55 protein-coding genes, 1 tRNA gene and 1 other RNA gene (2 of these 57 running past the window's edge) are annotated in these 55,857 nt (G+C 65.8%); 27 read left to right on the forward strand and 30 right to left on the reverse strand.

Annotated features, from left to right (window positions below; translation table 11 throughout):
* The 3 genes from P1IM2_RS06325 to pyk form a co-directional block, all read right to left on the reverse strand.
* Nucleotides 1–782 carry the 5' end (the start) of a cyclic nucleotide-binding domain-containing protein gene (locus P1IM2_RS06325; protein WP_186401832.1) on the reverse strand. 1,654 nt of this gene lie to the left of the window's left edge, so 782 of the gene's 2,436 nt are visible here — the first part of the coding sequence; the start codon lies at nt 780–782; the stop codon falls past the left edge of the window.
* A gap of 254 nt (nt 783–1,036) precedes the next feature.
* Nucleotides 1,037–1,810, reverse strand: coding sequence for an arginyltransferase (locus tag P1IM2_RS06330; RefSeq protein WP_186401833.1), 774 nt, complete (start codon nt 1,808–1,810; stop codon nt 1,037–1,039).
* Nucleotides 1,811–2,015: 205 nt separating this feature from the next.
* Nucleotides 2,016–3,470, reverse strand: a complete 1,455-nt coding sequence (pyk, locus tag P1IM2_RS06335; RefSeq protein ID WP_186401834.1) for a pyruvate kinase — start codon at nt 3,468–3,470, stop codon at nt 2,016–2,018.
* Nucleotides 3,471–3,583: 113 nt separating this feature from the next.
* On the opposite strand from pyk, the gene P1IM2_RS06340 reads away from it, so the two are divergent.
* The 14 genes from P1IM2_RS06340 to pal all read left to right on the forward strand — a co-directional run bounded on the left by P1IM2_RS06340 (nt 3,584) and on the right by pal (nt 12,912).
* Entirely contained in the window at nt 3,584–3,904 is a 321-nt protein-coding gene (locus P1IM2_RS06340; RefSeq protein WP_003039221.1) for a DUF1244 domain-containing protein, read from the forward strand.
* Nucleotides 3,905–3,967: 63 nt separating this feature from the next.
* Complete coding sequence (locus P1IM2_RS06345) at nt 3,968–4,210, forward strand: DUF2312 domain-containing protein (RefSeq protein ID WP_003039223.1); 243 nt, start codon at nt 3,968–3,970, stop codon at nt 4,208–4,210.
* Nucleotides 4,211–4,426: 216 nt separating this feature from the next.
* A complete protein-coding gene (locus P1IM2_RS06350; protein ID WP_058812003.1) occupies nt 4,427–4,744 on the forward strand; it encodes a YbjQ family protein in 318 nt (105 codons plus the stop codon).
* A 109-nt stretch (nt 4,745–4,853) separates the two neighbouring features.
* Nucleotides 4,854–5,600: a YebC/PmpR family DNA-binding transcriptional regulator gene (locus tag P1IM2_RS06355; protein ID WP_186401835.1), complete on the forward strand. Its 747-nt coding sequence runs from the start codon at nt 4,854–4,856 to the stop codon at nt 5,598–5,600.
* Nucleotides 5,601–5,739: 139 nt separating this feature from the next.
* Nucleotides 5,740–6,213 (forward strand): crossover junction endodeoxyribonuclease RuvC, encoded by a 474-nt coding sequence (gene ruvC, locus P1IM2_RS06360; protein WP_062902116.1) that lies wholly within the window; start codon nt 5,740–5,742, stop codon nt 6,211–6,213.
* Between the two features lie 49 nt (nt 6,214–6,262).
* Entirely contained in the window at nt 6,263–6,862 is a 600-nt protein-coding gene (gene ruvA, locus P1IM2_RS06365) for a Holliday junction branch migration protein RuvA (protein ID WP_186401836.1), read from the forward strand.
* Complete coding sequence (locus P1IM2_RS06370) at nt 6,859–7,269, forward strand: GFA family protein (protein ID WP_186401837.1); 411 nt, start codon at nt 6,859–6,861, stop codon at nt 7,267–7,269. The genes ruvA and P1IM2_RS06370 overlap by 4 nt, the downstream gene beginning before the upstream one ends.
* The gene (gene ruvB / locus P1IM2_RS06375; RefSeq protein ID WP_186401838.1) at nt 7,262–8,302 is read left to right on the forward strand and encodes a Holliday junction branch migration DNA helicase RuvB; all 1,041 of its coding nucleotides are present in this window, start codon (nt 7,262–7,264) and stop codon (nt 8,300–8,302) included. The genes P1IM2_RS06370 and ruvB overlap by 8 nt, the downstream gene beginning before the upstream one ends.
* Before the next feature lie 102 nt (nt 8,303–8,404).
* Nucleotides 8,405–8,869 (forward strand): YbgC/FadM family acyl-CoA thioesterase, encoded by a 465-nt coding sequence (locus tag P1IM2_RS06380; protein WP_086456697.1) that lies wholly within the window; start codon nt 8,405–8,407, stop codon nt 8,867–8,869.
* Nucleotides 8,863–9,561: a protein TolQ gene (gene tolQ, locus P1IM2_RS06385; RefSeq protein WP_086456698.1), complete on the forward strand. Its 699-nt coding sequence runs from the start codon at nt 8,863–8,865 to the stop codon at nt 9,559–9,561. Before P1IM2_RS06380 ends, tolQ begins: the two co-directional genes overlap by 7 nt.
* Nucleotides 9,561–10,076, forward strand: a complete 516-nt coding sequence (tolR, locus tag P1IM2_RS06390; RefSeq protein ID WP_003039246.1) for a protein TolR — start codon at nt 9,561–9,563, stop codon at nt 10,074–10,076. Before tolQ ends, tolR begins: the two co-directional genes overlap by 1 nt.
* Nucleotides 10,077–10,086: 10 nt before the next feature.
* The gene (locus tag P1IM2_RS06395) at nt 10,087–10,911 is read left to right on the forward strand and encodes a hypothetical protein (RefSeq protein WP_186401839.1); all 825 of its coding nucleotides are present in this window, start codon (nt 10,087–10,089) and stop codon (nt 10,909–10,911) included.
* 5 nt (nt 10,912–10,916) lie between these two features.
* Nucleotides 10,917–12,284 (forward strand): Tol-Pal system beta propeller repeat protein TolB, encoded by a 1,368-nt coding sequence (gene tolB, locus P1IM2_RS06400; RefSeq protein ID WP_186401840.1) that lies wholly within the window; start codon nt 10,917–10,919, stop codon nt 12,282–12,284.
* 112 nt (nt 12,285–12,396) lie between these two features.
* Nucleotides 12,397–12,912: a peptidoglycan-associated lipoprotein Pal gene (gene pal, locus P1IM2_RS06405; protein ID WP_186401841.1), complete on the forward strand. Its 516-nt coding sequence runs from the start codon at nt 12,397–12,399 to the stop codon at nt 12,910–12,912.
* Here the strand turns inward: pal and P1IM2_RS06410 are convergent.
* The 15 genes from P1IM2_RS06410 to P1IM2_RS06480 all read right to left on the reverse strand — a co-directional run bounded on the left by P1IM2_RS06410 (nt 12,899) and on the right by P1IM2_RS06480 (nt 29,483).
* Entirely contained in the window at nt 12,899–13,672 is a 774-nt protein-coding gene (locus P1IM2_RS06410) for a prepilin peptidase (RefSeq protein ID WP_186401842.1), read from the reverse strand. The genes pal and P1IM2_RS06410 overlap by 14 nt on opposite strands.
* A gap of 1 nt (nt 13,673) precedes the next feature.
* On the reverse strand, nt 13,674–14,393 hold the full coding sequence (locus tag P1IM2_RS06415; protein WP_186401843.1) for a type II secretion system protein N: 720 nt from the start codon (nt 14,391–14,393) through the stop codon (nt 13,674–13,676).
* Nucleotides 14,393–14,875 (reverse strand): type II secretion system protein GspM, encoded by a 483-nt coding sequence (gene gspM, locus P1IM2_RS06420; RefSeq protein ID WP_186401844.1) that lies wholly within the window; start codon nt 14,873–14,875, stop codon nt 14,393–14,395. Before gspM ends, P1IM2_RS06415 begins: the two co-directional genes overlap by 1 nt.
* The gene (gene gspL / locus P1IM2_RS06425) at nt 14,872–16,017 is read right to left on the reverse strand and encodes a type II secretion system protein GspL (protein ID WP_186401845.1); all 1,146 of its coding nucleotides are present in this window, start codon (nt 16,015–16,017) and stop codon (nt 14,872–14,874) included. Before gspL ends, gspM begins: the two co-directional genes overlap by 4 nt.
* Before the next feature lies 1 nt (nt 16,018).
* Nucleotides 16,019–17,026, reverse strand: coding sequence for a type II secretion system minor pseudopilin GspK (gspK, locus tag P1IM2_RS06430; protein ID WP_186401846.1), 1,008 nt, complete (start codon nt 17,024–17,026; stop codon nt 16,019–16,021).
* Nucleotides 17,023–17,634, reverse strand: coding sequence for a type II secretion system minor pseudopilin GspJ (gspJ, locus tag P1IM2_RS06435; protein ID WP_260833939.1), 612 nt, complete (start codon nt 17,632–17,634; stop codon nt 17,023–17,025). The genes gspK and gspJ overlap by 4 nt, the downstream gene beginning before the upstream one ends.
* Before the next feature lie 113 nt (nt 17,635–17,747).
* Complete coding sequence (gspI, locus tag P1IM2_RS06440) at nt 17,748–18,125, reverse strand: type II secretion system minor pseudopilin GspI (protein ID WP_186401848.1); 378 nt, start codon at nt 18,123–18,125, stop codon at nt 17,748–17,750.
* A complete protein-coding gene (locus P1IM2_RS06445) occupies nt 18,115–18,603 on the reverse strand; it encodes a GspH/FimT family pseudopilin (RefSeq protein ID WP_186401849.1) in 489 nt (162 codons plus the stop codon). Before P1IM2_RS06445 ends, gspI begins: the two co-directional genes overlap by 11 nt.
* A complete protein-coding gene (gene gspG / locus P1IM2_RS06450; RefSeq protein WP_040589238.1) occupies nt 18,578–19,057 on the reverse strand; it encodes a type II secretion system major pseudopilin GspG in 480 nt (159 codons plus the stop codon). Before gspG ends, P1IM2_RS06445 begins: the two co-directional genes overlap by 26 nt.
* 12 nt (nt 19,058–19,069) lie before the next feature.
* A complete protein-coding gene (gspF, locus tag P1IM2_RS06455) occupies nt 19,070–20,287 on the reverse strand; it encodes a type II secretion system inner membrane protein GspF (RefSeq protein ID WP_186401850.1) in 1,218 nt (405 codons plus the stop codon).
* Nucleotides 20,280–21,782: a GspE/PulE family protein gene (locus P1IM2_RS06460; protein WP_186401851.1), complete on the reverse strand. Its 1,503-nt coding sequence runs from the start codon at nt 21,780–21,782 to the stop codon at nt 20,280–20,282. Before P1IM2_RS06460 ends, gspF begins: the two co-directional genes overlap by 8 nt.
* On the reverse strand, nt 21,779–23,974 hold the full coding sequence (gene gspD, locus P1IM2_RS06465; RefSeq protein ID WP_186401852.1) for a type II secretion system secretin GspD: 2,196 nt from the start codon (nt 23,972–23,974) through the stop codon (nt 21,779–21,781). Before gspD ends, P1IM2_RS06460 begins: the two co-directional genes overlap by 4 nt.
* Before the next feature lie 5 nt (nt 23,975–23,979).
* Nucleotides 23,980–24,858: a type II secretion system protein N gene (locus P1IM2_RS06470; RefSeq protein WP_186401853.1), complete on the reverse strand. Its 879-nt coding sequence runs from the start codon at nt 24,856–24,858 to the stop codon at nt 23,980–23,982.
* 173 nt (nt 24,859–25,031) lie between these two features.
* Complete coding sequence (locus tag P1IM2_RS06475; RefSeq protein WP_186401854.1) at nt 25,032–27,782, reverse strand: TonB-dependent receptor domain-containing protein; 2,751 nt, start codon at nt 27,780–27,782, stop codon at nt 25,032–25,034.
* 78 nt (nt 27,783–27,860) lie between these two features.
* Nucleotides 27,861–29,483 carry a hypothetical protein gene (locus tag P1IM2_RS06480; RefSeq protein WP_186401855.1) on the reverse strand — a complete coding sequence of 541 codons (1,623 nt, stop codon included), beginning with the start codon at nt 29,481–29,483 and terminating at the stop codon, nt 27,861–27,863.
* A gap of 318 nt (nt 29,484–29,801) precedes the next feature.
* Here P1IM2_RS06480 and P1IM2_RS06485 point away from each other — a divergent pair.
* A tRNA-Leu gene (locus P1IM2_RS06485) sits at nt 29,802–29,888 on the forward strand.
* Nucleotides 29,889–30,083: 195 nt separating this feature from the next.
* On the opposite strand, the gene P1IM2_RS06490 is transcribed toward P1IM2_RS06485, so the two are convergent.
* Nucleotides 30,084–32,138: a S46 family peptidase gene (locus tag P1IM2_RS06490; RefSeq protein WP_186401856.1), complete on the reverse strand. Its 2,055-nt coding sequence runs from the start codon at nt 32,136–32,138 to the stop codon at nt 30,084–30,086.
* A 177-nt stretch (nt 32,139–32,315) separates the two neighbouring features.
* Between P1IM2_RS06490 and P1IM2_RS06495 the strand changes: the two genes are divergently transcribed.
* Nucleotides 32,316–34,187, forward strand: a complete 1,872-nt coding sequence (locus tag P1IM2_RS06495) for a M1 family metallopeptidase (RefSeq protein ID WP_186401857.1) — start codon at nt 32,316–32,318, stop codon at nt 34,185–34,187.
* On the opposite strand, the gene P1IM2_RS06500 is transcribed toward P1IM2_RS06495, so the two are convergent.
* The 4 genes from P1IM2_RS06500 to P1IM2_RS06515 form a co-directional block, all read right to left on the reverse strand.
* On the reverse strand, nt 34,184–35,557 hold the full coding sequence (locus P1IM2_RS06500) for an efflux transporter outer membrane subunit (RefSeq protein ID WP_186401858.1): 1,374 nt from the start codon (nt 35,555–35,557) through the stop codon (nt 34,184–34,186). The two genes, P1IM2_RS06495 and P1IM2_RS06500, sit on opposite strands and share 4 nt — an antisense overlap.
* Nucleotides 35,554–36,741 carry an HlyD family secretion protein gene (locus tag P1IM2_RS06505; protein WP_186401859.1) on the reverse strand — a complete coding sequence of 396 codons (1,188 nt, stop codon included), beginning with the start codon at nt 36,739–36,741 and terminating at the stop codon, nt 35,554–35,556. Before P1IM2_RS06505 ends, P1IM2_RS06500 begins: the two co-directional genes overlap by 4 nt.
* Complete coding sequence (locus tag P1IM2_RS06510; protein WP_186401860.1) at nt 36,738–38,420, reverse strand: MFS transporter; 1,683 nt, start codon at nt 38,418–38,420, stop codon at nt 36,738–36,740. Before P1IM2_RS06510 ends, P1IM2_RS06505 begins: the two co-directional genes overlap by 4 nt.
* Nucleotides 38,421–38,606: 186 nt before the next feature.
* Nucleotides 38,607–39,224: a cation transporter gene (locus tag P1IM2_RS06515; RefSeq protein ID WP_186401861.1), complete on the reverse strand. Its 618-nt coding sequence runs from the start codon at nt 39,222–39,224 to the stop codon at nt 38,607–38,609.
* Nucleotides 39,225–39,331: 107 nt separating this feature from the next.
* Between P1IM2_RS06515 and P1IM2_RS06520 the strand changes: the two genes are divergently transcribed.
* Entirely contained in the window at nt 39,332–39,742 is a 411-nt protein-coding gene (locus P1IM2_RS06520) for a MerR family transcriptional regulator (RefSeq protein ID WP_062902086.1), read from the forward strand.
* A 90-nt stretch (nt 39,743–39,832) separates the two neighbouring features.
* Here the strand turns inward: P1IM2_RS06520 and ssrA are convergent.
* Both ssrA and mscL read right to left on the reverse strand, forming a co-directional pair.
* Nucleotides 39,833–40,191: a transfer-messenger RNA gene (gene ssrA / locus P1IM2_RS06525) on the reverse strand.
* A 58-nt stretch (nt 40,192–40,249) separates the two neighbouring features.
* The gene (gene mscL / locus P1IM2_RS06530; protein WP_003047324.1) at nt 40,250–40,672 is read right to left on the reverse strand and encodes a large conductance mechanosensitive channel protein MscL; all 423 of its coding nucleotides are present in this window, start codon (nt 40,670–40,672) and stop codon (nt 40,250–40,252) included.
* Between the two features lie 118 nt (nt 40,673–40,790).
* Here mscL and P1IM2_RS06535 point away from each other — a divergent pair, with 118 nt between their 5' ends.
* The 4 genes from P1IM2_RS06535 to P1IM2_RS06550 are packed head-to-tail and all read left to right on the forward strand — an operon-like array spanning nt 40,791 to nt 43,504.
* Nucleotides 40,791–41,393: a LemA family protein gene (locus P1IM2_RS06535; RefSeq protein ID WP_003047327.1), complete on the forward strand. Its 603-nt coding sequence runs from the start codon at nt 40,791–40,793 to the stop codon at nt 41,391–41,393.
* A gap of 58 nt (nt 41,394–41,451) precedes the next feature.
* Entirely contained in the window at nt 41,452–42,234 is a 783-nt protein-coding gene (locus P1IM2_RS06540) for a TPM domain-containing protein (protein ID WP_186401862.1), read from the forward strand.
* Between the two features lie 12 nt (nt 42,235–42,246).
* The gene (locus tag P1IM2_RS06545) at nt 42,247–42,927 is read left to right on the forward strand and encodes a TPM domain-containing protein (RefSeq protein ID WP_186401863.1); all 681 of its coding nucleotides are present in this window, start codon (nt 42,247–42,249) and stop codon (nt 42,925–42,927) included.
* Between the two features lie 28 nt (nt 42,928–42,955).
* Nucleotides 42,956–43,504, forward strand: coding sequence for an NUDIX hydrolase (locus tag P1IM2_RS06550; protein WP_186401864.1), 549 nt, complete (start codon nt 42,956–42,958; stop codon nt 43,502–43,504).
* A gap of 3 nt (nt 43,505–43,507) precedes the next feature.
* Here the strand turns inward: P1IM2_RS06550 and P1IM2_RS06555 are convergent, their stop codons facing one another.
* From P1IM2_RS06555 to carA, 5 genes are all read right to left on the reverse strand, one after another.
* On the reverse strand, nt 43,508–44,143 hold the full coding sequence (locus tag P1IM2_RS06555) for a rhomboid family intramembrane serine protease (RefSeq protein ID WP_186401865.1): 636 nt from the start codon (nt 44,141–44,143) through the stop codon (nt 43,508–43,510).
* A gap of 13 nt (nt 44,144–44,156) precedes the next feature.
* Nucleotides 44,157–44,633: a transcription elongation factor GreA gene (gene greA / locus P1IM2_RS06560; RefSeq protein ID WP_003047342.1), complete on the reverse strand. Its 477-nt coding sequence runs from the start codon at nt 44,631–44,633 to the stop codon at nt 44,157–44,159.
* A 97-nt stretch (nt 44,634–44,730) separates the two neighbouring features.
* The gene (carB, locus tag P1IM2_RS06565; protein ID WP_186401866.1) at nt 44,731–48,051 is read right to left on the reverse strand and encodes a carbamoyl-phosphate synthase large subunit; all 3,321 of its coding nucleotides are present in this window, start codon (nt 48,049–48,051) and stop codon (nt 44,731–44,733) included.
* Nucleotides 48,051–48,323 (reverse strand): hypothetical protein, encoded by a 273-nt coding sequence (locus tag P1IM2_RS06570; RefSeq protein ID WP_186401867.1) that lies wholly within the window; start codon nt 48,321–48,323, stop codon nt 48,051–48,053. The genes carB and P1IM2_RS06570 overlap by 1 nt, the downstream gene beginning before the upstream one ends.
* A 29-nt stretch (nt 48,324–48,352) precedes the next feature.
* Nucleotides 48,353–49,612, reverse strand: a complete 1,260-nt coding sequence (carA, locus tag P1IM2_RS06575; RefSeq protein ID WP_186401868.1) for a glutamine-hydrolyzing carbamoyl-phosphate synthase small subunit — start codon at nt 49,610–49,612, stop codon at nt 48,353–48,355.
* A gap of 131 nt (nt 49,613–49,743) precedes the next feature.
* Between carA and P1IM2_RS06580 the strand changes: the two genes are divergently transcribed.
* The 6 genes from P1IM2_RS06580 to P1IM2_RS06605 all read left to right on the forward strand — a co-directional run.
* Nucleotides 49,744–50,196, forward strand: coding sequence for a GatB/YqeY domain-containing protein (locus tag P1IM2_RS06580; protein ID WP_186401869.1), 453 nt, complete (start codon nt 49,744–49,746; stop codon nt 50,194–50,196).
* 113 nt (nt 50,197–50,309) lie between these two features.
* Nucleotides 50,310–50,702, forward strand: a complete 393-nt coding sequence (locus tag P1IM2_RS06585; RefSeq protein ID WP_186401870.1) for an endonuclease domain-containing protein — start codon at nt 50,310–50,312, stop codon at nt 50,700–50,702.
* Between the two features lie 64 nt (nt 50,703–50,766).
* Nucleotides 50,767–52,647, forward strand: a complete 1,881-nt coding sequence (gene dnaG / locus P1IM2_RS06590) for a DNA primase (RefSeq protein WP_186401871.1) — start codon at nt 50,767–50,769, stop codon at nt 52,645–52,647.
* 35 nt (nt 52,648–52,682) lie between these two features.
* The gene (gene rpoD, locus P1IM2_RS06595; RefSeq protein ID WP_058813480.1) at nt 52,683–54,698 is read left to right on the forward strand and encodes an RNA polymerase sigma factor RpoD; all 2,016 of its coding nucleotides are present in this window, start codon (nt 52,683–52,685) and stop codon (nt 54,696–54,698) included.
* A gap of 358 nt (nt 54,699–55,056) precedes the next feature.
* Nucleotides 55,057–55,356, forward strand: coding sequence for a PspC domain-containing protein (locus tag P1IM2_RS06600; protein WP_186401872.1), 300 nt, complete (start codon nt 55,057–55,059; stop codon nt 55,354–55,356).
* A gap of 273 nt (nt 55,357–55,629) precedes the next feature.
* Nucleotides 55,630–55,857: the start of a DUF6975 family protein gene (locus P1IM2_RS06605; protein WP_186401873.1), read on the forward strand. The gene runs 444 nt beyond the window's last position; the window shows 228 of its 672 coding nt (coding positions 1–228); the start codon lies at nt 55,630–55,632; the stop codon falls past the right edge of the window.

Genomic DNA, 55,857 nt, shown 5'->3' on the forward strand with positions numbered 1-55,857 from the left:
ATCGTTTCGACGAAGCCGCGCGGCGCGACCGACCCCAGCCGCGCGACGATCACGTCGCATTCGATCCGCTCGTCGCCGTTCGGCGTTTCCAGCGTCAGCCAGCCGGGCTGGACCAGCTTGGGCTGCGTTTCGGTGCGGATCGACAGAAAGCCGTTCTCACCCGCCTCCATCATGTCGGAGACATTCTTCGCCTTGGCGCGCGCGAAATCCTTCGACCGGTTCAGAATGGTGACGGTGTTTTCCAGCGCTTCCTCGGCAACGCCGAGCGCATTCTCGATCCCCGCGTCACCCGATCCGACCACGGTGATATGCTGGTTCTTGAAATCCTCGGGGTCGTCGACCTGATAGATGATGTGCGGCAGATCATATCCGTCGCAGCGCAGGCGATTGGGATTGCCCTGCGTGCCGATGGCGAGGACGATATTTTCCGCCGCGATCACCGCGCCCTTGGCGGTCTTGATCGAAAAGGCGCCCTTCTGCCCCGATACCTCGACGACCTCGGCCTGATAGGCGACATTGACGCCGTTGTTCGCGGCATCCTGATCCCAATTGCCCAGGATCGTTTCGCGCGCGCCCTCGGCGAAACGGCAGTCGGACCGCAAATCGAGCCGTTCGGGCGTCGCAAGGACGCGCTTGCCCTTCTGATATTTGAAGATCGTATCCGAAAGATGGTCGGTCTTTTCCAGCAGCACATGCGCCAGCCCGAGCTGCGCCGCGCGCGCCGCAGCGCTCAGGCCGGCGGGGCCCGATCCGATGATCGCGACCTTGACCGCCTCGCTCACGCGCGATTGCTCCGCGATCCGCCGTCGCGCCCGTCGCCGTTGCTGCAGATGACCATGCGCACCAGCATCCCTTCCCCCTCTCGCCGGCCCCATTTGGCGATCAATTTACGGATGCGACCCGGACTTATGTCCTGGAAGCCTAGCTATGCCCCTGAATGCGGGAAAAGGTCAATGCGGGAAAAGGTCAACCGGCGACGCGCGCGCGGCGGCCGGCGAACTTGATTTTCGAAGCGACAATGCCGCGTCTTGGGCGGTCAGGCGATCTCGAACATCGCCGCAATGCGATCGGAGGCCACCGGCTCGCACCGCGTCCAGCCTTCCGGCCCCAGCTTTTCCAGCGGGCGGAAGCGCGCCTTGTACGCCATGCGGGCCGATCCTTCGATCCAATAGCCCAGATAGACATAGGGCAGCCCCGCCTTGGACGCGCGGCGGATATGGTCGGCGATGATGAAGGTGCCCAGGCCCTCGCGCAGCGGATGGGCGGCATCGAAGAAGCTGTAGATCATCGACAGGCCGTCGCCCTGACGGTCGGTCAGGCAGCAGCCGACGAGCCGGCCGCGCGAACCATCGGTCGTCGGCTCGCGATATTCGATCATATAGCTGTCAACCGGAGTCTGCTCGACCATGTCGGCAAAATCCTGCTCGTCCATATCGGCCATGCCGCCATCGGGGTGGCGCGCGCCGAGATAGGATCGCAGCAGCGCATATTGCTCTTCGGTCGCCCAGGGCTTGCACGCGGTGACAACCAGATCGCTGTTGCGGCGGATCGTCCGTTTCTGCGATCCGCTCGGCTTGAACTCGCCTGCACAGACGCGCACCGACACACAGGCGGTGCAATCGGCGCAGCTCGGGCGATAGGCGACCGACTGGCTACGGCGAAAGCCGATCCGGCCCAGCGCGTCGTTCAGCTCATTGGCATTATTGCCGCTCAGTTCGGTGAAAACCTTGCGCTCGGTCTTGCCGGCCAGATAGGGGCACGGCGCCGGGCTGGTCACGAAAAAGCGCGGAAAACGGAACGGTGCGGACACGCGGGCTCAACCTCCGGATTTGCAGAAGCGCCCCCACCGCGGTGCGCCGTCGCCTTCGTTCCAGCGACTATGCCGCGCACGGTCAATGGTGCAAAGTCCATTTACCATTTTAAAGCGTCTCGAACTGAATCAGCGCGAAAATTTTCTGAATCCGCCGCTAACTCTTGTCTCGATTTGAATCGACTCGGCCGCGCCGGCGTCCGGTTCAGCTATAGCCGCGCAGTTCGTCGCCGGTCAGCGTCGCGACGTGCAGCACATTGGTCGAACCCGGCGTCCCGAAGGGCACCCCCGCCATCATCACCAGCTTGGCCCCCGCCTTGCCGATGCCGTGGCGCAGCGCCATGCGCTTGCCCTTGGCGATCATCTCCTCGAAGCTGCCGATATCCTTTGTCGGCACCGCATGCGCCCCCCACAGCAGCCCCATGCGCCGCGCCGCATCGCGCTTCGGGGTCAGCACGAGCAAGGGCGCATTCGGCCGCTCGCGCGCGACGCGGCGCGCGGTCGATCCCGATGCGGTGAAACAGATGATCGCATCGGCGGCGATCGTCTCGATGATGCTGCCTGCGGCCTCGGCCAGCGCATCGGCGGTGGTCGCATCGGGCTGCGTCTCGGTGAAGTGCAACCGCCGGTAATAGTCGGGATCGCTTTCGACCGAGCGCGCGATCGAATCCATCATCGTCACCGCCTCGACCGGCCAGGCGCCCGCCGCCGTCTCGGCCGAGAGCATGATCGCGTCGGCGCCGTCATAGATGGCGGTCGCGACGTCGGACACTTCGGCGCGGGTCGGCGTCGGCGAGACGATCATCGATTCGAGCATCTGGGTCGCGACCACGACCGGCTTGCCCATCCGCCGCGCCGCCGCAACGATCCGCTTTTGCAGCGGCGGCACCGCCTCGGGCGGCAATTCGACGCCCAGGTCGCCGCGCGCGACCATCGCGGCGTCGGCGATCTCCAATATTTCCTCCAGCCGCGCGACCCCGGCGGGCTTTTCGAATTTGACGAGCAGCGCCGCCTTGCCGCCGATCAGCCGCCGCGCCTCGGCAACATCCTCGGGCCGCTGGACGAAGGAAAGCGCGATCCAGTCGACATGCTGGTCGAGCGCGAAGGCAAGGTCGCGGCGATCCTTTTCGGTCAGCGCGGCGAGCGGCACGACCACGTCGGGGACGTTGACGCCCTTGCGGTCCGAAATCTTGCCGCCGACCTCGACCAGCGTCTCGATGCGGTCGGGCGCGACGCTCTTGACGCGCAGCACCAGCTTGCCGTCATCGACCAGCAGGCGCGTTTCGGGTTCGAGCGCGGCGAACAGTTCGGGATGCGGAAGGTGGACGCGGCCGGCATCACCCGGGGCCTTGTCGGTATCGAGAATGAAGGTGGCGCCCGTCGCCAGTTCGGCCGGCCCGTCGCGAAAGGTGCCGACGCGCAGCTTCGGCCCCTGCAGGTCGACCAGGATCGTCGTGGGCCGCCCCGTTTCCTTTTCCAGCGCGCGGATCGCCGCGATGACCTTGGCATGGCCTTCATGGTCGCCATGGCTCATGTTGACGCGAAAGGCGTCGGCGCCGGCGCGGTGCAGTGCGGCAATCATTTCGGCATTGGCGCTCGCGGGACCGAGCGTGGCAAGAATACGCACCTTGCGCTGGCGGGGGGTAAAGCTCTGGACCACAATTGCTCCGCTTGTCTCTTGATCTACAATATCGCTACGGCCGCGTGGCATGGCGCGTTGCCTGCCGAAGCGCAACCGCCGTATAGCTATTCATCCACAGACCGGAGAATGTCATGTCGTGCAGCGATGACCAACCGATGACCGCCGACCCCCTCGACAGCATCGACGATGCCGTCGCCGCGGCGGCCTTCCGTCGCCTTGTCCGCCTGCTCCGCCACCGCAGCGACGCGGCGAATATCGACCTGATGGGCCTCGCGGGTTTTTGCCGCAACTGCCTGGGCGACTGGATCGCCGAAGCGGGCGACCTCGACAAGGAAAGCGCCCGCGCCATCGTCCACGGCATGCCGACCGCCGAATGGAAGGCGCGCTTTCACGTTGCCGCCACCCCTCAGCAGCTTGCCCGCATGGAAGAAAGCATGGCCAAGAATCCCTGACCCCGCTAATCGGACGCCCGAGGCGATTCTCGCCACAACCATCCATATCCATCGGAGCATAAAATGAGCGAAGCCACGACTGCCGACGAACAACTGCGCCTTTTCATCGAGCGCATCGAGCGGCTGGAAGAAGAGAAAAAAGGCATCGCCGACGATATTCGCGACGTTTATCTGGAATCGAAGTCGCAGGGCTATGATCCCAAGATCATGCGCCAGATCGTGCGCCTGCGCAAAATGCCGGTCCACGACCGCAAGGAAATGGAAGCGATCCTCGACGTTTACAAATCGGCGCTCGGCATCGTCTGAACTCCTAAAAATCGCTGTCCTACATTATCGGGCCGCGCTACCCCCTTCGCCATGTCACCCGTCACGCCTTCGTTTGTCCGGTCCACCAGGCCGTTTCGGCGTGACGGGTATCATGGCACCGGAGGGGAGCGACAAGTTTGACAACTTCCGCGAAACCGGCGGCCCGGAACCGCCTCTCCGCTTGAAGCATAGACGGCAGACGCCAGGGAGGAAGATATGTTCAGCACCACGACCAACGCTGTCGAAGGCCATCCGGTCCGCGAATATCTGGGCATCGTTACCGGCGAGGTGATCGTCGGCGCGAACCTGTTCCGCGACCTGTTCGCCAGCATCACCGACATCGTTGGCGGCCGCTCGGGCAAATATGAAGATGTCCTCGCCCGCGCCCGCAAGGAAGCGATTGGGGAAATGGAAGCCGAAGCCGCGCGCCTTGGCGGCAATGCCGTGATCGGCGTCGATCTCGACTATGAAGTGCTCGGCCAGAACGGGTCGATGCTGATGGTCAGCGCTTCGGGAACCGCCGTGGTTGTCTGATCGGCGGCGCCGCCCGTAGTTGTCTGATCGGCGGCGCCGCCCGTAGTTGTCTGCGACCGCGCTTCGCGCTAGGGGCGGCCCCAGATTTTTCCGTTAAGGGAGGTAGGCCGTGGCCGGCCATAGCAAATTCAAGAACATCATGCACCGCAAGGGTGCGCAGGACAAAAAGCGCAGCAGCCTCTTTTCGAAGCTCAGCCGCGAAATCACCGTGGCGGCGAAGATGGGCCTGCCCGATCCCGACGCCAATGCCCGCCTCCGCGCGGCGGTCAACGCCGCCAAGGCGCAGTCGATGCCCAAGGACAATATCCAGCGCGCGATCGACAAGGCCGCGGGCAATGACGGCGAGAATTATGAGGAAATCCGTTACGAAGGCTATGGCCCCGGCGGCGTGTCGCTGATCGTCGAGGCGCTGACCGACAATCGCAACCGCACCGCGACCAATGTCCGCACCGCGTTCAGCAAGAATGGCGGCAACCTCGGCACGTCGGGCAGCGTCAGCCACGGCTTCGACCGGCTCGGCATGATCAGCTATGCGGCAAGCGCGGGCGATGCCGACACGGTCTTCGAAGCCGCGCTCGATGCGGGCGCCGACGATGTCGAATCGACCGAAGACGGCCATGACATCTGGACCAGCATCGATTCCTTGCACGAAGTCGCAAAGGCGCTCGAAGCCAAGCTGGGCGAAGCCGAAGGCGTGAAACTCGCCTGGCGCCCGACGCTGAAAAGCGAAGTCGCCGACGAAGCCGTCGCGCAGACGCTGTTCAAGCTGATCGACACGCTCGATGATGACGATGATGTGCAGACCGTGTGGGGCAATTACGAAATCCCCGACGCGGTGATGGAGAAATTGAGTTGATAAATTTCCTCCCTGTCGCGAAGCGATGGGGAGGGGGACCGCTCGCGAAGCGAGTGGTGGAGGGGCAATGCCTTCGCCCCTCCGTCAGCCCTTCGGGCTGCCACCTCCCCATGCCTGCGGCACAGGGAGGATCGGAAAGATGATCATCCTCGGCCTCGACCCCTCGCTCAGCTGCACCGGCTGGGGCATCATCCGCGTCGAGGGCAGCCGGATCAGCCACATCGCCAACGGACAGATTAAGACCGACGCAAAGGCGCCCCTGCCCGACCGGCTGGCGTATCTCGATACTGCACTCGCGGCCGTGATCGCCGACCATGCCCCGGCGCAGGCAGCGGTCGAGGAAGTGTTCGTCAACGACAATCCGCAATCGACGCTGAAGCTCGCGCACGCGCGCGGCGTCGTCCTGCTCGGCTGCGCGCGCGGCGGGCTGACCGTCGCCGAATATGCGCCGCGCCTCGTCAAGAAGGCCATCGTCGGAACCGGCGGCGCGGCGAAGGAGCAGGTGCAGGCGATGCTGCGTATCCTGCTGCCGGGCGCGAAGGTCGCGGGCGCCGACGCGGCCGACGCGCTGGCGGTCGCGATCTGCCATGCGAACCATCGGCCGCGCTTCTGATGATTTCAAATTTGTTCCCTTTTCATTCCTACCGCGCTAGCACGGCGAAATGATCGCAAAACTCACTGGAAGGCTCGACAGCAGCGGCGCAGGCCATGCGGTGATCGACGTCGGCGGCGTCGGCTATCTGGTCGAGGCATCGGCGCGCACGCTCGACGCGCTCGGCCCGGTCGGCGGCGATGTCACCATCCACACCGAAATGCTGGTGGGCGAGGATTTCCTGCGCCTGCTCGGCTTCGCCCGCGCCGAGGAACGCGACTGGTTCCGCCTGCTCACCAGCGTCCAGGGCGTCGGCGCAAAGGTCGCGCTCGCGATCCTCTCCGCGCTCGAAGTCGCCGACCTGCAGCGCGCACTCGCCAGCGGCGACAGCGCGATGATCGCGCGCGCCAACGGCGTCGGACCGAAGCTCGCACAACGCATCGCGCACGAACTGAAGGACAAGGCAGGCGCACTGGGCGGGATCGCCGGCACCGGTCCCGCGGCCGTCCCGGTCGCCGGCCCACTCGGCGATGCCGTGACCGCCCTCACCGGCCTCGGCTTCAAACCCGGCGAAGCCAGCGCCGCCGTCGCCGCGGCGAGCGAGGAACTGGGCGCGGGCGCCACTCTGGATGCGCTGGTTCGCGTCGCGCTCAAAAAGGCGGCAAAATGACAGCGCTCACCCGCCATGCCTCGTGCCGCTGTGGCGAAATCCGCATCACCTGCACCGGCGAGCCGATCCGCGTGTCGGTGTGCCATTGCCGCGAGTGCAAGGCGCGCAGCGGCAGCGCTTTTGCCGCACAGGTCCGCTTTCCCGCCGAGCAGGTCCGCATCGAGGGTGAAGCGAGCGCGAAGATGTGGCAATATACGGGCGACAGCGGCAACACCGCCGACTTCTTCTTTTGCGGCACCTGCGGTTCGGGCGTCTGGTATCGCGCGCGCCCCTATCACGACGCCTATGCGATCCCGCTCGGCAATTTCGCGCCCGGCCACGGCTTCGTCCCCGACTATTCGGTGTACGAGGAACGCAAGGAGCCTTGGGTTTCGATCACCGGCGAGGCAATAGAGCATTATGACTGAGCCCGCCCTGACGACGCCGATCCGCACCCCCGAGGATGCCGACGCCGCGCTGCGGCCGAAGTCGCTCGCCGAGTTCGTGGGTCAGGCGGCGGCGCGCGAGAATCTGCGCATCTTCATCGAGGCGGCAAAGGCGCGCGCCGATGCGCTCGACCATGTGCTCTTCTTCGGCCCGCCGGGGCTGGGCAAGACGACGCTGGCACAGATCGTCGCGAAGGAGCTGGGCGTCGGCTTCCGGTCGACCAGCGGCCCGGTGATCGCCAAGGCGGGCGACCTTGCCGCTCTGCTCACCAATCTGGAGGATGGCGACGTCCTCTTCATCGACGAAATCCACCGCCTGTCGCCCGCAGTCGAGGAAATCCTCTATCCCGCGATGGAGGACCGCGCGCTCGACATCATGATCGGCGAAGGGCCGTCGGCGCGCAGCGTGCGGATCGACCTGCCCAAATTCACGCTCGTCGGCGCGACCACGCGGCAGGGGTTGCTGACGACGCCGCTGCGCGATCGCTTCGGTATCCCGGTGCGGCTCAATTTCTACACCCATGCCGAACTCGAACAGGTGATCGGCCGCGCCGCCCGCCTGCTCGGCCTCGGCATCGCGCCCGACGGCGCGCTCGAAATCGCGAAGCGTTCGCGCGGCACGCCGCGCATCGCAGGGCGCCTGCTCCGCCGCGTGCGCGATTTTGCGACAGTGGCGGGGGGGCAGATCGTCGACGCGCGGGTGGCCGACGCGGCGCTCAACCGGCTGGAGGTCGATGCGCTGGGCCTCGACGCGATGGACCGCCGCTACCTCACCATGATCGCCGACATCTATCGCGGCGGGCCCGTGGGGGTCGAAACGCTGGCGGCGGGCCTCAGCGAGCCCCGCGACACGATCGAGGATGTGATCGAACCCTATCTGCTCCAGATCGGCCTGATCGCCCGCACCGCACGCGGCCGCTGCCTCAACGCCAGCGCGTGGAAGCATCTGGGCCTCAATCCGCCCGCGGGCGTGCAGGACGGACTATTCGATTCTGGCGGCGGCGCGGCAAAATAGGACGGAAAAGTGCGGCTTTGATTCCGCCAACCGGCCCCGCGCTGCGACGAATCGTTCAAGAGGGCTTTGCGACGAGTCGAAGCATCGCTATCGCTCGCAACTATGGTTGACGTTCCGCCTCCTTTCATCCCCGGCGCCTTTGTCGGGGCCGCGCATCATTACCGGCTGCGCGTCTATTTCGAGGACACAGACCTCAGCGGCATCGTCTATCACGCCAATTATCTGCGCTATATGGAGCGTGCCCGGTCGGACATGCTGCGCATCGCCGGGATCGACCAGCGCGCGGCGATGGAGGCGGGCGAAGGCGCCTGGGCCGTGACCGACCTTGCGATCAAATATGTACGCCCGGCCAAGCTCGACGACGATTTGCTGGTCGTCAGTACCGTCGAGGCGGTGCGCGGCGCGAGCGTGATTATCGCGCAACGCATCCTTCGCGGTCAGGACGAGTTAACCAACGGGCGTGTTACCGCAGCCTTTCTGTCGCCCGAGGGCCGGCCGCGCCGCCAGCCCGCCGGGTGGGCCAGCCGCTTTACCGCGATCATGAATGGAGAGACCATCCCTTGCTAGACAATATCAAGCTGGCCGCCGACGCGGCGACCTTGTCCCCCATCGCGCTGTTTCTGCAGGCCGATATCATCGTAAAGGCGGTAATGATCGGGTTGCTTGCCGCGTCCATCTATGTGTGGGCGGTGATCTTCACCCACGGCCGCGGCGTCGGCAAAATGATGAAGGCGTCGGACAGCTTCGAGCGCGATTTCTGGCGCGCCGACAATATCGACAAATTCTATGACAAGAATGGCAATGAAGAATTGCCGAGCGCGAAGGTGCTGGCGGCGGGGATCGGCGAGTGGCGCCGTTCGACGCGGAGCAAGGTCATCGACCGTGAAGGAACGCGCGAACGGCTGGGCATTGCGATGAACAGCGCCGTCGCCGGCGAGGTCGACCGCCTCGCCGAAAAGATCGGCACGCTGGCCACCATCGGTTCGGTTGCGCCCTTCGTCGGTCTGTTCGGGACGGTGTGGGGGATCATGCGCAGCTTCACCGCGATCGCCGCATCGAACAACAGCAGCCTCGCCGTCGTTGCGCCGGGGATCGCCGAGGCGCTGTTCGCGACCGCGATCGGCTTGTTCGCCGCCATCCCCGCGGTGATTGCCTATAACGCCTTTTCGCAGCGGCTGAACCGGCTTGAATCGAGGCTCGGCCGCTTTGCCGATGGCCTTCACGCGACCTTCAGCCGCGAACTGGAGGTCGAAGGCTGATGGCGATGACCGGACCTTCGGGCGGCGTCGGCGGGCGCCGCCGCGGGCGCGGCGGGCGCCGGGCGCCGATGTCGGAGATCAACGTCACCCCGCTCGTCGATGTCATGCTGGTGCTGCTGATCATCTTCATGATCACCGCGCCGCTGCTTGCCTCGGCGGTGCCGATCGATCTGCCCGAAAGCCGGGCCAAGCCGATCGAGACCGAAGAGCAGGAGCCGGTGCAACTGTCGATCAATGCCGACGACACGCTGTATATCGGCGACCAGGTCGTGCCTGAGGCCGAACTGCCGGCCCGCCTCGATGCCATCGCGCGCGAGACGAAGGACGGCGACAAGCCGCGCCAGATCATGCTGCGCGCCGACAAGGGGCTCGACTATGGCCGGGTGATGCGGGTGATGGGCGAACTCAACCGCGCCGGCCTGTCGCGCATCGCGCTGGTGACGACAGGCGCCGACACCGATACCGCCGCTGCCGCCGAAAGCGCGGTCACGGACGGTTCAGAAACGCGGCCATAGGGTCAAGATCATGGCCGAAACGCGGGCATATGGGGGGACACAGGGACGCGGCATCGCCGTGGCCGTCGCCGCGCATGTCGTGATTATCGTGCTGTTGTCGGTGCAATGGACCGCGGGCCAGCGCCGCTTCGACAATCCGCCGATGGAGGTCGATCTGATCGCCGAGACGGCGCCGCAATCGACCGCGCCGGTCATCAGCGCCAATCCCCCCGCCGCACGGCTGGGCGAGGAGGATGCGGCCGATATCGCCGCGCCGCCCGAACCGGTTCCGACGCCGCCGCTGCCCGAGCCCGTCGTCCGCCCGACGCCCGCCCCCGCACCAAAGCAGGTGGCGAAGCCCGTTCCGGCCACGCCCAAGAAATCCCCGCCAGCGGCCCAAAAGGCGCCGCCGCGGCCGACACCCAAGGCCGAACCGAAAAAACAGTCGTCGCGCCCCACCGGCCGTCTCGACGGCATCGTCGACGGGCTGAGCCGATCACAGCCAAAGGCACCGGCTTCCAAGGGCGCACCGGCCGCCGCGACGGCGGCCGAGGTCAAGCGCTCGATCGACGTCAGCATCAAGGCCGCCGTCGGCCCGCGCTGGAACGGATGCCGCATCAGCGGCGTCGATGTCGATCAACTCAAGACCGTGGTCAAATTCCGCCTGACCCAGTCGGGGGCGCTCGCCGGATTTACCAGCGTCGAGACGAGCGGCCAGAACGACAGCAACAAATTCCAGGTCCAGCGGCATCAGGAATGCGCCAAGCGTGCCATCGAACTCGCCGCCCCCTTCGACCTGCCTGAGGAAAATTACAGCTTCTGGCAGAATTACACGCTCGATTTCATCAAGAGGTAAGAGAGATGCCGCTTCGCTCCATCGCCCTCCCGCTCGCGCTCATGCTGTCCGTCGCCCCGGCGTTGGCGCAGGTCGCATCGCCCACACCCGCCCCTGCGGTCCCCACCGAACCGCGCGAAACGATCGAAGGCACGCTGTCCCAGGACCGCACGGTCATCGCGGTTCCCGCTTTCGCCACGCCTGCCGTCACCACCGTCGCCGGGCTGCGCACCGACAATCTGGGGCGGCAGATCGCCGATGTGATCGCCGCCGACCTTGAACGCAGCGGGCTTTACGCGCCGCTCGGCCCCGGCAGCGTTCGCGCGATCAGCATGGCAGAAGTGCGCGCGCCACGCTTCGCCGACTGGCAGGCGCGCAACGCCGAAAATGTCGTCCATGGATTCGTCCAGACGAACAGCACCGGCGGCTTCGTCGTCGGCTGCTATCTCTATGACACCCAACTCGGCAGCGAGCTGGTGCGGCAGGGTTTCGAGATCCAGCCGGGCGACTGGCGCCGCGCCGCGCACAAATGCGCCGACGCCATCTATTCACGCCTGTCGGGGGAATCGCCCTTCTTCGACAGCCGCGTCGCCTACATCGCCGAGAGCGGCCCCAAGGGGAACCGGATCAAGCGCCTAGCGATCATGGATTCGGACGGCGGCAACCACCGCTTCATCACCAATGGTCAGGCGCTGGCGCTGTCCCCCCGTTTCTCGCCCGATTACAAGAAGATCGTCTATGTCAGCTATCTGAACGACCGCGTCCGCGTCTTCATCTATGACGTCAATGGGGGCACGCAGAAGCTGGTGACCGAAAGCCGCAACGCGACCTTCGCACCGCGCTGGTCGCCCGATGGCCGGCAGATCCTCTTTTCGATGGCAGTCGGCGGCAACACCGACATCTATCGCATCTCGACCGAAGGCGGCACGCCGGTGCGGCTGACCAACGCACCGGGCATCGACGTCGGCGGCAGCTTTTCGCCCGACGGCAAGAAGATCGTCTTCGAAAGCGACCGGTCGGGCAGCCAGCAAATCTATACGATGAATGTCGACGGGTCCGATCAGCGCCGGATCAGCTTCGGCGGTGGTCGCTATGCGACGCCCGAATGGTCGCCGCGCGGCGACCTGATCGCCTTCACCAAAATGGGTGGCGGCGAGTTCCGCATCGGCGTGATGACCCCCAGCGGCAGCGGCGAGCGGCTGCTGACCAACAGCTGGCAGGACGAAGCGCCGACCTGGTCGCCCAACGGCCGTGTGATCCAGTTCTTTCGCACCACATCGGGCCGCGAGGGCAAATCGACGATCTGGCAGGTCGACCTGACCGGCGTGAACCTGCGCCGGTTGCCGACGCCGCAGGACGGGTCCGACCCGAGCTGGGGCCCGATCCTGCCCTGAGGCGCGCCGGCGCGCGCGGAACCAAAGGAAAACCGCGGGGTTCAATCCTGTGTTAAATTGACGTTCATCGCATTTCGCCACGACTGAAAACGCAACAAAAAGGACAGACGACATGACGATACGCAAAACCACCGCGATGATCGCGGCGATCACCATGCTGACTGTGGGTGCCTGTTCGAAGAAAGCCCCCGAAACGCTGCCGCCGGCCCCCGAAGGGACCGACACCGGGACCAGCACGGGAACCGATCCCAATGCGGTCGTTCCGGGTTCGCAGCAGGACTTCATCGCCAACGTCGCCTCGGACCGCATCTTCTTCGGCTTCGATCAATATAATGTCGATGCAGAGGATATGGCGACGCTGCAAAGCCAGGCGCAATGGCTGCAGCGCAATCCCGCGGTGCGCGTGACGATCGAAGGTCATGCCGACGAACGCGGTACCCGCGACTATAATATCGCGCTCGGCGAACGCCGCGCCAACGCTGCGAAGAATTATCTCGCCTCGCTCGGCATCGACCCGAGCCGTATGAATGTCATCAGCTATGGCAAGGAACGGCCGGCCGAACTCGGATCGAACGAGGAAGCCTGGGCGAAGAACCGCCGCGCGGCGACGGTCGTTATCGGCCGCTGATCAACGGCCACAGCGGCACCGTCGCCCAAGCGGCGGTGCAGGCGAACACACCGAAGGGGACGGCCTGCATCGACAGCGGACCGTCCCCTTTTCGTTGCGCGCCAAGCGCCCAGACCAGCCCGCCCAGGCTGGCGAGCAGCAACAGCAGCGGCAGCGCCTGCCACCCGATCCAGCACCCGATCGCCGCGACCAGCTTGGGATCGCCGCCGCCCATCCCGTCGCTCCCGCGCACGCGCCGGTAGGCGGCAGCGATGCCGGCGAGGACCAGCCCGCCGGCCACCGCGCCGATCCAGCGATCGAGCAGACTTACTTCGAGCAGCGGCCCGGCGAGCAGCAGTCCGGCGAGCGCCAGCACCACGTTGAGCGGATCGGGCAGCCACATATGCCGCGCGTCGAGCAGCGCGAGCGGCAGCAACAGCCAGCCAAACAGAGCCCACAGCCAGCCCGCCGTGCCGGGCATCAGCGCGAGCGCCGCTGCCCCGATCGCCGCCGACAACAATTCGACCCGCCAATGCAGCGCGTCAATCGGCGCGCCGCAATGACGGCAGCGGCCACGCGCCGCGATGGCCGACAGCAAGGGTATTAGGTCGCGCGCGGTCAGAGCCGTGCCGCACGCCTCGCACTGCGAACGCCCGCGCAACACCGACCGCCCCAGCGGCCAGCGCAGCACCAGCGTCGCCAGGAAGCTACCGAGCAGCAACCCCGCCAACGCGGCCAGGCCGACGCCCATGCCAAAGGGCAAGGCGTCGAACGCCGCCATGTCAGAATCGGCCCGTGGTCGCCAGCACGTAGCCGTCCGACGCCGGACGGAAGCCGAGCATAGTCAACGCCGCCGCCATCGACGGATCGTCGTCGACGGTGATCGCGAACTGCGCGCGCCACGCGCCACGACCGTCAAACCCCAGCGTCAGCCGCTCCATCCCCGACTGGCTGCTCAGCGCCGCCTGTGCACGCCCGTTCGCACAGCTCAGCGGGCCCGACAGCCCGCGCGCCAGATCCAGACCTGCAATCGGCGCCGCGATCGAAAGCTGCACCCGTCCGCTTGCTTCCACGCATTTCCCGTCATTGTCGAAGCGTGTGGTGGCGCCTTCGAAGCGGAGGGTGTCGACGGGGATCGCGCCGAGGCCGCCCGCGAGCGTCGTGACGCCGTTAACGTCGGCGGCGCCGCGCGGGTTGGTGGCGTAGAGTCGGCCCGACAAGGCGCCCAGCCGATCGTCCTGGCGCGCAAAGGCGAGTTCCGTGCTGCCCGTCAGCAGGGCGAGCGGCGACAGGCTGGCCTTGACCGTGCCGAGCGGGAGAGCGCCCAATCGCGCGTCGACAAGTTCGCCCGACCACACCGAGCCGCGCACCGTCCGCGCGCTGAAGCCCGCGTCGGCGACCCCGGCGAGCGACAATGCCAGCCGCATCGGAAAGGTCGCGGCGATCAGCAGCAGCGCGAGCAGCGCCGCGGCGGCGATCCAGAGACGGTGCGAGCGGGCCATCACTGTCTGCCCTTGCGCAGTTCGGCGGTCATGCCCACCGTGCCGTCGGCAGCGGGGGTGACCGTGAGCTGATCGACAATGAATCCCTGCGTCTCGAGCGCCGCGAGCCAGTCGTTGAGGACGGGCGCCTTCGCGGTCGCGATGGCGATGGTTGCCTGCACCGTTCCGCGCGCTTCGTTACGGTCGAGCGTCAGGCCGATCTCGCCCGCGGATTGCGCCAGAAACTGGTCGATCGCTACCGCATCGGTGGCGGCGGCAACCGCCTTCGCCGGACGCTGCGACAAAAGATGCACCTTCGCCGCGACGCGCCCTTCGCGCTCGATTGCCGCGGCATGGTCGCTGCCAAGATCGACCAGCGCCGCATAGGCCGGACGACCGAGCGCCCAGACGAGCACCGCCAGCGCCAACGCCACTGCAACGCCGACAAGCCAATGCTCGCGCCGCGACAAACCCGCCCACCAATTGCGCATCCTGTCGATCATGGCACCGCCCGAACCGTAATATTTGCCATCTGCTGGCCGTCGGTGCCCGCCATCGGCTGCGCGGTCACGCGATAGCCGCGCGCCTGCAGCGCCAGCAGCACCTTGTTGAGATCATCGACGCGCGGCCCCGCCAGTGTCGTCGTCAGCGTCCCGTCGGTGCGGTGCGACAGCGTCTTGAGCGTCACCCCCGGCGTGTCGCGCATCGCATCGAACAGCGCCGACGCCGGGACCGAAAAGGCAAGCGGGCCGCCGCCCGCGCTGGCCAACCGGCGATCGACTTCGGCTTCCGCCGCGGTCGCATCGGGGGCTTCGATCCCCAGCGTCGCCGCAGCCGCAACAACTGCGGCATCGGCGCGGCGGATGTCGGCGGCAAGGCGCACCGCATAGACGACCGGGATCAGCAGGCTGACGATCAGCAACGCCGCGAGCAGGCGCTTGCCGATCCGCACCAGATCCGGATCGACCGCCCAGCGGCGCTTCGGCTTCCAGCTTCCGCTCAGCAGATCGAGCGGCGGCGCGGCGAGCGAGAGCAGCAACGCTTCGCGCGCCGCATCGGCGCCCAGCGGGATGATCGTCAGCTCCTGCGCGACCAGCGCGTCGATTTCCGGATCGGAGCGCCATGCCCGATCGGCCGAGCGCAGGATCGCTTCGCCGCCAAGGTCGGCGGTCCACAAATGATCGGCGTCGGGCGGCGGCAAGATGGCGGCGGCGGGAAGGATCGCCGCAGCGGTCAGCCCCTCTGCCGCGAGCCAGCCGGTCCAGGCCCTCATCGCGGCGTGGGTGGTGACGGCCACCGGCACCGCCTGTCCGGTCTCGGCCGGCTCACCGGCCACGATGTGCAGTCCGGCCGCGTCGCCCAGACTGTCGCGCAGCGCGTCGATCCGCGCCGCCGCCGCCGCCTGCGCGGGGGCCGCGTCGGGATAGGCGCGCCAATGGATCGGCACGTCGCCTGCAGGGGCGAGCGCGATGAGCCGATCGTCGCCCGCGTCGTCCTGTGGTTTCTCCCAGGCGTCGAGCCAGCCGTCATCTTGCCCGCTATCGACGATCACACCGGCGTCGACGCGCAGCCAGACAGGCCGCGCGGCTTCGTCGCCACCGAGCGCCGCCGCCGACGGCAGCCAGAGGATCAGCGTCCGCGCCACGTCAGTCGGCCTCGCCCCAGTCCCGGCGGACGATGACCGGCGGCGCCTGACCGGCGCCCGGCGCGCCGCCATTGACGTCGATAAGCGAATGTGCCGTCAAAAACCCGTCCCCAATCGTCACTTGCGTCGTCAGCGTGAGCCACCGGCTGGTCACCGCGGCCTGTTCACCCACATCGGTGGGCGGATCGAGCCGGGCGAGCGATCGCGCCTCCCAGAATCGCACGCTGCTGCCATAGCCGCCAGCGGGCCGGGCCGCCAGCGCCGCCCGCGCATCGGCGATGCTGATCTGCCCCGGCATCAGCATCGCGACCAGCGGCGCCTGTTCGGGACGCAGCGTGTTGACGTTCAGCTTCACCGGTTCGGCGCGCGGCAACGCGCATATCCACGGCTTCAGCCGCGCATAGATTTTGGGCGTCACGCCGCGCACCGCGCGCAATTCGCTGACATCGGCCATCTTGCGGTTTGCGGGCAGATAGGCGCCGGGGAGCGCGCGATAGACGCCATCTTCGGCGCCGAGCGGCCCGTCGTTGCCGTCGCTGTCGATCCAGTCGGCCGCTGCGCCGGAAATCGCCATCGCCTGCCCGCGGTCGATACCGAGCAGCACCATCAGCTCGGTAAATTGCGCGGTAGCGCCCGACCGCTGGCTGAGCTTTCCCGGCGCGGTTTCGGCGGCCAGGCTGTTGAGATTGAAGCAATTATCGGCGTCGCCCAGTCGCGCGCTCCCCTGCCCGCCCGGCAGCGGCAGGATAAAATCGCGGTCGAGCCAATCGCCATCATTCGACAGTCGCGACGGATCGCGCGCCACCAGATTGGCGACGCGCCGCAGCGCAATCTGTTCGGCGGCAAAGGCATAGGCGCGTCCCTGATCGACCGTCGCGGCGCTGGCCGCGATCCGCGTCGCAAGCGTCAACCGGTCGAGCGCGGTCGCTGCGATCACCGCCATGACCGCGACGAGCAGCAACACGCTGAGTAGCGCCGCCCCGCGATCGTCCCGTGTCGGCCCGGTCATGGCGTCGCCCCAGTCGGCGAAGGCGGCGGCGGTGGGAGCGTCGGCGCGGTCAGGAACAGCATCGTCAGCGGCGGCCGCCCGGCACGGGTCAATCGCACCTCGACCGCGCGCGGCAAACGGTCGTCGGGATCGCTCGACCAGCTTTCGCTCCAGTTGCCGCGCTCGTCGCGGTAGCGCACCGCAGCCGCCGAAACGTCACCGACCAGCCGGTCACCGTCGCCGAGCGTCGTGCCGTCGAGCGTCGGCTGCACCGCGCGGCGCCACTCGCCACCGATCAGGGCATAGCCGACGCGTTCGACATCGGGCCGCGCGCCCCCCTCGATCGTCGCCGCGCCCGCATGAACGAAGGCGAAGCCGTTCGCCGAGCCGGTGAAGGCCGGAACCGCCTCGCCCGCCGCGCCGCGCGTCGGCCGCTGCACCGCCTGCGCCAGATCATTCGCCATGACCGCGCGGATGCGGTTCATCCCGCTCATGGCCTTGAGCCGCGTCTGTACCGCCTCTTGTGTGTCAACGCTGCTGCGTAGCAGGCTCACCCCCATCGCCGCTATCGCGGCAAAGAGCGAGAGCGCAACGAGCATTTCGACGAGGGTGAAGCCGCGCTGGCCTATCGCAACCTCGGTTCGTGCTGAGCCTGACGAATCACCGCTCCTTTCTTTGACGCCGAAGAAAGGACGGCCCTTCGACAAGCTCAGGGCAAAGGGAGAAGAAATGCGAATGCGCCTCATCGCGCCGCCCGGATGATCGTCAGCGCCGCCTGCCCGCGCCCCGCCTCGGGCCGGACGATCAGGTCGATACGCAGCAGGCTGTCGTCCGCGGTCGGGGCGACGCGTTGTTCGATCCGCCAGTTGCGCCCGGCATTGGTCACGGCGGTCGTGCTGGCGCCAATCGTCGGCGGCGCCGGATCGGTCCAGAGTTCGACGGCGCGATTCTGCGCGACGATGCCCGCGACGGTGCTTTCGTCGAGATCGCCCGCAGTTCGCACCGCATAGGCATCGAGCCGGACGAGCGTCAGCGCCGCAATGCTGATGATGCTGAGCGCGACGAGCATTTCGAGCAGGGTGAACCCGCGCTGGCCGGCGATCGACGGCCTAGCGATCACGGCTGACCTCTCCGGTTGCCGAAACGCGGACCACTTCGCGCGCGTCGCCGCCCGCCAGCACCACCGCCTGCGGCGTTGGGCTGGTGCCGACGCGGTCGAACAGAATGCGCGCCGCGCCCTGCCCGTCGCCAGCGGCGAAGCGAATATCGGCGGGCCAATTGCGCTGCGCAAAGGCCCGGCCGGGCAAAGGTGCCCAGGCGCCGTCGATGCGACGTTCGAAACCATAGCCCGACGGCGCGAAATTGACCGCGACACTGCGCCCCTCGACCACCGCGACGTCGCGCGCCGCGGCGAGCCGCGCCGCCAGCCGGTCGGCCTCGCCGCGCACGCTGCGTTCCTCGCCCGGAATGGTCAGCACGACGGCGGTCGCGGCCAGCGCCAATATCGTCAGAACGACCATCAGTTCGACCAGCGTGAAGCCGCGCGCCTTGCCGCGCCTGAGGCGACCGCGGTCAGCTGTCCCCGTGGATGTCGGCATTTTCGTCGGTCCCGCCGGGCGCGCCGTCGGCGCCGAGCGACCAGACGTCGAACGGCTTTCCGTTCGCGGCGGGCGCCTGATAATTATAGGGACGTCCCCAAGGATCGCTCGGCAGTTTCTTGATATAGCCGCCGCGGCGGTAGCGTTCGGGCTGCGCCAGCGACGGCGGCGGCGTCGACAGCGCGTTCAGCCCGTCGGTCGTCGCCGGATACGTCAGATTGTCGAGCCGATATTGTTCGAGCGCATTCTCCAGCGTCGCAATATCGGCCTTAGCCTTCGTCACCATCGCCTTGTCCTGGCTGGGCAGGACGTTGATCAGCACGACCGTTGCGAGCAGCCCGATAATGAAGATGACGACCATCAATTCGGTAAGCGTGAAGCCGCGCTCGTCGCGCTTGCGGCGGCGCCGCGGCGGGCGTGAGGGATCGAGCATCAGACGAAGAAAAAGCTGCATCAGCGACATCTATTATAGCCCTGCAAGGTTCTGCAACTGGAGGATCGGAAGCAGGATGGAAAGGATGATAAGCGCGACGCAAGACCCCATAATGACAATTATGACAGGTTCGAGTAGCGCCATCGAAGCGGCGGTAAAACGGTCGAATTCGCGTTCGAGATAATCGGCGGCGCGTTCGAGCATCTGTTCGAGTCGACCCGCGCTTTCGCCGCTCGCGGTCATGTAGACGAGCAGCGGCGGAAACACGCCCGCATCGCGCAGCGCCGACGACAGGCTGCCGCCGGCGCGCACCTGATCGACGATGCGGCCGGTTGCACTGGCAAGCGCGGCGTTGCGGATTGTCGGCACGGTGAGCCGCAGCCCCTCGACCAGCGGCAGCCGGCTCGACACCATCGTCGCGAGCGTCCGGGCGAAGCGGGCGGCATAGAGGTCGCGCAGCAGGCGGCCGAGCATCGGCAGGCGGAGCAACCGGGCATCGACCCCGGCCTTGAAGTCCGGGCGGCGCATCGCGCTGACCCAGCCGAAAATCGCGCCCGCGATCAGCAGCAGCATCAGCCACCACCAGTTTGCCGCAAAGCTGGAAACCGCGATGACCGCGCGGGTCAGGAAAGGCAGTTGCTGCCCGACGTCGTCGAATTGTTCGACGACGCGCGGGACGACGAAGATCATCAGCGCCGCGACAACCCCGACCGCGACAATCGCGAGCACGACCGGATAGGCAAGCGCGGCGATCAGCTTGCCGCGCACCTGCGCCTGGCGTTCGAGCAGGTCGGCGAGCCGCGCGAGGATCGTCGTCAAACTGCCCGTGGTTTCGCCCGCCGAGACCATCGCACGGTAGAGCGGCGGGAAACTGGCCGGCTGCCGCGCCATCGCGTCGGCAAGGCGGCGTCCTTCGAGCAGGCCTGCGTGAACGTCGCCGATCACCGCGCGCGCGCTTTCGGCCTCGCTCTGGCGCGTCAACGTGCGCAGCGCCTCTTCGAGCGGCGCGACTTCGGCGAGCGTCGCAAGCTGGCGCGTGAAGAGCGCCAGTTCCTTCGCGCTCAACCGCGCGCTGCGAAAGGCGAAAAGCGACCGCGCGGGCGCGGCGCGCGTACCCGCTTCTTCGACCGCGACGATATGGAATTTTCGCGCGGCAAGATTGGCGCGCGCAGCGTCGTCGTTGGCCGCGGTCAAACGTCCCTTGCGCTCGCGGCCCTGGGGATCGATCGCCACATAGCGAAAATCAGGCATCGACATCCTCGCGCCGCGCGATGCGGATCGCTTCCTCCGGCGTCGTGATCCCCTTTGCGACCATCGCGCGCGCCGCGCTGGCGAGCGTCGGCGCCTTCAGAAAGGCGTGCTTCGCGATCATCGACTCGTCGCCGCCGGCGTAGATATAGCGGCGCACCGTCTCGTCGACCTTGATCGCTTCGAACACGCCGATCCGGCCCTTGAAGCCCGTATGTCCGCATTCGTCGCAGCCCTTGGGCCGCCAGATCACGGTGCCGATGTCGAGGCCGAGCATCGCGGCGATGCCATTGTCGGCCTGCACCGGCTCACGGCACGTCGGGCACAGCTTGCGTACCAGACGCTGCGCGAGCACGGCGCGCAGGGTCGAGGCGAGCAGAAAGGGTTCGACCTTCAGATCCTTGAGGCGCGTGATCGCGCCGACCGCGTCGTTGGTGTGGACGGTCGACAGGACGAGGTGGCCGGTAAGCGATGCCTGCACCGCAATATCGGCGGTTTTGCGGTCGCGGATTTCGCCGATCATCACGACGTCCGGGTCCTGGCGCAGGATAGCGCGCAGCCCCGCCGCGAAATCGAGTCCGACCTTCGCATTGACCTGCGTCTGGCCGACGCCCTCGACCGCATATTCGACCGGATCTTCGACGGTGAGGATATTGCGCTGACCGTCGTTGAGTTGTTTCAGCGCGGCATAGAGCGTGGTCGTCTTGCCCGAACCCGTCGGCCCGGTGACGAGAATGATGCCATTGGGTTCGGCCAGCGCCTCGCGCAGGATGCGGTCGGCCTCGCCGGACAGGCCGAGGACGTCGAAATCGATCCCCGCGGTATCCTTGTCGAGGATGCGCATGACGACGCGCTCGCCCGCGCGGCTAGGCAGCGTCGAAACGCGGACGTCGATCGCCTTGCCCGCCAGCGTCAGCGCGATGCGCCCGTCCTGCGGCACTCGGCGTTCGGCAATGTCGAGCCGCGCCATGACCTTGATGCGGCTGACGACGACGGGCGCGACGTGCGGGGGCATGCGCAGATGTTCACGCAGCACGCCGTCGGCGCGCATCCGCACGACAAGGCCGCTTTCATAGGGTTCGATATGGATATCGCTGACCCCCTGGCGCACCGCTTCGGCGATGATTGCGTTGATGAGGCGGATCGCCGGGGCATCATCGGCGCTGTCGAGCAGATCCTCGGCGCTCGGCATGCCGCTCGCAATCAGATCGATGTCGCCGCCATCGAGCGAGCCCGCCATTGCCGCCGCCGACGCGTCGACTGCATAATGGTCCGAGAGCAGCCGGTCGAAATCGGCGATGCTTGCCGTTACGACCCGCAGCGGAGCGGCGAGGTAGCGCTTCACCTCGATCAGCACCGCCGGGTCGCTCCCCTCGCGCAGCGTCGCGAGCCAGCCTTCGCCATCGGGTGCGATAACGACGCCGTGACCGCGCGCGAAGCCATAGGGGATGTCGACCGGCGGCGCCTGCGGCGCGGCGGCCGGCACAGCGTCCGTCACGGTTGGCCTCCCTCGGACGGCGGCACATCGACGGGCGTGACGCTGCCGTCCGGACGGCGCAGCGGGGGCTGCTCGCCCGGCCCGACCGTCACGTCGGCGGCCGTCGCCGCGCTCGGCAGCGGCGGCGTCGTGCCCATATAATCGCGCACCAGCGTGTCGATCGCAGGTTCCTCGCCGGGATTCCGGCGCAGCTGGAAATCACGGATATAGCCATAGCGGCGCGCCGTCAGTGCGGCGTTGTCTTCGGCATTTTTCAGGATCGTCGGGCGGATGAAGACCATCAAATTGGTCTTGGCGCGGCTGCGGCTGCGCGATTTGAACAGTTCGCCGATCAGCGGGATGTCGCTGAGCAGCGGAATCCGCTCGATCGTCTTGCGCTCGTCGTCGTTGAGCAGCCCCCCGATCGCGAGGATCTGACCGTCGTCGACGGTCAGCGTCGTTTCGAACGAGCGCTTGTTGAGGATGAGGTCGCTGTTGCGCGACGACACGGGGCCGGCGACGCTCGACACTTCCTGACGCAGGAACAGCTTGACCTCGCCCGCCCCGTTGACCTGCGGTGTGACCTCCAGCTTGATGCCGACTTCCTCGCGCTGGACGGTGCGGAAGGCATTGTCGAAATTCTTGCTCAGCGCCTCGCCCGTGGTGATCGGCACTTCCTGCCCGACGAGGAATTTCGCGGCCTGATTGTCGAGCGTGACGATGTGCGGCGTCGCGAGCAGGTTCGACGTCGTATCCGATTTCACCGCATTGATGATCGCGCCAAACACCGTGTTCTTGCCGATGTCGCCCGCGAAGCCGGCAAATCCACCGGTGGCCGAGAGCAGCGACGCCGCCGCGGCCTCTTGCAGGCTGCTGCCGAGCGCGCTCGACGTCTGGGTGACGACGGTCGTGCCATCGACGGTCGTCGAATCCTGCGTCAGCTTGGTTGCTGCATAAGCGCCCCCCAGCGTCAGGATATTGGGCTGGGCATTGCCGTAGCTCGTCGCAGCAAAGGGGATATTCTTGCCACCGAGCAGGAACTGGACGCCGAGGCGCTTTGCCGCATCGTCGCCGATTTCGACCACGATCGCCTCGACGAGCACCTGCGGACGGCGCGCGTCGAGCTGGCGGATCAGTTCGCCGAGCATCCGCTGCACATCGGCATTGGCGGCGACGATAATCGCGTTGGCGCCTTCGTAGCGGGTGACGATCGCCGGGCCGCGCGTCGCGATGCTGCCGCCTGCCCCGCTGACCGTGGTCGGCGCGCTACTGGCGGTTGTTGTGGCAGGTGCCGCCGCGCCGCCCCCGCTGCCCGACGAAGACGAAGAGGAAGAGGATGCCGGCGGCAACCCGGCCTTCTGCGCCGGGTCGCTGCCGCCGCCGACAAGCTGTTGCAGCGTCGGGAGCAGCGTTTCGGCATTGGCATGTTCCAGCCAGTAAACGCGCAATTCGGTGCCGCCCGCTGCGCGCATGTCGAGGTCGCGCGCCATCGACACGAAGCGCGCAACCATCGCCTGATCGCCGCGCAGTGCCACCGCGTTGCTGCTGTCGATCGGAACGATCGCGACCGGCGCCTGCGCACCCTCGCCTGCCGCCGGGACCAGCGCCTGAAGCGCGGCGGCAATTTCGCGCGCGCCGGCGTTTTTCAGCGCAACGACCTCGCTGGTCGAGGTATCGCGGTCGATGCTCGACGCGAGCGCACGGATGCGCCGGATATTGTCGGCGAAATCGGCAACAACGAGGCTGTTCGCATTGCGGTTTGCGGTCAGCGAGCCCTGCGGGCTGACCAGCGGGCGCAGCGTTTCGACAGCCGCCATCGCGTCGATATGGCGCAGCCGGATGATTTCGGTGACAAACTGGTTCTGCGCTGCGCCGCCGCTGCCGATGCGCGTCGGCTGCGTCGCGGCGCCGTCGATCGGCTGGATGCGATAGCTGCCGTTGGGATTGGGCACCGCGACCAGTCCGTTCGCGCGCAGCGTCGAGAGGAAAATTTCAAAATATTCGCTGCGCGACAGCGGCCGGTCGGTGACGACCGACACCTTGCCGTTGACGCGCCCATCGATCACGAACGTCCGCCCAGTGATCCGCGCCGCATCCTGGATGAAGGCGCGAACGTCGGCGTCGCGGACGTTAAGCGTATACTGGGCCAGCACGGGCACGGGGGTCGCCGAAACAAGGGCGGCAGCCAGCATGAGAGAGAGTTTTAGGCGCATAAAACCTATTGTTTCGAAAGGAACAGGGCGACGGGAACGACGCTCGCGCCGCGCTCGACCTCGAGCGAGACGCGCGCACCGGGCGCAAATTGGCTGGCGAGCGCGGCGGCATCGGCGGCCGATCCGATCGGACGGCCGTTCACCGAACGGATGACATCGCCGGGGCGCAAGCCCGCGGCGCGGAAGACGGCGCCGTCGCCCTGCGGCTGGACCGAAAGGCCGGTGACCTTGCCGCCTTCGGTGCGCGGCGCGAAGCCGATGCCGGCCTTGAGCGCGGCGGGCGACATCTCGCCGCTCGCCGTGGTGCCGTTGGCCGCCGCACCGGGGGATCCAACCTCGGGTGTCGGGGCGGGCAACGGCGCTGCGGGATTGGCGACCGGCGCGTCGCCGCTTTGATCGAGAAACAGGCTTTCGCGCGTGCCGCCGCGGTCGAGGAGCACATGGTCGAAGGCGACGCCGACCAGCTTGACGCCCGGCGCGATCTCGTCGCCGACGGCATAGCTGTTCTGCAGACCGTCATCGCCCGCGATGATCGCGGAGCCCCCACCGGTCGCTTCGTTGAGATTGATCCCGAACAGCGTCAGGCCGAGCGACGTGACCGTCGCGCTGGCCGGCCCTTGCGGCCCGCTGCGGAAGAAGGGGTCGAAGCTCGAGAAAATCGCGCGGCGTTCGGCCGGCGATGCGATGACCGCGGTCTGCGGCTGCCACGCGCCGAGCGGGGCGAGCGGAACGATCAACGCCCAGAGGAGATTGACGCATTGCCAGATCAGCAGTGCGCCAAGGATGACGACGCCGATCAGCGGCGCGGCATCGCGCGGCGCCCGCCTGCCGGCACGCAGCCAGCGCGGCAGCCGAACGGCCGATCCCCTCATCAGCGTCGCCATGACCCTATCTGTCCCCCAGCTGAAACCTGTCTCGCGAATCGCCTAGGCGCCGTCCGTGACAATCAGTTGACGGGAAGATTACAGTTTTTTGTCAGAGGGGCGAGTCCGGGCTGGCGCCGGCACCCGCCAGTGCCGCTCCGGCGCTGCGGCCGGGGCGGCTGGCAAGGGATGCCTCAGAATTTCAGCGACCCGCCCAGCGAGAAGGTCGTGCCGGTCTTGTACAGGTTGTAATAGATGCGGTTGTCGCCGCTTTCCTGCATTTCCTTGTATTTCGTACCGAAGATGTTGCGGGCCTCGAACTTGAGTTCGATCTCCTTGCCAAACAGCGGGATACCCTGGCGCGCAACGAAATCGACCTGGATGCCCGGCCGTTCGAAGATGTCGGGCTGACCCGACGGGCCGCGCCGCGTGACGCGATCGGACGCATAGGAAATCAAGAAGGTCTGCTGCGACAGCTTGTCTGTGTCTTCGAGGCCGAATTCCAGATTGACCAGATGATCCGACTGGCCGGTCAGCGGCGCGCCGTCGCGGAAGAACTGACTCGCCAGCGTCGCACCAGTGAAAGGAAAGGCCTGAACGGGATCGTTCGGCCCGACCTTCAGCTTCGATTGCGACCAGGTGTAGTTGCCGATCAGCACCGCGCGGCGGCTGGCCCAGAAAGCCCCGTTCATACCGCTGAGGTCGAAATATTTCTGCGCCTCGAACTCGACGCCATAAAGGGTCGCCTCGGGCGCGTTGGCAAAGCGCGTCGTCACGCTGTTGCCGTCGAAGCTGGCGTAGGTTTCGATCGGATTCTTGATCTTTTTCCAGAAGCCGCCGAGCGACACGCGCTGTTCGGGTGCGAAATACCATTCAAGGCGCGTTTCCGCGTTATAGAGCTGGCTGTCGACGAGCTGCGGATTGCCCTGGAAGGTGCGGTTGCTGTCCGGATCATAATAGGTCTGGAATACCAGCTCGCGGAACTGCGGCCGCGCAATCGTCTTCGATCCGCTCAGGCGGAATTGCAGCTGCGGCGAGATTTCGTAAGTCAGCGTCGCGGCAGGAAGCAGATAGTCGCGCTTGAGGTTGGTCGCGGGCGGCAGCGTCGGGTTGACCGTATAGACCTGCACCGCGCTCACGCCCTGATTGGCGCTTTCGTAACGGGCGCCGATGTTGAGATTGAGCTGGTCCGTCAGATCGGCCTGGAGCTGAACATAGCCCGCATGGTTGCGCAGCGTCGCCTTGAAAGTCGGGTTCGACCCGGTGCTGTCGACGAGTGCGATCCCCGTCGCAACGGGGTTCGCCGGACAATCGGGCGCAACCGTCGCATCGACGCCGGGGAAGCAGATCACCGCCTGCGAGAGCAGCAGGTCGGGGCGCAGCAGCGAAATCCCGAGCGGGATGTTGTTGTTGCCCTGGAACAGGAAATCGCGGCGTTCGGTGACGCGGCTGGTATCGCTGAAGGCATAGCCGAGGATCAGCTTGACCCGCGCCGCCAGATCGTAGGTGACGTCGATACCGGCCGAATAGAGGTTTTCGTTGAGATCCGAAAAGGCAATCGTCGCGCTGCCCGGCCGCTGGCCCGTGTTCAGCGTGTTGGTGAAGAACTGCCCATAGGGATCGGTCGGGCTGTTCGAACGGCTGTACATGAAGCTCAGCTCGAACGGCGCCTCGCGCTGCGAATTGGCGTAGCCGGCTCGGATATCGACGTCGAGGCCGTCCATCGGCTTGAACTCGCCGACAAACTGCGTGTCGATGAGTTGGCGGGCGTACCAGGCGGTGTCCTGATACTGGAAGCTGACGCCGGGGTTGGCATCGGCGGTGTCGGGCCGGTCTTCGGCACCGAGGCGCGCCTGTTTGATCGTGTCGCGGATATAGAGGTTGGTCCAGCGAATCTTGTTGTCGCCGAATTCGAGGCTGAGACCGAGCAGCGCGTTGGCAACGACACGGTTGTCGGTAACGACGCGGCGGACATTGGTATTGAGCGAAGACAGGTCGAGCGCGTTCGCAGTCTGCTGCGCAATGTCGCGCGTGCGCCATTTGGTCGTGTAGCCAGCGGTCGCGATCAGGCCGAGTTCGGCATCGCCGATCGTCCAGGACTTGCCGCCGGTGACGTTGACGCCCCAATTGACCGGCATATTGTTGTTCTGTTGCAGCACCGCATTGCTGGCGGTGACGAACTGGCCGGCGATCGCCTGCTGATTGACGCTGGGATCGTTGATGCGCAGCCCCGATGCGCGCCACGCCGCATAGGCGGGCGGCAGGTTGCGGCCGCCATCGCCGAAACCGGTCCAGTCGCTGCCAGTGCCATAATAAGTGTAGCCGAGCTGTCCGGTGGTTTCCGAATTGCCGCCGATGCTGCCGCCAACGGTCAGAAACGGCTCTCGCGGGACCGCCTTGGTCGTCAGGTTGATCACGCCACCGCCGAATTCGCCGGGGAAATTCGCCGAATAGCTTTTCTGCACCAGCGACGAGGCGATGATGCTGCTGGGGAAAATGTCGAGCGGGACGACGCGCTTGAGCGGTTCGGGGCTTGGCAGTGGCGAACCGTTGAGCAGTGCGAGCGAATAGCGATCGCCAAGGCCGCGAACATAGACGAAGCCGTTTCCGACAACGCTGAGGCCGGTGACGCGACCGAGCGCGCCGGCGATATTGCCTTCACCCGTACGCGCGATGTCGGCGGCGCCGAGCACCGAGACGACCTGCGGCGCGGTGCGCTCGATATTGGCGCTGCGGCGGCCGGTGACGACGATCTCCGCGCCAGGGATCGAAATGTCGGTATCGTCCTGTGGTGCCGGTTCGGCAGCGTCTGCCGGCGCCGCGTCCGCGGCAGCCTCTGCCGCGGGTTCGGCCGGAGCGGGGTCGGTCTGCGCCATCGCCGTGGCGGGCGCGACGAGCGCCGTGGTAATCAAAAGCAGGCTGGCGAGCCGGTACGGCTTGGACATGGCGGTTTCCCCAGAATCCGGATCAGATATGCGGGAGGGGACGGCACGCGCCGCCCCCTCCTGGTCGACGTTTCAATCTCAGCTGGTCGGCAGCGAGGTGCAGAGTCCGCTGTTGCCGGTGCCGAAGCTGGCGGTGCCGCTGTTGCAGGTCCAGCCCTGGTACCAGGTGTCGTTGGCGTCCTTGACCGCGCCGATATAGGTCGTCTTGTCGAAGAAGCCGGCGCGGGTCAGTTCGATGCTGTTGAAGGTCTGGCCGTTCAACGTCGACATATCGAACGGCGTCACCGCCGTTTCAGTCGCGCCGTTGACGAACAGGCTGGTCAGCGTCGGAACATAGGTGTCGCTGTTGCCGTTGCTGCCGGCGCCGAAGATCGCCTGCACCTCGGCCGCGGTTACGCCGCTGCCGATATATTTGGTCGCCGCACATTGCATGAGCACCGACTGGAATACCGGCGCGCCATATTCGTCGATCGCCGCATTCTGCGTCGCCGAAGCCGTCTGCGCGCGGCTGATGCGCAGGCAGGGGTTGTTCGGGCTAAGCAGCACACTGTTGTAGATGCCGTAGTCGGTGCCGCCGCGCAGCAGGATCGATGCCTGGTCGGACGAGGCGTTGGGCGAATTCTGGTAGAAGACAAAGTTGGCAACGCGCGTGTTCTGGCGCGGATTGTCGCCGTCGAGCGCGTTGTCGGTATCTGCTTCGATCATCGCGTCGCCGATGTTCGCGCGCTGGACGACGATCCCGTACTGGAAGTTAGCCTTGGTGCCGACGTCGGTGTCGAGATTATCGTCCTCGGCGCCGACCGCGATGAAATATTTCATGTGCGCATGGCCGCCGAACACTTCGACCGCATCGTCCGAGCTGTTGTACGACATGATATGGTCGAGCTGGGTGCCCGAACCGACGCCCTGCAGCGTCAGCGACTGAAGCTCGCTGTTCGACGACAGGATGTAGCCCGAATAGCGGATCTGGACATAGCTCATCCGGCCGCTGCTCTCGCTGTTGCTCGCACCGCCATAGAGCGCCGGATCGACGGCGCCTTCGGTCTGGCGTTCGCACGCCGTCGTGCCCGGTGCCGCGCCGCTGGTGCCGCAATCGGTGATCTGCGCGCGGCCACTCAGCACGACGCCGCCCCACTGGCCCGACGAATTTTCGGTGTTCAGGCCCTGGACGTTGTCGCGGCTGGTGAAGATGATCGGCAGCGTCGGGGTGCCGACCGCCTGGATCGAGTTGCCGCGGTTGACGTTGAGCCACGACGGACCCGATTCGCCGTACAGCATCACGCCCGGCTCGATCGTCAGCACCACGTTGGTCGTGCCCGACGTCGCCGCGCCCTGATCGGTGCCGACATCGACACGGCCGTTCATGCGATAGACGAGACCGGCGATCTTGGGCAGCGTGACGCTCTTGTTGATGCGCGCCGGCAGCGTGCAGACGCGGAACTCGCCGACGGTCGGATTCTTGATCGTGCCGCTGTCGGTCAAGCCCTGGGGGTCGGAAATCGTGGGACAGCCCGCGGCCGGGGTCACGCTGGGCGTCGGGGTCGGCGTCGGGGTCGGCGTCGGCGTGGGGGTCGGCGTCGGATTGATGATGATGGTGCCGCCCTCACCCGGCGACGCGATATTGTCGGCGCCGCAGGCTGCCAGGACAGAACAGGCCACGCCACTGAGCATGACCAAACGAACGCGCGCAAAAGCCGCCATGAAAATCTCCGTTCCCCGTGTGCGCGCCCTCGGCACGCTGCTGAACATTCATCCGCGAACGAGAAAAGGAATCGCCCCTCGCCCCCGGTGACGCCGCCACTAGGGTGATTCGATGACGGTCTGACGGTAGAGCCATGACAGTTGAGTGACTCTTCGGAGTCGTTTCGATGACATGGCGCGAACCTGCGCCTCTGCGCCGCCGCACCGATTGCGCGATCCCGAAAAATAATTGCGCGGTGCTCGCTTGCATCGCCAACAAAGCTTTGCTAGGCGCCCGCTCCTACCTGGTGCCGGACCCGATCCGGACCATCATGATGTGCGGTCGTGGCGGAACTGGTAGACGCGCAACGTTGAGGTCGTTGTGGCCGAAAGGCCGTGGAAGTTCGAGTCTTCTCGACCGCACCATAGAGTCCTGCGGGACTTCAAAAATTGGCATTCACCTGGAATTACCCCGTGGGGGGCGCCGTTAGCGTCGGCGCTTTCGGCCATTGTTGTCGCGCTTAAGCCCGACCATCGGGATGAGCTCGCTGCGACGGGCGACGGTTAGTCCGCCGCCCGCCGCAACCTGTCTGCATCGCCTCCGCGGCGAAGCGGGCGCCGCTATTTGCCCGCAAGCTCCTTCACCAGAGCTGGCGCGGGATAGATGGTTTCGAGCGCTTCCTGCACCGCAGCGGTCGAAACGACCACGGTACGGTTGAGCGTGCCGTCGTAACCGTAATTGCCCCCGAGCGAGTGGATATTGCCGTCGAACGCGGCGCCGATGACGGTGCCGGCCTTGTCGATCACCGGCGAGCCCGAATTGCCGCCGATGATGTCGTTGGTCGTCACGAAGTCATAGGTGACCGCCGGATCGATGGCCGCCTTTTTCGCCGCAAAAGCCGGGGCGACGTCGAACGGCGGGTTGCCCGTCGCGCGGTCGAAGGTACCGCCCATCGTGGTTGCGATCGGTACCGTATTGCCGCGCTCGATCCAGCCCTTCACCTGGCCATAGGAAATGCGCAGCGTGAAGGTCGCGTCGGGATAGAGCGTGTCGCCATAGGCGGCGAAGCGCGCGTCGGCGATCTTGCCGCCGGCGACGGCGAGCGGACCGCCATAGGCCTCGTCGACCGCCTTTTTTAGCGCGCGCTGGCGCGGCGCGAGGCGCAGCGCGAAGCGGATCATCGGATCGTCGCTGGCCTCGATCGCCGCAAGTCCGCCGTCCCACAACGTCTGGCGATAGGCGGGATCGGCGAGCTTCGATCCTTCGACGAGCCGCTTGGCGAGCTGTTCGGGACTTTCTTGACCGAGCAGCAATTTGGTGTCGGGATCGTCGGCACCCAGATATTCACGCGCCTTCGACAGGCTCCATTCGAGCGTCAGTTCGTCGAGCCAGGGATAGACCGGCTTCGCATCGAGCAGCCTCTTCTTGGTCAGCGGCAGCGCGCTGTCGGTGTAGCCGGGCAGGCGCTCGCCATTGGGCTTCGAGCGCTCCTGCGCCGCATAGACGAGCGTTTCGGCATAGCCATAAAGGTCGCTCATCGGATTGGTGAAGCGCGCCGGCAAATAGAGCGAGCGATAGGCGCCGACCGCCTTGTCGACCGACGCCCAGGGATCGCCGATCGCGGCATTCCCCGCGCTCTTCTCCTTGAGCTCGTCCTCCTTGGCGACCAGTGTCGCGGTGAAGGCCGGGTCGTTCAGCGCCTTCTGGCGGCCGATATAGACTTTCAGGCTGTTTTCGAGCCCATTGAGAAGATCGAGCCCTTCGCGCTCATGATCCTTGCTTTCCTCCATCGCGCGCAGCAGGCGCCCGCGCAGTTCGGAATAGGTCGTCACCGTGATCGGCAGGCGCAGTTCGCGCTCGAAGGCAAGCTGGCTGGTCGTGTAGAGCCGGCTGGTCGAACCGGGGTTGCCGACGACGAAGGTCATCTCGCCCTCACGCGGCGCGCGCGGGTTCCATTGCAGGTGCGCGGGCGTTGCGACCGGCTTGCCATTCTCGTACGCGCGCAGGAAGCTTGCATCGAGCGAATAGCGCGGGAAGTTGAAATTGTCGGGATCGCCGCCGAAGGTGGCGGCGCGATCCTCGGGCGCCCATGCCAGCCGCACGTCGGAATATTTGCGATATTTGTAGAGCTTGTACTGACCGCCGCCGAACAGGGTGACGACCTGGCAGCGCGTCTTGTCGGTGTCGGGACAACCGCTCTTTTCGATTTCGGCGATCTTCGCGTCGCGCGCCTTGGTCAGCGCTTCACCCGCGAGCGATCCCACCGCCGCCTTGATAGCCCCGGTGACGTCGCCGATGCTGGTGACGACCTCGGCCTGCTGACCGGGGCATTTGAGTTCCATGTCGTGGCGGTCGGCGACATACCCGTCGTTGAGATAGTCGGCGCCCGCCTTCGAATTGTCGAACAGGCAGCTTGCGACGCAATGGTGGTTGGTCAGGATCAGGCCTTCGGCCGATACGAAGCTTGCCGAACAGCCGCCGGTCAGACGCACCGCGGCCGCCTGCACCTTGCCCAGCCACGCTTGGTCGGGCGCCCAGCCATACGTCTGTTTCACCTGCTGCGCCGGAAAGGCATCAAAGGTCCACATCCCCTCTTCGGCGAGGGCGGGAGGGGCAAGCAGAGCAGCGCCGGCGAGCGCGGCCGCGGCGAACGAAATGGGGCGATATTGGGTCATTGGCACAATCCATCATTTGAATCATCGACATCCCGCGCGGAGAATGGCCGTGCGGGAACGGCGCGCACCTTGCGCCGGATCGGCCGCAATCTCCACCGACAATTTCGCGTTCGCCAAGATTGCTTCGGGCCACCTGCCGGTTGCAGTTTCGTGCGCCGCCGCCTACGCCGCCTTCCCATGCGTATGATCCTGCTCGCCGCCGCGCTGCTCGCCGGCGCCTCGCCCCTCGCCGCACAGACGGCGACCGCCCCTGCCCCCATATTGACGACGCCCGAGGCGAAGGACGTGTGGACCCACGCCGATCCCGAGATCGCCCGCGTCACCCATGTGTCGCTGAACCTCGATGTCGATTTCGCGACCCGCACGCTGGGCGGCACCGCGACGCTCGATCTGCTCACCGCCAAGAATGCGCAGGCGATCGTTCTTGATGCCGACAATCTGGCGATTTCTTCGGTCACCGATGCAAATGGCAAGCCGCTCAAATGGGCGGTCGGCGATACCGATCCCGAACTCGGTTCGGCGCTGACGGTCGAACTCGATGGCGCGCAGCGCATCGTCCTGGCCTATCGCAGCCGGCCGGGAGCCAATGCGCTACAATGGCTACCGCCCGAAATGACTGCGGGCAAAACCAAGCCCTATCTGTTCAGCCAAGGCCAGGCGATCCTCAACCGGAGCTGGATTCCGACGCAGGACAGCCCCGGTATCCGTCAGACATGGGATGCGACGCTGACCGTTCCGGGCGATCTCGTCGCAGTGATGAGCGGCGAGAAGCTGAGCGGCGACAAGGGCGAAGCGCTGCCCGACGGTCGCCGCCGTTTTCGCTTTCGCATGGACAAGCCGGTGCCGCCCTATCTGATCGCTTTCGCGGTCGGCGACCTTAAATTCCACTCGCTCGGCCCACGCTCGGGCGTGTGGACCGAAGCGACGATGCTCGACGCCGCGGCGCGCGAATTCGGCGATGTCGAAAAGATGATCGACGCGGCCTCGGCGCTCTATGGCCCTTATCGCTGGGGCCGCTACGACATGCTCGTCCTGCCGCCCTCCTTTCCCTATGGCGGCATGGAAAACCCGATGCTGACCTTTCTCACGCCGACGATCATCACCGGCGACCGGTCGAACACCGACGTCGTCGCGCACGAACTGGCGCATAGCTGGTCGGGCAACCTCGTCACCAATGCGACCTGGTCCGACAGTTGGCTCAACGAAGGCTTCACCACCTATTTCGAGAACCGGATCATGGAGGCGCTCTACGGCAAGGAGCGCGCAGCGATGTATGCCGATCTCGACTGGGACAATATGATGCGCGACATCGACGCCAATGGCGGCCAGACCGGCGCCAAGACCCGGCTGCACGGTGCACCCGGCGACGGCACGCTCGATTATACCAAGGGAGCCAACTTCCTGCGCATGATCGAAACGACGGTCGGCCGCGCGCGCTGGGACGCCTATCTCAAATCCTATTTCGACCGCCATGCCTTTCAGCCGCAAACGACCGCGGGTTTCCTGACCGATCTGCGCGAAAATCTGCTGAAGGGCGACCCGGCGCTCGAACTGTCGCTGCAACTCGACCGCTGGTCCTATGCCGCGGGCCTGCCCGACAATGCGGTGCACCACAAGAGCGCGACGCTGGCCGCGGTCGATGCCAAGCTTGTCGCCTTTAACGCCGGCGGTCCGGCGCGCGCCATCGCGCCCGAAGGATGGACGACGCAGCAATGGCTGCGTTTCCTGAACGGCATCCCGCGGACGCAGAGCGCGGCGCGGCTCAAGGAACTCGACGAAACGCTGGGTCTGTCGGCGTCAACCAACGCCTATGTCCGTTCAGCCTGGCTCGAGCTTGCCATCGCCAACCGCTACGAACCCGCGCTACCGTCATTGCGTCAGTTCGCGGGCACCGTCGGGCGCGGTCTGCTGATCCGGCCGCTCTACACCGGGCTGAAGCGTCAGGGCGCGTGGGGCGATGCGATCGCGCGCGACCTGTTCGCCCGCTCGCGCGCCACCTATCACCCCGCGGTGGCATCGGGGATCGAGAAGATCCTCGCTGGCGACTAAGCCGCCGGGGCGCCGCCGCCGAGCGCCTGATAGAGGGCGACATAAGCGTTCAGGCGGTCGGCGCGGAGCTGGATCAGCGCGAGATCGACGCCGAGCAGCGACCGCTGCGCGTCGAGCTGTTCCAGATAGGGCGAATAGCCCGCGCGATAGCGGTTGGTCGCGTGCCGCAGCGCATCGGCCACCGCCGCGCGCTGCGCCATCAGCGCCTGTTCCTGCGCGTTGAGCCGGTCGATCACCGCCAGCTGGTCCTCCACCTCCCGAAAGGCGGTGAGCACCGTCTTGCGATAGGCGAAAGCCGCCTGATCACGCTGCGCGGTCGCGGCGTCGAACTGGCCTTGCAGCCGTCCGCCCGAAAAGATCGGCGCCAATATGCTGCCGCCGACCGACCAGATGCTGATCGGATCGCCCAGCGCCGAAGAGATCACCGCCCCGGCCGATGCCGCCAATCGGACTTGCGGCAGGAATTGCGCCCGCGCGGCGCGCAGATTGGCGTCGGTCGCCGCCAGCGCATATTCGGCCTGCGCGATGTCGGGCCGCCGCCGCACCAGTTCCGACGGCAGCACCGCAGGCACCGGCGGCACCGCGAGCGCGGCAAAACCGTCGCCGCGCGCGATTGCATGCGGCGTATCGCCGACGAGCAGCGACAGGCCGTTTTCCTGCCGCGCGATTGCCGCCTCGATCGCCGGGATCTGCTGCGCCGTCGCCTGATATTCGGCCTCGGCCTGTCGCAGTTCGAGCTGCGAGGTATAGCCGGCCTCGGCGCGGCTGCGCGCGAGCCGTAGCGCCTCCGACCGCGAGGTCAGCGTCTCGGCGAGCAACTGCCGCCGCGCATCGAGCGCGAGCAGCGTGATGTAGCCGCTCGCCGCCGCCGCACTGACCGACAGCGTTGCCGCCTCGCGCGCCGCCGCAATCGCCGCCGCATTGGCCCGCGCCGCCTCGCGCGTCGCGGCATTGCGGCCGAACAGGTCGACCTCGTAGCTCGCCTGGAACACCGGCTGCGCGGTGAAGCTTTCGGTTGGCTGGCCGAAGGCGTTGACGCTGCGCGCCTCGGCCCCCTGCCCGCTCAGCGACAGGTTCGGCAGCAGCAGCGAGCGTGCGACGCGCTCTTGAGCCCGCGCTTCGGCAACGCGCGCCGCCGCGATGGCAAGGTCGCTGTTGTTCGCGCGCGCCTGTTCGACCAACTCGGTCAGCCGCGCGTCGCCAAATGCCGACCACCAGCGGCTGTCGATCGCCGCACCGTCCGTCGGCAGCGCAGTGCGCCAGTCGGCGGGCGGTGCAACCGCGCTCGCGGTTGGCGGCGGCGTCAGCGCGGGTGCGCAGCCCGCCAACGCCAGCGCCAGACCGGCAAGCGACAGGGCGGACCGCCTCATTCGCCGCGTCCGGTATGAACCGTCGCCACCACCGACATGCCGGGACCGAGCCGCTCCGCAAGTTTCTGCTTCGGGTCGATGCGGATGCGCACGGCAATCCGCTGCGGCACCTTGACGAAATTGCCCGATCCGGTGTCGGGTTTGATGATGCTGAACTCGCTGCCCGCCGCGGGGGCGATATTTTCAACGACACCCTTCAGCTCGGCGCCGCCCAGCGCATCGACGCGCAGCGTCGCGCGCTGGCCGATGCGGATATTCGCGGTCTGCGCTTCCTTGAAATTGGCGACCACCCAATGCTTCTCGGGCACGAGATACATGAGCTGGGTGCCCGGGCTGACGAGCTGGCCGACGCGCACCGACACTTCGCTCAGCTTGCCCGCGCGCGGGGCGCGAACGATCGTGTTCTGAAGATCGATGTCGGCCAGACCGCGCGCCGCCTTTGCATTGGCCACCCCGGCCTCCAGCCCGCCGCGCCCGACGCTCACCGATCGCACCTGCTCCTCGGCGATCGCGCGCTGCGCCTCGGCCTGCCGCACCGCTGCTTCGGCCTGGCGGAGCCCCGCGAGCGTCTGGTCACGTTCGCGGATCGACACTGATCCTTCGCCGACCAGATCGTTGACGCGCCGCATATCGGCCTGGGCACGGGCGAGCTGCGCGCGGGCGTTGGCGACCGCCGCCTCCTGCGCCTTCACCTGCGCCTCGGCCGAGCGCCTGCTCTGCGCGCTATTGTCGAGCGAGGCGGTCTGCGCGGCAATATTGGCGCTGCCCTGCGCAACGCGCTGGCGGTAGATGCGGTCGTCGATCCGCACCAGTTCCTGCCCCGCCGCGACAGTCTGGAAATCCTGCACCAGCACCGCGGTCACATAGCCGCCGACCTGCGGCGCGATGAACGTCGTCTGGCCGCGCACATAGGCATTGTCGGTCGTCTGGCTGTTTGCACGGAAGGGGGGCAGTCCCCAGGCGTAGAGAGTGGCGAGCGCGCCGACGAGGATGATCGCGCTGAACAGGATGATCCGTCCGCGCGAACGCGGCGGCGCCCAGCCCTCGGCCGGCGCGTCGGCGGGCGGTCCCGCCGGGGTCGGATCGGCAGCAGCCGGTGCGGGGGTCGGCATCGGGCCCGGCGTCGGAGCTGGTGCCGGCGTTTCGGGCGCGGGCGGCGCGCCTTCCTGTTTGTCGTCGCTCATTGATTTTGCGCCCTCAGTTTCTGCAAGACTTCAAGTTCCTGTGCCAATGGATTGATTCCGCGACGTCGATCATAAACCCAGCGCGCGAACATCGCGATGAAGGCGATCGCCGACAGGCTGCCGATCACGACGAACACGTCGTTGAATGCCAGGATCGTCGCTTCGCGCGCCGCCTCGCGCACCACCTGCCCCGCGGCGGTCGCGCTGCGCAGCGCCGGGTCGGCGATGCTGCCGGTCAGGCTCGCCGCAATCGCGTTGATGCCCTGCGCCAGTTCGGGGTTGGTCGTCGACAGGCTTTGCCCCAGCGTCATCAGATGCGCCTTGGTACGCAGCGTGTGAAAGGCCGATAGCGCCGCGACCCCGGCAAGCCCGCCGATCGTCTGCGACAGGCTGAACACCGCCAGAAAGCTGACCATATAGGCAGGGCCGCGCGAAATGGCACGCAGCAGCCCTTCGAGCAGCAATGGACCCATCACATAGACTGCGGCAAAGGCGATCGCGCCTTGCGAGAAATACAGGTTCACCGGCCCGGTGCGCAGACCCGAATGGGTGTCGAGGAACGCGCCGACGGTGATGACGGCAAGCGCGACGAGGATCGGCCGCCGCAGGTCGGTCGGGTCGAGCCGCGCGATCGACAGCACCGCCCCCATCAGCGTCGCGAACGACAGCACCGCATAATAGGTGACAAGCTGATCGTTGACGAGGCCGGTGGCGGACAGCAGCCCACTCGCCCCGAAATTCTGTTCGGACGTCAGCACGCGGACGAGTGCGCCGGTCAGCGCAAATTTAATGAGGTTGCGACTGCCGATCCAGCGCGTGTGGAGCATTGGATTTCGCCGGTAATGTTCGATCAGGAAGGCGGTGCCGATCAACACCACCGACGCCGCCAGCGCGCCGCCGAGCCACGGCGTCGACCACCAGATGATGCGCCCCTGCACCATAAAGGCGCAGAGCAGCCCGACGCCGACTGCCAGGATCGGAAAGGTGATAAGGTCGAGTTTTTCGAACGAGCGGATCGTTTCGCCCGGCGGGAGCTGCAATATGTTGACCGCGCCGACCGCGACGAGCGAGAGCGCGAATTGCAGCACGAACAGATTGCCGATGTCCCCGTCGGCGAGCAACAGCGGCGATATGGCGCGCGCGAGCGGAATCGCCACCTGTCCCAGCCCGATGCCGAGCAGGAAGCCCGCAATCCGCATCTTCGCCGGCAAGCCTTGCATCATGTAGAAGGCAGCAAGCGTCGTCAGCCCGCTCGCGGCGATCCCCGACACGCCGCGCGCCATGAGCTCCATGCGGTAACCGGCATCGAAAAGCTGGACGAAATTGGCAATCAGGAGCGCGATCATCGTCGCGCGCACGAAACGCTGAATGCCGAATTGCTGGCGCGACTTGTAGAGCAGGATGCTCATGCACGCATTGGTCATATTATAGGAAACGGTGACCCAGCCCGCATCTGCGGGCGTCAGGTCGAGATGCCCCTGCAGCACCGTCAAATTGGCGATGAGCAGGCCATTCTGGAAACCGCCGACGATCGCAAGATACAGGCCAATGACGAAATAACCGACCTTGCGCCCGACGGGATGGTCAGGCGACGCGGGCGACCCCGGCATGATCGGGCGTTCGTGCGGCTTGAACACATAGGCGCCGCCGGCTGCCGCGGGCGCTGCGGGATCAGCCACGCGCGTGCCTCCATCCTGCGCGCGGCCGCCTGCACGCGCGCGCCGGGCCGAAGTGCAAGGCGCCCCTGATCCGCATCCTGTGCGCCACAATATGCTCCTGACCGGCGAAGGCAAAGCGGGGAAATGCTTTGCCGCCGGTTCGGTTCCGCGCGGCGCATACGAATGGTGCCTGTCTGGCGATGCGCGTCAGTCGGCGGCGAGATCGCGGCGCGCGTGGCGGAAGACTTCGGCGCTGCCCCATATGGCAAGCAGCGCCATGATCGCGGCCACCAAAAGGTCGGGCCAGCCCTGCCCGGTGCCGAACACGCCGAGCGCCGCCGCCATCACCGCCAGATTGCCGATCGCATCGTTGCGCGAGCATATCCACACCGAGCGCATATTGGCGTCGCCGGTCCGGTAGCGATAGAGCATCAGCGCGACCGCGACATTGGCGGCGAGCGCGACGACGCCGATCATCCCCATCGTTTCGGCATGCGGCGCGCTGCCGCCGATGAAGCCCCAGATCGTCGACGCCAATATCCACAGCCCGAACCCCAGCATCGTCGCAGCCTTCAGCATCGCCGCGCGTGCGCGCCATGCGATCGCCATGCCGGCGACCGTCAGGCTGATCGCATAATTGGCGCTGTCGCCCAGAAAATCGAGCGCATCGGCCTGCAGCGCGCGCGAATCGGCTGCGACGCCCGCGACGATTTCGACGAGGAACATGGCCCCGTTGATCAGCAGCGCGATCCACAGGATGCGCCGCCACTTGGGGTCGTTCAGCGCGGTCGCTCCGCTTTTTCCAGCGCAGCATTGATCGGCCATCGCCTGCATCTCCTTCCGTCTTGGCCGCCGCAGGAATTGCCGGGCGGCCGCTTGGTTCTTCGAGTCGGCCTCCTATATGCACCCTGTAGCAACTACAGGGTCAAGCGATGAAGATCGGCGAACTGTCGCGTGCCACTGGCACCAACATCGAAACCATCCGCTATTACGAGCGGATCGGCCTCCTCCCCGCCCCGGCGCGGACCGATGCAAATTACCGCAGCTATGACGACGCGCATCGCGCGCGGCTGCGCTTCGTGCGCCACTCGCGCGAACTGGGCTTCACGATCGAGGAAATCCGCTCGCTGCTCGACCTCTCCGATCATCCCGAGCGCGACTGCACCGACGCCGATCGCATCGCGTCCGCGCATCTGGAACAGGTCGAGGCGAAGATCGCGCAGCTTTCGGCGCTGCGCGATGAATTGACCCGCATCGTCGGCCGCTGCCGCGGCGGCTTGGCCGGCGATTGCCGGGTGATCGAGGCGCTGGGCGATCATGGTCAATGCGACGGCGCGCATTGACGAGACGCCGTCGCAGGGGCGACGCGAGAGGCGGCAGCTGAAAAAGGGAAAGGTGGGACGATTCTGTTGCCCGGCTCGTCCCCAGCCGCTGGTATCCGATTCTGTTGCCCGGTTCGGTCCGAACCGCGTTCTATTTGTCTAACCTTAGGCCGTGAGGCTTATCGGTTAGGCAGCAAGAGCGAGTGCTTCGTTATCGTTAGCACCTATTGGTTTTGAGCCTTTAACGGGTTACTCAGCCCGGAAGAAAACATCGTCTTTGAACACACGTCGATCCTGGTTCGGCCCCGTCAGAAGCCCGCGCACCCCTTCGAAAAGGACGCGGGCTTGTGGTGGAGCCGCCGGGTACTGCCCCCGGGTCCGCTGTGTCTATTCCACGACACCATTTATCCTCATAGCCGGTCGAAACCGGCCCTTCCCATATAGGAAGCCCGCCCGCACTTTGGAAGAGCGCAGGCGGGCCTTTCGTCCTGAATCGACACCGGACCCACGCCGACGCGCGATGAAATGCTATTTCTTGCGCAGTTCGTCGCGGATTTCGGTAAGCAGATCGACCTCGCTCGGCCCCGCGGGCGCTTCGGCCGGCGCTTCCTTGCGCACCACCTTGTTCACTGCGCGCACGAGCAGGAAGATGATCCATGCCAAAATCAGGAAGTTGATCACCGCGGTGATGAAGGCACCATAGCCGATCATCGCGACGCCCGCCTTTTTCAAGGCGGCATAGTCGGTCGCGGCGATGCCATCGGGAATGCTGCCGAGCAGGATGAACTTGCTCGAAAAATCGACCCCGCCGAACAGCCAGCCGACGAGGGGCATGATGACGTCCTCGGTCAGCGATCCGGTGATCGTCGCGAACGCGCCGCCGATGATGACGCCGACCGCCAGATCGATGACATTGCCGCGCGCGATAAATTCCTTGAACTCGTTCAGCATCTTATTGCTCCCCGAACTGCTGATCCTGCCGTCATGGTGGTGCGCCGGTCATTGCGCAAAAGCAAGGGGCATCCTATTATGTGTATTGTTGCGGCAAAACGCCGCCTGAGGGAGCCTGATGACCATGTCCTATCGTTCCGCCCGCTGGCTGATTGTTCCGGCTGCCGCGATGAGCCTGTCGGCCTGCGGCATCAACAGCGTTCCGACCAAGGAAGAAGCCGCGAAGGCCAAATGGGCCAATGTCGAAGCCGCCTATCAGCGCCGCGCCGACCTGATCCCCAACCTCGTCGAAACCGCCAAGGGTGCCGCGAAGATCGAGCAATCGACGCTCGAAGGCGTCATCCAGGCGCGCGCATCGGCGACGCAGGTGAAGCTGAGCACCGACGACTTGGAAGACCCCGCGAAGGTTCAGGCCTTCCAGCAGGCGCAGGGCAATGTGTCGAGCGCACTCGGCCGCCTGCTCGTTACGGTCGAACAATATCCCGAGCTCAAGAGCCAGGCGCGCTTTGCCGACCTGATGACCCAGCTCGAGGGAACCGAAAACCGCATCAACGTAACGATCCAGGACTATAACGCCGCGGTGCAGGACTATAACACGACGATCCGCACCTTCCCCGACATCATCGGCGCCAAGATCGTCCACGGCGCCAAGCCGATGACCCCCTATAAGGCGGTCGATCCCAACGCGAACGTCGCGCCCAAGGTCGACTTCGGTCAATAAGGTGGGCCTGATCGCCCAGCTTCGTTACATAGCAACGGCGGCCCTCTCTGGGCTGCTGTTGCTGACGGCTGCGCCCGCGGCGGCGCAGGATTTCCCCAAGCTCAGCGGGCGCGTCGTCGATCAGGCGGATATCATTCCGGCGGCCGAGGAAGCCAATCTGACCGTCCAGCTCGAACAGCTGGAAAAGACCACGGGGCATCAGCTCGTCGTTGCGACGGTGAACAGCCTCGATGGCAATGACATCAGCGACTATGGCTACAAGCTCGGCCGCGCGTGGGGCATCGGCGGCAAGGAGAATAACGACGGCGTCGTCTTTCTGATCGCCCCCAACGAACGGCGGATGAACATTTCTGTCGGCTATGGGCTTGAACCCGTGCTGACCGATGCGCTGTCGGGCCGGATCATCCGCGACGTGGTGACGCCCAAATTCAAGGCCGGCGACATGCCCGGCGGCATCCAGGACGGCGTGAATGCAATCGCCGAGCAGATCCAGCTGCCGCCGGAGGAAGCCGCGGCGCGCGCCGCGTCGGCGGCGAAGGCCGAGCGCGACCGCGCCGACAATGGCAATATCGGCGGGCTGATCTTCGTGGCCTTCATCATCTTCTTCTTTTTCATCCTGCCGATGCTCGGCGCCTTCGGGCGCCGCGGACGGCGGCATCGCAAGCATCGCCCATGGGGCGGCGCCCCGATTATCATCTGGGGTGACAATGACTGGGGCGGCGGTTCGGGTGGCGGCTGGGGCGGTGGTTCCTGGGGCGGCGGGGGCGGCTTCGGCGGCGGAGGCGGCTTTTCGGGCGGCGGCGGCAGCTTCGGCGGCGGCGGTGCCTCGGGCGGCTGGTAAGGGGGACGCGCAATGAAAGTCAGCCATGTCAGCGAAGCCGATCACGCTATCGTGACCGCCGCGGTCGCCGAGGCCGAACGGCACACCGATGGCGAGATCGTCACGGTGATCGCCGCGCAGTCGAACGATTATGACGATGTCGCGCTCGTCTGGGCGAGCGTCATCGCCTTTATCGCCATGTCGGTGATCGCGCTTTTTCCCGATTTCTATCAGGGTCTCTACTACCGGCTGAGCGGCGGCTGGGGGCATGAACTGACGGCCAATCAATGGCTCGGCACCGTCATCGCGGTCGGGGTGCTCAAATGGATCGGCGTCTGGCTGGTCCTGCTGTGGCGCCCGCTGCGCCTGTGGCTGACGCCGCGCGCGATCCTCGCCGCGCGCGTCCGCGCCCGCGCCATCGACCTGTTCAAGGTCGGGACCGAGGCGAAGACGATGGGCCGCACCGGCATCCTGCTCTATGTTAGCCTGCGCGAACATCGCGCCGACATCGTCGCCGACGAAGCGATCGCCGCCAAGGTCGCGCCCTCGATATGGGGTGAAGCGATGGAAGCGCTGATCGACGAGGTGCGCGCCGGTCGTCCGGGCCATGGCATGGCCGAGGCGGTCCGCCGCATGGGTATCGTGCTGGCCGAACATTTCCCGAAGAGCGACGGCAACCCCAACGAGCTGCCCGACCGGCTGATCGAGCTTTGATCCTTACCCTTTCGCCGACGGAGACGATATGACCCGCCCCGCAGCCGGCACGCCCGTCGAAACGCGCTGGGAAGGCCGCTTCATCACGGTGAAACAGCAAGGCAATTGGGAATATGTGTCGCGGTCGCGCGGCATTCACGCCGCGGTGATCCTGGCGATCGACGAGGACGCCGACGGGCGGCACATCCTGCTGGTCGAACAATATCGCGTCCCGCTCGGCAAATATTGCCTCGAACTGCCCGCGGGGCTTGTCGGGGACGACAGCGCGGGCGAGGCGCCCGAGATTGCCGCGGTGCGCGAACTCGAAGAGGAAACGGGCTACCGCGCGACCGAGTGGCTGACCGTCGGCGAATTCTACAGTTCGCCGGGCATGGTCAGTGAAAGCTTCACCCTGCTCCGCGCGACCGGGCTGACCAAGGTCGGCGAAGGCGGCGGCGTCGATGGCGAGGACATTGCGGTCCACCGCGTCCCGCTGCGCGAAATCGCCGCCTTTATCGCCGCAAAGCGCGCCGAAGGCTGCGGTATCGACGTGCGCGTCGCGATGCTGCTCGCGGGCGGGCTGCTCGCGCTGTCCTGACGGTCAGCGCGCGCCGAAGCGCCAGCGCAGCAACGGCCGTGCGAGCAATATCCCCGCGAGGAAGCCGCCGACATGTGCCCAGATCGCGACGAGGCCGAATCCTGCGCCGCCCGCAAAGCCGATTAGGACCTGCACCCCGATCCATGCTGCCGCCAGCCACAGTGCGCGCACCCAATGCGCCGGAATCGGTCCCAGCGCCTGCGTCTCGGAGCGACTGAAAATCAGCGCGAACACCGCGATCAGCGCCGAAATCGCGCCCGAGGCGCCGATCATCGGCACCGGCGATTGCGGATCGGCCAGATATTGCGCGAAGGCCCCCGCATAGGCGCCGGCGACGAGCAATACCGCCATCGCCTTCGTCCCCAGCGGCGCTTCGAGCTGGCGGCCGATGAACAGCAAGACGACCAGATTGAACACCAGGTGGAGGATTCCGCCGTGCAGAAAGGCGGAGGTCAACGGGGTGAGCGCGAAGGGCACGAAAAAGCCCGGCGCCGCAATCGGCTCCATCGCAAAGCGCGCGGGAATGAAACCCGCGCGCACGATCGCCTCGACCTGATAGCCGCTGATCGACAGCAGGATGAAGATCACCGCGCATAGCACGGAAACTCCCGTGACCAGCGGTGCGTCCTGCGGTTTCATTTCGGCACGATCGTCAGATGAATTCGATCTTCGTGACGAGATAATATTTGTCGCCCGCCGGAACGGTGACTTCGATCTCGTCATCGACCTTGCGGCCGATCAGCGCGCGCCCGAGCGGCGAATTATAGCTGATCTTGCCCACCTTGGCGTCGGCCTCGGCCTGCCCCACGATCTGATATTTGACCGGCTTGTCGTCCTCGTCGGCGAGCGTCACCGTCGCACCGAATACGATGCGGTCACCCGACAGCGTCGTCGGGTCGATGACCTGCGCACGCGACAGCTTGTCCTCCAGATCGCCGATGGTCGCTTCGACCTGGCCCTGGCGTTCCTTCGCGGCGTGATATTCGGCATTTTCCGAAAGGTCGCCATGCGCGCGCGCTTCCTCGATCGCATCGACGATGAGGGGGCGTTCGGCTTTGAGAGTGGCGAGCTGTGCGCTCAGCTTCTCATAGCCTTCCTGCAGCATCGGAACCTTTTCAACGCTTGCCATTATCCTGTTGTCCTTCGTCAATAATCCACCGCCAGCGAAACTTCGCCGGGGCGGCTGAGCCGCTGTTTCCGTCAATGTAGGGAGATGAAGCGGTCCCTCAATAATAGTCCTGAAGCGGCTTTACTTCAAGAGAGTGCGAGCGCAGCGCGCCAATCGCATGGGTTGCGGCATCGCTGCCCGCCGCCGTCGTATAATAGGCGACGTCGGCCGCGAGCGCCGAGGCCCGGATCGACTGCGAGTCCTGAAGCGACTGCCAACCCTCGGTCGTGTTGAAGATCAGCTGCACATCGCCGTCCTTGATCCGGTCGACGATGTGCGGGCGCCCTTCGGCGACCTTGTTCACCCGTTCGACGTCGATACCCTGCCCCGCCAGATAGTCGGCGGTGCCGCCGGTCGCGATCACCTGCCACCCCCAGGCGGCGAGCTGCTTCACCGACGCGACGATGCGCGGCTTGTCGCTGTCCTTCACCGACACGAACAGCCGCCCGTCGGTCGGCAGGCGGTCGCCCGCGCCGAGCTGTGCCTTGGCAAAGGCGAGATTGAAATCGCTATCGATTCCCATGACTTCGCCGGTGGACTTCATTTCAGGCGACAATACCGGATCGGTGCCGGGGAAGCGCGCGAAGGGGAAAACCGCTTCCTTGACCGCGACATGGTCGATGTCGCGATTGATCTTCGGCAGATCGACCAGCTTCTCGCCCGCCATCACTCGCGCCGCGATCTTGGCGATCGGCGAACCCACCGCCTTGGCGACGAAGGGCACGGTGCGGCTCGCGCGCGGGTTGACCTCGATTAGGTAGACCTCGCCATCCTTCACCGCATATTGCACGTTCATCAGCCCGCGGACGTTGAGGGCGCGCGCCAGCGCGTCGGTCTGCCGCTCGATCTCGGCGACGATGTCGGCGGGCAGGCTGTACGGCGGGATCGAACAGGCGCTGTCGCCCGAATGGACGCCCGCTTCCTCGATATGCTGGAGCACCCCGGCCACCACGACATCGGTGCCGTCGCACAGCGCATCGACATCGACCTCGATCGCATCGCGCAGATAGCGATCGATCAGCACGGGCGAATCGCCCGACACCTGAACCGCGGTCTCGATGTAATTTTCGAGCTGCGCCTGATCGTCGACGATCTCCATCGCGCGGCCGCCGAGCACATAGGAGGGGCGCGTGAGCACCGGGTAACCGATGCGCGCCGCAACCGCGACGGCTTCTTCGCGGCTGCGCGCGATGCCGTTCTCGGGCTGCTTGAGGCCCAGCTTGTTGACCAGCGCCGCAAAGCGTTCGCGGTCTTCGGCGAGGTCGATCGCGTCGGGTGAGGTGCCGAGGATCGGGATGCCCGCTTCCTCGAGCGCCTGCGCGAGCTTGAGCGGCGTCTGGCCGCCGAACTGGACGATCACGCCCACAAGCTCGCCCTTCGACTGCTCGACGTGCAATATTTCGAGCACATCCTCGGCGGTCAGCGGTTCGAAATAGAGGCGGTCGGACGTGTCATAGTCGGTCGATACCGTTTCGGGGTTGCAGTTGACCATGATCGTTTCATAGCCCGCCTCCTCAAGCGCGAAGCAGGCGTGGCAGCAGCAATAATCGAACTCGATCCCCTGCCCGATCCGGTTCGGCCCGCCGCCGAGAATGACGATCTTCTTGCGGTCCGACGGGTTCGCCTCATTCTCGGGCTCGCCGAAGGTCGGGGCTTCATAGGTCGAATAGAGATAGGGCGTTTTGGCGGCGAATTCGGCGGCGCAGGTGTCGATGGTCTTGAACACCGGCCGCACGCCGAGCTTGTGGCGCAGCGCGCGCACCTCGCCTTCGGTGACGCCGCCGGTCATCGCCTTTACGGCCTCATGGATCAGCCCGCTGCCGCGCGCCGCCGCCGCGCCGGTGCCGGGCCGCAGATGCGCCGACTGCAGCGCCAGATAGGCGAGCCTTTTGTCCGAAAAGCCCAACGCCTTCAGCCGGCGGAGCCCCTCGGCATCGCGTGGCAGACCATTTTCGAGCACGCTGTTCTCGGCCTCGACAATCTCTGCGATGCGATCGAGGAACCACATGTCATAGCCCGCGATGCGGTTGATCTCGGCGAGCGATACGCCCTCGCGGATCGCCTGCGCCGCGATCAGCAGCCGGTCGGGGGTGCGCTGCGCCAGTTCGCTCTTCAATTGGTCGTGGCTCGCGCCGACCAGCCGGTCGACGAAATTGAAGCCCGACAATCCGGTCTCCAGCCCGCGCAACGCTTTCTGCATCGATTCATGGATCGTGCGGCCGATCGCCATCACCTCGCCGACCGACTTCATCGCCGTCGACAGCAAGGGCTCGGCGCCCTTGAACTTTTCGAAGGCAAAGCGCGGGATCTTGGTGACGACATAGTCGATCGTCGGCTCGAACGACGCCGGAGTTACGCCCGTGATGTCGTTCATGATCTCGTCGAGCGTGTAGCCGACCGCGAGCTTCGCCGCGACCTTGGCGATCGGGAAGCCCGTCGCCTTCGACGCGAGCGCCGACGATCGCGACACGCGCGGGTTCATCTCGATCACGATCAGGCGGCCGTCCTTCGGATTGACCGCGAACTGCACGTTCGACCCGCCGGTTTCGACCCCGATCTCGCGCAGCACCGCGATGCTCGCGTTGCGCATGATCTGATATTCCTTGTCGGTCAGCGTCAGCGCGGGGGCGACGGTGATGCTGTCGCCGGTATGCACACCCATCGGATCGACATTTTCGATCGAGCAGATGATGATGCAATTGTCCTTGCGGTCGCGCACCACCTCCATCTCATATTCTTTCCAGCCGAGGAGCGATTCCTCGATCAGGACTTCGGTGGTCGGCGAGGCGATCAGGCCGCCGCGAACGATATGCTCGAACTCCTCGCGGTTGTACGCGATGCCGCCGCCGGTGCCGCCCATGGTGAAGCTGGGGCGGATGATCGAGGGCAGGCCGGTGCGTTCGAGCACCGCAAACGCCTCGTCGAGCGTGTGCGCAATGCCCGAGCGCGCACTTTCCAGCCCGATCTTGTCCATCGCGTCGCGGAACTTGATCCGGTCCTCGGCCTTGTCGATCGCCTCGGCATCGGCGCCGATCATCTCGACACCATATTTGGTCAAGGTGCCGTCGTTGAACAGCGCCAGCGCGGTGTTCAGAGCGGTCTGCCCGCCCATCGTCGGCAGCACCGCATCCGGGCGCTCCTTTTCGATGATCTTCGCGACGATCTCAGGCGTAATAGGCTCCACGTACGTGGCGTCGGCCAGCTCGGGATCGGTCATGATCGTCGCCGGGTTGGAGTTGACGAGGACGATGCGATAGCCCTCCTCCTTCAGCGCCTTGATCGCCTGCGTCCCCGAATAGTCGAACTCGCACGCCTGACCGATAACGATCGGGCCGGCGCCAATGACGAGGATGGATTGGATGTCGGTTCTTTTGGGCATTATTTCTGTTCTTCTGCTGCGTATGCTTCGTTGCCAACGAAGCCGAGTTTGATGTGGTCCGCGAATTCAGGCTTCTTCAGCTCTCGAAACACGCAATCGATCGTTTCGTATTTTGCATCCGGCGTCGGCATCACTGCGACCAAGTTATCGCTATCGAGTTTTAACGTGCCCGGCTTTGCGCCGCATTGTGTCTCCACACGTGCCAGCCCCGCCTTCAATCTTTCCGCGTCGGAATCTGTGGGGCTGGCCGCGCATCCCGCCAATGTCAGCATAAGCGTGATTGCCGAAACGGCGCGAGCAATCACTTCAACCCACCCACAAACTTCTCGAACAGATAGAAGCTGTCCTGCGGCCCCGGGCTCGCCTCGGGGTGATATTGCACGCTGAACGCCTGCTTGCCCGTGATCGCGATGCCGCAGTTCGATCCGTCGAACAGGCTCTTGTGCGTTTCGACCACGCCCGCGGGCAGCGTCGCGGCATCGACCGCGAAGCCGTGGTTCATGCTCGTGATCTCGACCACGCCGTCGGCGAAGTCGCCGCCGACGCGCTGCACCGGATGGTTCGCGCCGCGGTGACCCTGATGCATCTTGATGGTCTTGGCCCCCGCCGCGATGGCGAGCATCTGGTGGCCAAGGCAGATGCCGAAGATCGGCACACCCCGTTCGAGCAGCCCCTGGATCACCGGCACCGCATATTCGCCGGTCGCCGCGGGGTCGCCGGGGCCGTTCGACAGGAAAACGCCCGCGGGCTGGTGGCTCAGCACCTCGTCGAGCGTCGCGGTCGCGGGGACCACTGTGACGCGCGCGCCGGCCTTCACGAGGTTGCGGAAGATATTGTCCTTCGCGCCATAATCGATCGCGACGACATGGGGCCTGCTATCCCCCTCCCGCTCGCGGGAGGGGTTAGGGGTGGGCATGTTCTCAGATGCCGGTGCAGACGTCGGCCCACCCCCGGCTCCTCCCGCTTGCAGGAGGGGAGAAGCGTACCCCTTGCCCAGCGTCCAAGTCCCCGCATCCCAATCACCCGTATCCGTGCGGCTGACATCCTTCGCCAGGTCCATGCCCTCCAGCCCCGGCCAACCGCGCGCCATCGCCAGCAGCGCGTCGATGTCGAATTTGCCGTCGGGGCTGTGCGCGATCACGCCATTGGGGGCGCCCGCATCGCGGATACGGCGGGTCAGCGCGCGCGTGTCGATGCCGGCCAGCCCGATCAGGCCCTGTTCGGCCATCCATTCGGGCAGCGTCTGGACGCTGCGGAAATTGCTCGGCGCGGTCGGCAGTTCGCGGGTGATGCAGCCGATGGCCGCCCGTGCGCTGCGCTCGATATCCTCGGGATTGGCGCCGACATTGCCGATGTGCGGAAAGGTGAACGTGATGATCTGCCCGGCATAGCTCGGGTCGGTCAGTATCTCCTGATATCCGGTCATCGCGGTGTTGAAACAGATTTCGCCGACACCCGCCCCGGCGGCGCCATAGCCCACGCCCCAAAGGATCGTGCCATCGGCAAGAACGAGGACGCCGGTCGCTCCAGAAGGCGCGGCGGATGGATTGGCTGGTGCCATTTAAACTGCTCCGGACGGGGGGCTAAACGGCCGACCAAGTAGGCGGCAAAAAAGTGATTCACAAGCTATCGGATTTGGAATCTTCCCGCTAGAGAGGCTCTTTCCGAAATTTGCAGCACATGGGGACACGCATGATTCGCGATGACATCAAGGCTGCGCAGGTTGCCGCGATGAAGGCCGGCGACAAGGCGCGTTTGGGCACCATCCGGCTGATGCTGGCCAAGATCAAGGACCGCGACATCGAACTGCGCACCGGCACGGCGCCGGCCGACGACGATGTGCTCGTCACCGACGTCCTCCAGAAGATGGTCAAGCAGCGCCGCGAATCGATCGCCATGTACGAACAGGGCGGCCGCCAGGAACTTGCCGACGCCGAAGCCGCCGAGGTCGTGGTGATCGAGGATTTCCTGCCCGCCCAGCTCTCCGAAACCGACGCCGCCGCCGCAATCCGCGCGATCGTCGCCGAACTCGGCGCGACCAGCGTCAAGGACATGGGCAAGGTGATGGCGGCGGTGAAAGACCGCCACGGCAGCCAGCTCGACATGAGCAAGGCAAGCGGATGGGTGAAGGCGGCGCTGAGCTGATTTGAAACAGGCCCGCCCCTGGCCCCTCCCGCAAATGGGGGGGGACTGTGGCGGCAAACCTGTCTCTCCCCTCCCGCTTGCGGGAGGGGTCGGGGGTGGGCATACGCCCTGTGATGGATGGACAGTTTCAGCCCCGCGACACGCCACGCGCAAAGCAATTGCGTAAAGCGGCAACGCCAGCGGAGCGCATATTGTGGCGCTGCCTATCGGGCCGAAAGCTCGGCGGCTGGAAATTCAGCCGACAGATGCCGGTCGGCCCTTATTTCGTCGACTTCCTTTGCCGCGAGGCGAACTTGATCATCGAACTTGATGGATATTCGCACGACATGCGCCAAGCCTATGGCCAGCGTCGGGATCATTGGCTTGCCGAAAACCGGTTTCGAGTCCTTCATTTCACGAACGATGACGTGATGGCAAACATCGAAGGCGTTGTGCGTAAAATTGAGCGCACTCTTGCCCTGCTGCCCACCCCTAACCCCTCCCGCAAGCGGGAGGGGAACAAGTGAAACCGGGCGTAGTCCTTCTCCCCTCCCGCTTGCGGGAGGGGTCGGGGGTGGGCATGGCAAAACCATGACCCTCACCCCGCAATGGCTGGATGAACTGCGCTCGCGGATCACGCTGTCGACCCTCATCGGGCGGACGGTGAAGATCACGCGTGCGGGGCGCGAATATAAGGCCTGTTGCCCCTTTCATAACGAAAAGACGCCCAGCTTCACGATCAACGACGAAAAGGGCTTCTACCACTGCTTCGGCTGCTCGGCGCATGGCGATGCGATCCGGTGGATGACCGACCAGCGCGGCCTGTCGTTCATGGACGCGGTAAAGGAACTCGCTGCCGAGGCGGGGATGGACGTCCCCGCCCCCGACCCGCGCGCCGCGAAAAAGGCCGAGGAGCAGGCGAGTCTGCGCGACGTGGTGCAGGGCGCGGCCGACTGGTTCGCGCAGCAGCTTGAAAGCACCAACGGAGCCCCGGCGCGCGACTATCTGGCGAGGCGCGGTATTTCGGACGCCCCCCGCCGCGCCTTTGCCTTTGGCCTCGCCCCCGACAGCCGCAGCGCGCTGAAAGAGGCGCTCAAGAAATTTCCGACCGCGATGCTGGTGGAGTCCGGCATGCTCATCGCGGTCGACGACAAGGAGCCCTATGACCGGTTCCGCGGCCGGCTGATGATCCCGATCCGCGATGCGCGCGGGCGCGTGATCGCGTTCGGCGGCCGGATCCTGGGCGACGGCGAGCCCAAATATCTGAACTCGCCCGATACGCCGCTCTTCGACAAGGGGCGCACGCTCTTCAACCTCGACAAGGCAAGCCCCGCCTCGCGGCAGACGAACCGGGTGATCGTCGTCGAAGGCTATATGGACGTCATCGCGCTTGCCGAGGCAGGGATCGCCGACGCCGTCGCGCCGCTCGGCACCGCGCTGACCGAGAACCAGCTTGGCATGCTGTGGCGGATGGTGCCGGTGCCGCTGCTCTGCTTCGACGGCGACAATGCCGGGCAAAAGGCCGCGATGCGCGCGGCAACGCGGGCGCTGCCGCTACTCCGCCCGGGCTTCAGCCTTGCCTTCGCGACCCTGCCTGCGGGGCAGGATCCCGACGATCTTGTCCGCGCCAAGGGCGCCGCAGGCTTTGCCGCCATCCTCGATGAAGCGCAGCCGCTCGTCGAACGGCTATGGGCGCATGAGGTTGCGGCGGGGCCGCTCACCACCCCCGAAGAGCGCGCGGCGCTCAAGACGCGGCTGCTCGCCCATGCCGACGCGATCCAGGATGCCGACGTGCGGCACCATTATCGCGAGGCGTTTCGGGAGCGGCTCGACGCGCTGTTCGCGCGCCCGCGCGCCGAGCGTGGCGGGCGCGTTCCTTGGGCGCCGCAGGCATCGCGCGGAGGCGGGCGCCGCTTCGCGCCCGACCCGCGCCTGCAACCCCCGGCCGACGAGACGCGCTCCATCGGCAAGGCCGGAATCGCGGCGCCGCTTGCCGCGGCGCTGCTCGGCGGACTGCTTCGCTATCCGCAGGCGATCGCCCGCAATGAAGAGGCACTCATACGGCTCGCTGTGCCCGATTCTGCCGACGCCGAACTGCTCCGCGCAATACTTGACAGCGCGGCAGCGCAAGAAGGGCTTGATACCGAGGGGTTGCTTGCCATATTGGAGCCAATGAAAGTGTATAATAGGGCGACGACATTGCTCAGAGCCGACGGAATGCACTTCTCATTCAATCGAAGGCTCGAAGGCGAAGAGGTTGAAGCGGCTCGGGAAATCGCGCTGCGTGACCTTGACGAATATATCGGCGTGCTCGTGACGCAGCCTGAAATCCGCGCTCGGCTTGCCGAGGCGACCGCGGACTATATGCGCACGATGGACGACGAGGGCCATGCCCGACAGCAAAAGCTGCGCGCGATGGATGAGGAACTGACCCGCCGCCTGGCCGCGCTGTCCGACAGCAGCCAGAGCTGACATATATTGCCCCAAGGCAGGAACGACTGAAGCATATGGCCACCAAGAACACCGAAGCCGACACCGACGCGCCGCTGATCGACCTCAACGAGGCCGACGTCAAAAAGCTGATCGCGCGCGGCAAGAAGCGCGGCTACCTGACCTACGACGAGCTCAACGAAGCCCTGCCGCAGGATCAGATGTCTTCGGAGCAGATCGAGGATATCATGTCGGCGATTTCCGACATGGGCATCAACATCGTCGAAAGCGACGAGGATGTGCAGGAAGAAGCCGAACAGGAAAGCGATGACGATATCGACGTCAGCGCCAACACCGGTTCGGTGTCCAATCCCGCGATCGAAAAGAAGAAGGAAACGGTCGATCGCACCGACGACCCGGTGCGCATGTACCTGCGCGAAATGGGCGCGGTCGAGCTTTTGAGCCGCGAAGGCGAAATCGCGATCGCGAAGCGCATCGAGGCGGGCCGCGACACGATGATCCTCGGCCTGTGCGAAAGCCCGCTGACCTTCAACGCAATCATTGAATGGTCGAACGCGCTCAACAACGGCGACATGCAACTGCGCGAGATCGTCGACCTCGAAGCGATGCTGTCGAAGGATCCGGCGCCCGAAAACCTTGATGACGAGGGCGAAGGCGACGACGGCGAAATCAGCGAAAAGACCGCGGGCGTCTCGTTCAAGGACGAAGACGAGGTCGAGGAAGAACCTTCGGCCGACGGCGATGACGAGGACGGCGAAGGCTCGTCGGGCAAGCGCGAAAGCTTTGAGGAAGACGACGAGGACAACACGCTGAGCCTCGCCGCGATGGAAGAATTGCTCAAGCCCGACGCGCTCGAGAAGTTCGCTAATATCACCAAGAGCTTCAAGGCGTTCCAGAAGCTTCAGGACGCCCGGCTCGAGGCGCTGTCGACGGCGGGCGACTTCCCCGACGCGCAGGAAAAGAAATATCACAAGCTGCGCGAGGAACTTACCGCGCAGGTCGAAAGCGTGCAGTTCCACGGCACCAAGATCGAATATCTGGTCGACCAGCTTTACAGCTACAACCGGCGCCTGACTGCGCTCGGCGGCCAGATGCTGCGCCTTGCCGAACGCCATAAGGTGCCGCGCAAGGCTTTCCTCGACCATTATGTCGGGCGCGAGCTCGAAGAAAACTGGCTCGACGAAGTCGGCAAGCTCGACAAGAAGTGGGCGGCGTTCGCCGAGAATGAGGGCGCGGCGGTCGACCGCATCCGGACCGAGATTTCGGAAATCGCCCAGGCGGCGGGCATGAGCCTGCCCGAGTTCCGCCGCGTCGTGAACATGGTCCAGAAGGGCGAGCGCGAAGCGCGCATCGCCAAGAAGGAAATGGTCGAGGCGAACCTGCGTCTCGTGATCTCGATCGCGAAGAAATACACCAACCGCGGCCTGCAGTTCCTCGACCTCATTCAGGAAGGCAATATCGGCCTGATGAAGGCGGTCGACAAATTCGAGTACCGCCGCGGCTACAAGTTCAGCACCTATGCGACCTGGTGGATCCGGCAGGCGATCACCCGCTCGATCGCCGACCAGGCACGCACGATCCGCATCCCGGTCCATATGATCGAGACGATCAACAAGCTGGTGCGCTGCAGCCGTCAGTTCCTCCACGAAAGCGGCCGCGAGCCGACGCCGGAGGAAATGGCCGAGCGTCTGTCGATGCCGCTCGAAAAGGTCCGCAAGGTGATGAAGATCGCCAAGGAGCCGATCAGCCTCGAAACGCCGATCGGCGACGAGGAAGACAGCCATCTCGGCGATTTCATCGAGGACAAGAACGCGGTCATCCCGGTCGATGCCGCAGTGCAGTCCAACCTCAAGGAAACGGTTACGCGCGTTTTGGCGTCGCTTACGCCGCGTGAAGAGCGTGTTCTCCGCATGCGCTTCGGCATCGGCATGAACACCGACCATACCCTTGAAGAGGTCGGCCAGCAGTTCAGCGTGACGCGCGAACGTATCCGCCAGATCGAGGCGAAGGCGCTGCGCAAGCTCAAGCATCCGAGCCGCAGCCGCAAGATGCGCAGCTTCCTCGACCAATAGGTCGATCCGCACCGAAAAATCAGACACCCCGCCCCAACCGGCGGGGTGTTTTGTTTCGGGTCCGGCGTGACATTTTTGCTGCACCGCACAAGAATCTGGCGCGGCATCTTAAAATTTTCACCTTTCCCAACCAGATGAGACGCCGTCGGCGTATCGCTTCAGCCTCGGTTCAGGCGATCACGCCGATTGGCACATTGTCCCGATTGATGGGAATAATTTCAACAAACACGGGCGCATTCCTCGATCGGGGATGCAAAAAAGCCCGGAAAATGGAGAGAATGACCAATTGGCACGCCCATTGCTTAGTCATGGGCAGGAGCGGCCTCCCCCCACCGCCGCCAAGAGGAAAGACCGAACGATGGCAAACGAAAACCAGAATATCTTCTCCCGCCAGGACACCTTCTTCGGCATCTGCGAAGCGGTGGGCCAGGATTTCGGCTTCAACCCCCTGTATCTGCGTCTCGCGTTCGTCGCACCGCTCTTCTTCTTCCCGGTGCAGACCTTCGCGGCCTATTTCGGCCTCGGCCTGATCGTGCTCGCGTCGCGCTTCTTCTTCCCGTCGCAGCGCGCTGCCGATACGGTCGACGCCCCGGCGCTCGCCGAAGCGGCGCCGGCTGCCAAGGCCGAAAAGGCCGAGGAACTCGCACTCGCCGCTTGATTCGAACCGGGGCCGGCTCTCCCTCTCCCTTGCACCGGCCCCGCCCATGTTGCGGCGCTCCACTGGACCGCAACAGCGCAGGGACCGGCAGCTCAACCCGCTGCCGGTCCCTTTGCGCGTCGAACCGAGGGCCGCTGTGCAGGAGTGGGACAGAAGCGCCTGAAATCGCTCGCCCCTCATAAACGCGACGTTTACGACGTTCGGCTAATGCTGATCCCCTGATTTGCAACGGCGCCGGTCGCAAGAGCCGCCGCAACAGACGAGGATGCAGCCTTGAGCCAGTCGCCCCAGCCCCAGGCCCAGACGCGCGGCATTGCCGAACTGCTCGACACGCTCGTCGCGAGCGAGGGAACGGGCGCGCACGGCCATGTCAAATCGGGTGCGCTGTCGAGCGGCCCCGACGCGATGCGCAACCTTGCCGACGCGGTCCATTTTCTCTGCCTGCTCCACGGCCGCTATCCCGGCATCGTCGACAGCGCGGCGCGCAAGGCGGTCGATGCG

The sequence above is a fragment of the Sphingopyxis sp. P1IMeth2 genome (assembly GCF_900185685.1).
GTDB classification, from domain to species: Bacteria; Pseudomonadota; Alphaproteobacteria; order Sphingomonadales; family Sphingomonadaceae; genus Sphingopyxis; species Sphingopyxis terrae_A.

What these genes read in the sequence shown, in the direction of transcription:
- P1IM2_RS06340 (WP_003039221.1), top strand. Translation starts at nt 3,584, where the DNA reads ATGTCGTGCAGCGATGACCAACCGATGACCGCCGACCCCCTCGACAGC.
- P1IM2_RS06345 (WP_003039223.1), top strand. Translation starts at nt 3,968, where the DNA reads ATGAGCGAAGCCACGACTGCCGACGAACAACTGCGCCTTTTCATCGAG.
- P1IM2_RS06350 (WP_058812003.1), top strand. Translation starts at nt 4,427, where the DNA reads ATGTTCAGCACCACGACCAACGCTGTCGAAGGCCATCCGGTCCGCGAA.
- ruvC (WP_062902116.1), top strand. Translation starts at nt 5,740, where the DNA reads ATGATCATCCTCGGCCTCGACCCCTCGCTCAGCTGCACCGGCTGGGGC.
- ruvA (WP_186401836.1), top strand. Translation starts at nt 6,263, where the DNA reads ATGATCGCAAAACTCACTGGAAGGCTCGACAGCAGCGGCGCAGGCCAT.
- P1IM2_RS06370 (WP_186401837.1), top strand. Translation starts at nt 6,859, where the DNA reads ATGACAGCGCTCACCCGCCATGCCTCGTGCCGCTGTGGCGAAATCCGC.
- ruvB (WP_186401838.1), top strand. Translation starts at nt 7,262, where the DNA reads ATGACTGAGCCCGCCCTGACGACGCCGATCCGCACCCCCGAGGATGCC.
- P1IM2_RS06380 (WP_086456697.1), top strand. Translation starts at nt 8,405, where the DNA reads ATGGTTGACGTTCCGCCTCCTTTCATCCCCGGCGCCTTTGTCGGGGCC.
- tolR (WP_003039246.1), top strand. Translation starts at nt 9,561, where the DNA reads ATGGCGATGACCGGACCTTCGGGCGGCGTCGGCGGGCGCCGCCGCGGG.
- P1IM2_RS06395 (WP_186401839.1), top strand. Translation starts at nt 10,087, where the DNA reads ATGGCCGAAACGCGGGCATATGGGGGGACACAGGGACGCGGCATCGCC.
- tolB (WP_186401840.1), top strand. Translation starts at nt 10,917, where the DNA reads ATGCCGCTTCGCTCCATCGCCCTCCCGCTCGCGCTCATGCTGTCCGTC.
- pal (WP_186401841.1), top strand. Translation starts at nt 12,397, where the DNA reads ATGACGATACGCAAAACCACCGCGATGATCGCGGCGATCACCATGCTG.
- P1IM2_RS06410 (WP_186401842.1), bottom strand. Translation starts at nt 13,672, where the DNA reads ATGGCGGCGTTCGACGCCTTGCCCTTTGGCATGGGCGTCGGCCTGGCC.
- P1IM2_RS06415 (WP_186401843.1), bottom strand. Translation starts at nt 14,393, where the DNA reads ATGGCCCGCTCGCACCGTCTCTGGATCGCCGCCGCGGCGCTGCTCGCG.
- gspM (WP_186401844.1), bottom strand. Translation starts at nt 14,875, where the DNA reads ATGATCGACAGGATGCGCAATTGGTGGGCGGGTTTGTCGCGGCGCGAG.
- gspK (WP_186401846.1), bottom strand. Translation starts at nt 17,026, where the DNA reads ATGACCGGGCCGACACGGGACGATCGCGGGGCGGCGCTACTCAGCGTG.
- P1IM2_RS06445 (WP_186401849.1), bottom strand. Translation starts at nt 18,603, where the DNA reads ATGCCGACATCCACGGGGACAGCTGACCGCGGTCGCCTCAGGCGCGGC.
- gspG (WP_040589238.1), bottom strand. Translation starts at nt 19,057, where the DNA reads ATGCAGCTTTTTCTTCGTCTGATGCTCGATCCCTCACGCCCGCCGCGG.
- gspF (WP_186401850.1), bottom strand. Translation starts at nt 20,287, where the DNA reads ATGCCTGATTTTCGCTATGTGGCGATCGATCCCCAGGGCCGCGAGCGC.
- gspD (WP_186401852.1), bottom strand. Translation starts at nt 23,974, where the DNA reads ATGCGCCTAAAACTCTCTCTCATGCTGGCTGCCGCCCTTGTTTCGGCG.
- P1IM2_RS06470 (WP_186401853.1), bottom strand. Translation starts at nt 24,858, where the DNA reads ATGGCGACGCTGATGAGGGGATCGGCCGTTCGGCTGCCGCGCTGGCTG.
- P1IM2_RS06475 (WP_186401854.1), bottom strand. Translation starts at nt 27,782, where the DNA reads ATGTCCAAGCCGTACCGGCTCGCCAGCCTGCTTTTGATTACCACGGCG.
- P1IM2_RS06480 (WP_186401855.1), bottom strand. Translation starts at nt 29,483, where the DNA reads ATGGCGGCTTTTGCGCGCGTTCGTTTGGTCATGCTCAGTGGCGTGGCC.
- P1IM2_RS06490 (WP_186401856.1), bottom strand. Translation starts at nt 32,138, where the DNA reads ATGACCCAATATCGCCCCATTTCGTTCGCCGCGGCCGCGCTCGCCGGC.
- P1IM2_RS06495 (WP_186401857.1), top strand. Translation starts at nt 32,316, where the DNA reads ATGCGTATGATCCTGCTCGCCGCCGCGCTGCTCGCCGGCGCCTCGCCC.
- P1IM2_RS06500 (WP_186401858.1), bottom strand. Translation starts at nt 35,557, where the DNA reads ATGAGGCGGTCCGCCCTGTCGCTTGCCGGTCTGGCGCTGGCGTTGGCG.
- P1IM2_RS06505 (WP_186401859.1), bottom strand. Translation starts at nt 36,741, where the DNA reads ATGAGCGACGACAAACAGGAAGGCGCGCCGCCCGCGCCCGAAACGCCG.
- P1IM2_RS06515 (WP_186401861.1), bottom strand. Translation starts at nt 39,224, where the DNA reads ATGGCCGATCAATGCTGCGCTGGAAAAAGCGGAGCGACCGCGCTGAAC.
- P1IM2_RS06520 (WP_062902086.1), top strand. Translation starts at nt 39,332, where the DNA reads ATGAAGATCGGCGAACTGTCGCGTGCCACTGGCACCAACATCGAAACC.
- mscL (WP_003047324.1), bottom strand. Translation starts at nt 40,672, where the DNA reads ATGCTGAACGAGTTCAAGGAATTTATCGCGCGCGGCAATGTCATCGAT.
- P1IM2_RS06535 (WP_003047327.1), top strand. Translation starts at nt 40,791, where the DNA reads ATGACCATGTCCTATCGTTCCGCCCGCTGGCTGATTGTTCCGGCTGCC.
- P1IM2_RS06545 (WP_186401863.1), top strand. Translation starts at nt 42,247, where the DNA reads ATGAAAGTCAGCCATGTCAGCGAAGCCGATCACGCTATCGTGACCGCC.
- P1IM2_RS06550 (WP_186401864.1), top strand. Translation starts at nt 42,956, where the DNA reads ATGACCCGCCCCGCAGCCGGCACGCCCGTCGAAACGCGCTGGGAAGGC.
- P1IM2_RS06555 (WP_186401865.1), bottom strand. Translation starts at nt 44,143, where the DNA reads ATGAAACCGCAGGACGCACCGCTGGTCACGGGAGTTTCCGTGCTATGC.
- greA (WP_003047342.1), bottom strand. Translation starts at nt 44,633, where the DNA reads ATGGCAAGCGTTGAAAAGGTTCCGATGCTGCAGGAAGGCTATGAGAAG.
- carB (WP_186401866.1), bottom strand. Translation starts at nt 48,051, where the DNA reads ATGCCCAAAAGAACCGACATCCAATCCATCCTCGTCATTGGCGCCGGC.
- P1IM2_RS06570 (WP_186401867.1), bottom strand. Translation starts at nt 48,323, where the DNA reads ATGCTGACATTGGCGGGATGCGCGGCCAGCCCCACAGATTCCGACGCG.
- carA (WP_186401868.1), bottom strand. Translation starts at nt 49,612, where the DNA reads ATGGCACCAGCCAATCCATCCGCCGCGCCTTCTGGAGCGACCGGCGTC.
- P1IM2_RS06580 (WP_186401869.1), top strand. Translation starts at nt 49,744, where the DNA reads ATGATTCGCGATGACATCAAGGCTGCGCAGGTTGCCGCGATGAAGGCC.
- P1IM2_RS06585 (WP_186401870.1), top strand. Translation starts at nt 50,310, where the DNA reads ATGGATGGACAGTTTCAGCCCCGCGACACGCCACGCGCAAAGCAATTG.
- dnaG (WP_186401871.1), top strand. Translation starts at nt 50,767, where the DNA reads ATGACCCTCACCCCGCAATGGCTGGATGAACTGCGCTCGCGGATCACG.
- rpoD (WP_058813480.1), top strand. Translation starts at nt 52,683, where the DNA reads ATGGCCACCAAGAACACCGAAGCCGACACCGACGCGCCGCTGATCGAC.
- P1IM2_RS06600 (WP_186401872.1), top strand. Translation starts at nt 55,057, where the DNA reads ATGGCAAACGAAAACCAGAATATCTTCTCCCGCCAGGACACCTTCTTC.